Source organism: Paenibacillus sp. FSL H8-0175 (assembly GCF_045040615.1).
GTDB lineage: Bacteria > Bacillota > Bacilli > Paenibacillales > Paenibacillaceae > Paenibacillus_AQ > Paenibacillus_AQ odorifer.
In genome coordinates this window covers 2,768,056-2,825,726 of record NZ_CP150299.1, presented here as the reverse complement: position 1 = coordinate 2,825,726, position 57,671 = coordinate 2,768,056, and the positions used below count along the sequence as shown (strand labels likewise).

The following is a 57,671-nucleotide window of genomic DNA, read 5'->3' as shown; positions in this document are numbered from 1 at the left end:
GGTCTACCGCTAACACATATTGAACCAAATCATTAGTGCCGATACTGAAAAAGTCAACTTCCTCAGCCAGTAAATCAGCAATCATAACCGCCGCCGGAACTTCAATCATAATACCCACAGGAAGATTCCGGTTAAAAGGGATATCTCGTTGCTCCAGCTCAGCTTTCACTTCTTCTAAAACAGCTTTTGCCGCCTGCACTTCCTCTACGGAAGAAATCATTGGAAACATTAACTTTACATTCCCGTATGCACTTGCCCGCAAAATGGCACTTAGCTGGGTTTTGAACATATCTAATCGGTCCAAGCTGATGCGAATCGCCCGATAACCAAGGAAAGGATTCTGCTCTTCAGGCAGCTGGATATAATCCAACTGCTTGTCCCCGCCAATATCCAGCGTACGAATCACTACAGTGTTATTGCCCACCTTCTCGACAACCTGTTTATACACTTCAAATTGTTCATCCTCAGTTGGAAAAGATCTGCGATCCATATAAAGAAACTCCGTGCGGAACAGGCCTACGCCTTCAGCTCCATACTTAAGCGCTATGTTGAGTTCTTTAACTGAACTGATATTGCCGGCAAGTCGCAGGTTCACACCATCCTTGGTAACAGCCTCCACGGTGGCGAGCAGTTCCAGTTGCTCTTTCTTTTTATGCTGTTTATCCCGAATCGCTACGTATTCATTTATCGTAAGTTCATCTGGATGGATTTGTACAGATCCGGTATCACCGTCGATCACAAGCATGTCCCCGGTCTGAATAGGATTAGACAGATTATTCTCCAAGCCTGCTACAAGAGGAATGCCTAGCGCACGAGCCATAATGGAGGAATGTGAGGTTTTACCGCCCATCATAGTGACAATACCTAGAACATAAGTTGGATTCAAGTGAGCTAGCTGGGAAGGAGACAACTCCTTCGCAACAAGAATATATGGCTGTGTATCCGATGGTAACGTAACCTCTGGAGCGCCTAAAAGATGTTTTAAAAGACGGTTTCCGACATCCTTGATATCCACCGCCCGCTCCTTCATGTACTCATCGTCTAGCAGATCAAACATCGCTACAAAATGATCAATCGCTTCTTTCACAGCTACTTCTGCCGCCTTGTACTGGCGCTCAATGATCCCGCGGATTTCACTCATGAACACAGGATCATCTAAGATCGCCAGATGAGCATCAAAAATACTCGATTCCTCCGGACCTACCACTTCTCTGAACTCTTTTTTGATGAATTCAATCTCGTCCTTAGAGGTACGGATACCTTCGTATAAACGCTCAAACTCCTTAGCTAGATCCACTGGGTTCACTTGTGTATCCGGTAAGCTCCATTCCCAGTTCGGCAAGACAAAGGCCTTCCCGATAGCTACACCTGCTGCTGCGCCTATGCCTTGTATCATCCTTCAATCCCTCCAACGTTACTTTCGTGTAAGACTACGGACATTACTGATGATTGCCCCTTTTTAACATTTTTAAATGGAGCATAGCTCCATGATTTGACTCGATCAGGATTCGTGATCACCATCGGTGTAGCCAATGAGGCCGCATGTTCACGCAAATAAGCGAGGTCGAATTTAACAAGCAATTGACCTGGCTCCACGCTGTCGCCTTCTTTTACAACCGCCTCAAAGGGTCCCTTGAGCTGTGAAGTGTCGATCCCTATATGCATGAGTACCTCTAACCCTTCCGGCGTCGAAATACCCACGGCATGCATTGTAGGATAGACGTGCATAACTTTCCCGAATACGGGTGAAGTAAGTTCCCCTTTTTCCGGCAAAAATGCAACACCATCGCCCACTAGCTTAGCCGCAAAAATGTGATCAGGCACTTCCTCAATGGGCATCATTCTACCCTGCATTGGCGAACTGAACAGCACCTGCGGTAAATCACGAAGCATAAGCTTATTAATCTCCTCGCGGATCAGTTCTGAATACGTGCCAAATACTACCTGGACATTTCCGCCGCCTAGCTTGATAATCCCAGCAGAACCTAAACCTTTAAGCGCTCCAGTATCTATATATCGGTCATTATGAACGGTAAGCCGCAGACGGGTGATACAGGACTGCACTTGTACAATATTCTCCTTGCCTCCAAGCGCCTCTAAGATCAGCGGTGCCTGATAAGGGATATTGCCGGCCCAATCCCCAAGCTCTGAACCTTCTTCACGCCCCGGTGTCGGGATTTGAAAACGGCGAATCGCCCAGCGAAATAAATTATAGTATACAATCCCGTAGCCGATACCAATCGGAATCAGCAGCCAAGCCCTCTGTGACAAATGCATGTTCAAGAAGAAATCGATGGCTCCAGCCGAATAGGAGAACCCGTGATGGATTCCCAGCATGTAAGTCAGCACCATAGCGAGACCGGACATTACAGTATGTACCGCGAATAAATACGGAGAAGCAAATAAAAATGCAAATTCGATCTGCTCCGAAACCCCGGTCAGAAAACAAACCAACGCCGCCCGCACAAAAGTCTTTTTAATCTTGGGCTTCAAATCCTCGCGCGCTTCCTGAATAATTGCAAAAGCAATGGCAGGCAGCGCAAACATCATAATCGGAAACAACCCCGCCATAAAAATCCCAGCCGTTGGATCGCCTGCAAAAAAACGCGGCAAATCACCCTGAACCACAGCACTGCCATCAGGAGTCGTAAAATTCCCAAATTGAAACCAAAACACATTATTAAGAATATGATGTAGTCCAAAAGCGGTCAGAACCCTATATAGGACCCCATAGATAAAAACACCAAACCCGCCCGTCTGCAATATTCCCTGAAAAAGATTATCCAGCCCAATCTGCAGCAGCGGAGATATTCCTAACATTACCCACGCGAACCCGGCAGAAAATAAGCCCATGAACAGCAAAACAAAACGCGACCCTCCAAAAAACTGGATCGCCTCTGGAAGCTTAATATTTTTAAACCGGTTTTGCGCGACACCGGCAACGATACCCAGCAAAATTCCGATTAGTGTTGCAGGTTGTACAAGCCCGTCTCCCATTTGGGTGACAATTCGGTCGTAAGTGAACATCCCAGCCAGTGCTGCAAGCCCCGCTGTTCCGGCTTGATTGGATAACCCCCATGCTACACCTACAGCGAACAAATAAGGCATATAATAAAATATTGCCTGCCCCGCGTAAGTAGCCACTTCAGACACCGAAGAAAGTCCCCATGCAGACCAAGGTAAGCTGCCCAAACTCAGCAAAATGGCTGCCGCCGGCAGTACCATGGTAGGAAGCATTATGGCTCTGCCCAATTGCTGCAATGATCCGAGCCAATTCAAGGCTACCCTCTCCTTTCTTTCTATATTGAATGGTAAGCGCTGCGGGGATTTTTGTCAAAAGAAACTCATGAGATCTTCACGTTACATTTTTAAAACAAATATTCTCACATTCCACTAAACATTTATTCATTAGTATCCATATAACGGCTGGTATTTAGGTGAGGCTATCGATACTACAGAGTTAGAATCGAGTTTAAGTGTACTTTGTGCAACTATTCCTATCGACGTTACTCTGAGCACCTTTTTAACTGCACTTCATACAACTATTTTTAGTGATTTTCCACTTCATCTAATCTTTGAGGCGTTTTAAGTGTACAAAGTGCAACTATTTCGCATTTAGATAGCTATTTCGACGATTTAGTTGTATAAAGTGCAATTATTCCCTTGCGCAGCTGTCCTATAGATGTCCCTAGCATACCTGGTCCGATCAGATCAGGTATGATTTGGTATGATTTGGTATGATTTAATCTGATTTGATTTGGTCTGGTCTGATCTCAGAGCATTCGCTTCATAACATCGAACTTTTCTCCCCCACTAACTAGCTCCAACACCCTAAACTCACAGTTAGGAATTCCACCTGAGTTTAAGTGTACTTTGTACAACTATTTATATCGGCGTTACTCTGAGCACCTTTTTAACTGCACTTCATACAACTATTTTTAGTGATTTCCCACTTCATCTAATCTTTGAGGCGTTTTAAGTGTACAAAGTACAACTATTTCGCATTTAGGTAGCTATTTCGGCAATTTAGTTGTATAAAGTGCAATTATTCCCTTGCGCAGCTATCCTATAGATGTCCCTAGCATACCTGGTCTGATCAGATCAGGTATGATTTGGTCTGATTTAATCTGATTTGATTTGATTTGATTTGGTCTGGTCTGGTCTGGTCTGGTCTGAACTGAACTGATCTCAGAGCATTCGCTTCATAACATCGAACTTTTCTCCCACACTAACTAGCTCTAACACCCTAAACTCACAGTTAGGAATTCCACCTGAGTTTAAGTGTACTTTGTACAACTATTTATATCGACGTTACTCTGAGCACCTTTTTAACTGCACTTCATACAACTATTTTTAGTGATTTTCCACTTAACCTAATCTTTGAGGTGTTTTAAGTGTACAAAGTACAACTATTTCCCATTTAGATAGCTATTTCGACGATTTAGTTGTATAAAGTGCAATTATTCCTTTGCGCAGCCTCTAAAGATCCTCTTACCACATTTGATCTGGTCTGAGAACCTTCACCTCATAATACCGAATTCTTTCTCCCTGATTAAACGGCTTTAACAACCCCTTCTCACTTAATGATTGCAGCAATCGACGCGCCGTACGGAAATTAATGCAGAAATGCATGGCCACATCCTTTGGACGTACCGGTCTCCCCAGACGCCAAGCGAAACGCAGAACCTCTTTTTCCTCAGATAAAATAGCTACGCTAGCAGATTTACGCGCCAAGTAAGGCGCCAGCACCAGTTGCAACAGCATCCGGCAGACCTCGGGACGTTGCTGGATATCATCAAAAGAAAAATGAATCATCCTCCAGCCCATCCCAGTCAAAAAAGTGTCCCGATTTACTGAATAGTTGAATTTCTCGCGGTCCATATCTTTCACATGGCTTTGATATCCATCACACTCGATCCCAAAGCTGCTGCCCGTCTGTGGAAGATAAGCAAAGTCCAGAAATTGTGATTTGCGATTCCAGTCATATACTTCGTATTCTGGATGCAAATCGTCTAGGGCCTCAAACATAGGCCACCATACATTCTGCAAAAATAGCTTTTCCGCAAAATTATGTCCTCTAACCAGCCTCCCTCTTCTTTCACCTGTTCTTGATTTCATATGCTGGTCGATAAACAAACCATGCGCTTCTTCAAACTCCATAACCTATAGCCTCCCCTACAAAATAAAAAAACGCCCTTCACCGCAAAAAGCGGTTAAAGGACGTTCTTCGTCTAATCTCATTATAACTAGCTCAACAGGCGATTTGCATTAGAAATCGCACCATGCGTTACACAATACCACTTATTTTGGCTAAACTTAATCATCTAAGTTTGCATTAGCCACAGCATCATAAATTTAAACCTAGTTAGTTTATTTCACCTTTGCTCGTTCTCGCCAGTTAGTTCGTTCTTCGCCAGTTTGCTCATTCTTCAACAGTTAGTTCGTTCATCACCAGCCCGTTCATTCTTCGCCAGCTAGTTCGTTCTTCACCAGTTTGCTCATTCTTCAACAGTTTGTTCGTTCTTCACCAGCTAGTTCGTTTATCACCAGCTAGTTCGTTTATCACCAACTAGTTCGTTTATCACCAGCTAGTTCGTTCTTCACCAGCTAGTTTGTTCTTCGCCAGTTTGTTCGCTCTTCACCAGCTAGTTCGTTTATCACCAGTTAGTTCGTTCTTCACCAGTTTGCTCATTCTTCACCAGCTAGTTCGTTCTTCACCAGTTAGTTCGTTCTTCGCCAGCTAGTTCGTTCTTCGTCATTTCCTTGTTACGTCCGTTGGTCAACGCTAACTATAATCACTACACATTTAACTCGGTGTTTAGTTTAACAGTTATATAACCGAACCTACTGCCGGCTACGACCATGCATTGTGATCGCTTCTTCGACCTTGATGCAGCGGTCCATAATGGCGATCATACCGTGCTCAGCGGCAATTTCAGCGGCTTCCGCGCTAACTATACCCTGCTGGAGCCACAGCACACGTGCGCCAATGTCAGCTGCCTCCTGCGCGACCTTTGCGCAGTGTTCGCTTCGACGGAATACATTGACGATGTCCACTCGATCTGGAATTTCAGCTAAAGTGTGATAACACTTTTCACCCAGGATCTCCCCGTCCACCGTTGGGTTAACGGGGATGATCCGATATCCCCGGCTTTGCATGGCGCCCGCGACCATATAAGAGGTACGATCTGTTTTGTCTGATAAGCCGACAACAGCAATGTTACCTGCGGAAGCAAGAATATCTCCGATCTGCTCCCGACTTGGATTCTCAAAGCTCATAAGTAGTGCCCCTTTCCATAATTACACTTAATGATCCTTGTTTAACTGAAGCTAGATACGCTAGCTCCCTTATTCCTATTGTACCCACTCCACATTCGCACCAAGCGCACGCAAGTGATCAAAATATTGCGGATAAGATTTTGCCACATGATGTGCATCCTTAATCAAAAGAGGTTGACGCGCACGCAAGCCTACTACGGATAGTGCCATAATTACGCGGTGATCATAATGCGCATTAATGGTGACTCCGCCTTCGACACCTTCGGGCATGCCGTGAACAATAATCTCATCGCGGCGTTCTTCTACCTTGGCTCCGGCACGGGTTAACTCTGCCAAGTAATCGGTAATGCGATCACATTCCTTATAGCGCAAATTCTCAACATTGTAGAATCGGGAGGTACCTTCTGCAAATACTGCAGCAGCCACCATGGCCAGTACCGCATCTGTTGCAGCATCTCCATCGAATTCAACAGCTTTTAGGATACCGTTCCCTTGGACATGTACTGTACCCTCTTCATGTGTAAGAGGAACTTCCATCATCCGCAGTACATCAACAATGGCTCTTTCACCTTGTTTACTTTGTTCTGCAAGACGGTGAATTTTCACATCCGACTTTGTAACTGCAGCCGCCGCAAGGATTGCCGCAGAGCCTGGGTAGTCACCTTGAACAGTATATGATTTAGCTGCATAAGCTTGACGACCTGGAACTTTAAAGGACATGTAATCATCCGCGGCGTGCACCACAATACCTGCCTGCTCCAACACTTCCAAGGTCTGGCCCACGACAACCTTCGATTTCAAATCATCGAGGACAATAATTTCACTATCTTCTTCAAGCAATGGTGTCAGAAACAGTAGAGCACTTAAGAACTGGGAGCTTACTGCACCAGAGACAGTAATTCTGCCTCCAACCGGTTTACCCCCACGGATCGTGATCGGCAGTTTCCCTTCATTATGCTCCACCTGAACACCTAGCTGTTCCAACGACACAATCAAGTCGTCATGCGGGCGTTTGCCCAATGAGTCTGGATACGTATTTACAAAAGTAACCTCAGGACTTAACGCGGCCACAGCCATAAGAAAACGCAGTACTGCTCCGGCATTTCCTACATTAAGTTCTTTAACGTCTTTTGGGTGACGTCCGAAGCCTTGAATCACAATCTTTTCCTCATCTTCTGTAAGCACAGCACCCAAATCTGCTATGCAGCGGCGGATCGCGTCGCTATCCTCACTATGTGCAGGATGATAAATCGTACTTACTCCTTCAGACAATGCCGCAACCAGCAGATAACGTGTCGTATAGTTTTTGGAAGAGAGGGCTCCAAATTCTCCTTGTAGAGATGGCGTTGGCCTAACAATAACGTCCATAATATAAACTCTCCTTAGTAGATGTAGTGGGTATGTAATGCTCGTTTGACAGGGTATTCTGTTCTTGTGTTATCATTAAACCATTCTTCTGATGAAAAGAGGTCAAACCCATGCATAATGTACCACAAATCACACCGCAAGAATTACGGCAGTGTATAGAGACAGGCGAAGACCTTGTACTCATCGATGTTCGCGAAGACGAAGAGGTGGCCTTTGGGATGATTCCCGGTGCACAACATATCCCTATGGGAGAAATTCCACACCGTACAGAGGATATTCCAAGCGATGCCAAAGTGATCTTCATTTGCCGTTCCGGTGCACGCAGCCAACGTGTCTGCGAATATCTACAGCAATTTGGTTATAACGCTACGAACCTTAGCGGCGGTATGATTGAATGGAATGAGACACTCTCTTAAAAGCTCAACCGCGGTAATGCATTAAAATATGTTGCGACACTTCTGCCGCAGTCAGTCCCGTTGTATCGACCGTGTAATGCGCGAATAGGTATGCATCCTGGCGATCTTCCATGATTCGTCTGACCCGTTCTTCTGCATTGCCGGCGAGCAGCGGACGATTCTCATCCCCGCTAACACGTGCAATAATCTCTTCCTCAGTTGCCGTTAGCGCAACTACATGCCCTTTACTCAGCATTAAGGCTGTATTTCCCGGCGCCAATACCGCGCCTCCACCAGTGGATATTAATTTATTCTCAGACTCTAGCATTTGCTTTAGAACCGCAGTTTCTACGCTTCGAAAGTATTCCTCACCATCTTCTGCGAAGATTTCTGCAATGCTTCTGCCTTCAGTCTCAATAATGACATGATCCAAATCAACCAGCTCATAGCCCAGCTCCTCGGCCAAAATAGCACCAACAGTTGACTTACCAGTCGCCATCATTCCTACTAAAATAATGTTTTTGTTCTTATCTTCCTGACTCATCGTTTTTAGTTCTTCTGTATCCCCAGCCATGACTATCCTCCAACCGCGATATTTGTCATATCATAACACAGGGTCAAAACATTAGACAATCCGCTTCTTCCAGTAAAAAAAGACCCGAAAGGCTCCCCATTTCTGGTGAAGCCGTCCGGGCCGCTTGTCATACCGTCAATTAGATTATTCCGCTGCCATCCAGTTGTGGTGGAAGACGCCTTCTTTGTCCACACGTTTGAAGGTGTGAGCGCCAAAGTAATCACGTTGAGCCTGAAGCAAGTTAGCAGGCAAACGTTCTGTACGGTAGCTGTCATAGTAAGCCAATGCGCTGGAGAATCCAGGAACTGGAACACCCAAAGTTACCGCAGAAGCAATGACTTTACGCCATGCAGATTGGTAATTGTCCATAACATTCTTGAAGAAAGGATCAAGAAGCAGATTCTTAAGCTCTGCATTGTTCTCATAAGCATCTGTGATATTTTGTAGGAAACGGGAACGGATAATGCAGCCGCCGCGCCAGATTTTAGCCAGCTCGCCATATTTCAGATCCCAACCATATTCGTCGGAAGCTACGCGAAGTTGAGCGAAACCTTGCGCGTAGGATACGATTTTGCTCGCGAACAATGCTTTACGCACGTTCTCGATGAATTCGGCTTTGTCACCTTCAAATGTTGTTGCTTCTGGTCCGTTAAGCACTTTGCTTGCTTCTACGCGCTCATCCTTCATAGCAGACAGGAAGCGGGAGAATACGGATTCGGTAATCATGGACAGAGGTACACCAAGATCTAGTGAGCTTTGGCTTGTCCATTTACCAGTACCCTTTTGGCCAGCGGAATCAAGGATAACGTCAACCATAGGTTTGCCGGTTTCTTCGTCATATTGAGCAAAGATATCAGTAGTGATCTCGATCAGGTAGCTGTCGAGCTCGCCGCTGTTCCACTCTTTGAAAATATTGTGAAGTTCTTTTGCATCCAGACCTAGAACATCTTTCAACAACTGATAAGCTTCGCAGATCAATTGCATATCACCATATTCGATACCGTTGTGCACCATTTTAACATAGTGTCCTGCACCGTCAGGTCCGATATATGTACAGCAAGGCTCTCCGTCAACTTTGGCTGAGATTGCCGTTAGGATAGGCTCTACAAGTTTATACGCACTTTCTTGACCACCTGGCATAATCGAAGGACCTTTAAGAGCACCTTCTTCACCACCGGAAACTCCAGTACCGATAAAACGGAAACCTTTTTCTTCCAGCTCTTTACTACGACGAACTGTATCAGGGAAGTAAGCATTCCCTCCGTCGATAATGATGTCGCCTTGATCAAGATGCGGCAGCAGTTGCTCGATGGTAGCATCAGTAGCTTTACCAGCTTGAACCATGATCAGAATTTTGCGCGGTGTTTCCAGCGAAGCTACAAATTCCTCAACGGAAAATGTGCCTACGAGGTTTTTACCTTCCGCTTCAGCAAGAAGATCATGTGTCTTCTCCGGGGAGCGGTTGAATACGGATACGGAAAAACCTTTGCTTTCGATATTTAGAGCCAAATTCTTGCCCATTACCGCCAAGCCAATAACGCCGATTTGTTGTTTTGCCATCTGGTCCTCCACCCTTTGCACCCTATATTTTTGTGAAATCCATTTCTCGCAGTATAAGAATACCACCCTTTATCAGAGACAGCAAAGCCTGCCCTGCGAATAGAGATCAATTTCATTGACAAATTCAGTCTAAGAAATGATCACAATGACTATTTTAACGTTTTTAACGTCAGAAGTGAACCCCTGTCTGCAAGTTCCAATACAAATATAAGACACCCCGATGAACGGGGTGCCTTGAAAGAACATTTGCGGCACTTGCTTACCATTCTAACATAAACAATTCCTTGGTCAAAAAGGCAAGCTCAGCTCGACATTTGTCCGCGCGAACCGTATCTCCAGCTTTTAGTGCATCATTTAACCGATCCAACTGTTCATCCACTTCAATTCTCCGCTGGCGAACCCGTTCTTCCCCTTCAATAGAATAAAAGAGTCTTGTCAGCTCCTCATCTGTGAGCATAGGTCCCTTCTGATATAACACACGCTGCTGATAACCAGAAATTTCAACTAGGCGAATCACTTCGCCAAACAAAATATTTTCAATAATAATCTGCCGATCCCGGAAACGTTTAACGATTGCATGCCCGCGCATATCCCCAATTAATTTCTCCATCCACTCTGACAAGCGAGCATCACGGATCATATAATCGCCCACAAGCTTATAGCCGTCTTTAATCCTTTGAAACCGCAATTTCACTAACTTACGACCCGTACGGACCGAAATCACAAAGACCTGTTCATTCTCGCTCCAATATAGGGAATAACCTTCTTGAATCAAATCCTTGATCAGGTCCTGGATATGCTGTCTGTCGAACCGCAGTTCCAGGTTACAATACTCCACCTCGTCGTTTTTGTTCACGGCACTCCCCCCTAACAGCTTCACATCTGTAAAGCCAACCTTCATTAGTTCAATTCCAGAGTAATCATGGCTGCCGGACCTCTTCTTGAGTTAACTTCCTTTTTGCGTTCGTCTTAATCTTATTTTATACTTCAGTTTATGTAGCGGTAACTTGGTTTATTGACTATTTTTACCCGCAACAGCCTTTCTCCAAACGCTGATCGAGAATTTTAATGCCTTTTAGTCCTTTTGGAGCATAAACGTTCTAGTCCTTCAGCTGCACAGTGTCATACAGAAGACCTTCGAAACTTACTTCCGTTATATCGTATATCCTTCTAATTTTCTAAAAAGCCGCTGATTTACCGGATCATTCTCCGGTTATCAGCGGCTTTTTTTCCTCAGCTAGTCTTAAATTTCTGTTTCGTTCTATGCACGATAAGCAGATGCAGCCCGAAGAGCATCAGCATTACAATAGCACTTGCCAGGAATGGGACACCATGTCCTACATGATCCCATAATCTACCTGACAATACTGGCCCCGCTACCATTCCTGAGCCTTGGAGTGTCAGGAACAGCCCCCAGACCGTCCCTCGTTCTCCCTTAGGTACTTGCTTAGCCAGAAAGGCATTCCATGCCGGGAGGATAAGCGCGTAGCTTATACCGACCAGTGCCACCGCGATAAAGGCAAGTGGCAGCCAGCGAACCTGAGAGAAAAAGGCCAGCGAAAAGGCAGCTAACAAAAAACCTGTATTCAGAAACACCGTTGTCCCTATACGGTCCACCAGCTTACCTGCGGGAATAAGTGCAAGAACTGTAATCCCTCCCCCTGCAATGAGGAGCAAACTGAATTGATTGGGACTAACATGCAGCTCTGTACGTGCGAACAAGGTAACTACAGGTGTCATCAAGCCAATGGCGAAGGCCTGTAGGAACAACGCCGGGTACAGCCATCTGCTGACTTTCAGCGTAGTTCTCACCTGATGCAGCGTTCTTTTTATACTTTCTAACGGACTAAGCTTTTTACGCTCCATTGCTCCACCAAGTCCATGCATGTCCCTCACGACAGCATGAGACCCGCTAGAAGAGATTCGTTTAGGTAAGAAAAGGGCTACTACAACTACAGCGGCAGCACAACCTAACAAGACTAGAAAAGCTACGTGATAGCTTTGTCCACCCTGATCCATTAAAAAGTTCACAACAATTGGACCGATTCCTGTTCCTGCTAGAGAAGCCATCTCAACAGCGCCCATGGCCGCACCACTGCTGCCGCTTTTGGTTGATCCGGCCAGCTCGGTAATCCCGGTCATCACACATGGCCAAAGCGGTGAGGTCCCGATCCCAAGAATGAGACAGGCGATGGATAACGCAACGGCCGTTTTGGCATAGATGATCAAACCAATGGCTACTAAAATCAGCAGCAATGCACTTGTCATCGTCCAGCGGAACCCTATGCGCTCCATAACCCAGCCTGAAGGGCTGCGGAAGACGTTGTCCCCCAAATACTGTAGGGCAAAAGCGAATCCCACTACTGTCACCGACAGCCCCAGTATGTTCTCCATATACACTGGCAATAAAGCAACAAGCAGCGAACCTTTAACAAATTCAACTAAAAAAATAATTACCCACATCTCAATAATAAATGGTGATGCTAAACTAATATTCATCCGTTGTTCAGCTTTCGTGGACATTCTATCACATCCAAATCCTAGTATTCTGAAGATTGTTTTGTTATACTGATGCTTGCCTTAAAAATTAACTATTCGCGAAAGGTTGTGACAGCATTAAATGAATCAACACCGTACTCCCCTCTTCACAGCTCTAAAAAAGCATGCCGCCGGCAATCCAGTTCAATTTCATATTCCCGGGCATAAGAAGGGGCTAGGAACCGATGCCGAATTCCGTGAGTTTATCGGCGATAACGCTCTATCCATAGATCTAATCAACATCGCACCGCTTGATGATCTACATCAGCCAACTGGCGTAATCCAAGAGGCTCAAAAGCTGGCTGCGAAGGCTTTCGGCGCCGACTATACGTATTTTAGCGTACAGGGCACGAGCAATGCCATCATGACGATGATCCTCTCTGTCTGCTCACCGGGTGAAAAAATAATTGTGCCGCGTAACATTCATAAATCCGTAATGTCGGCCATTATCTTCTCCGGAGCCAAGCCTGTGTTCGTCTCGCCTGTACAGGATGAGAATCTCGGGATAGATCACGGCATAACCACCAGTGCGCTGGAACGAGCGTTAAAGCGTCATCCAGACGCTAAAGGAGTTCTAGTTATCAATCCAACGTACTTCGGCGTATGTGCCGACCTGCGTTCGATTGTCGACCTGGCTCACCGTTACGGGGTACCCGTTCTGGTGGACGAGGCACATGGAGTACTGATTCATTTTCATGAGGATCTGCCGGTATCGGCCATGCAGGCCGGTGCGGACATAGCTGCCACTAGTGTGCATAAGCTTGGTGGTTCCATGACGCAAAGCTCGGTACTGAATCTAAATGCGAAGACTGGGCTGATTAACCCACAACGGGTGCAGACCATTATGAGCATGCTGACTACAACATCAACCTCATATATTTTATTAGCGTCTCTCGATACATCTAGACGCAATCTCGCGCTGAACGGACATGAAATGGCGGAAAGAACCATCCAATTGTCCAACTACGCACGCGAGACCATTAACACTATCGAAGGCTTGTACAGCTTTGGTAAAGAAATACTTGGAACAGAAGCAACTTTCGATCTAGATCCAACCAAACTTAACATTCACGTTCGCCATTTAGGGATCACTGGTTACGAAACCGAAAACTGGCTGCGTGAGAAATACAACATCGAAGTTGAACTGAGTGACATGTATAATATTCTTTGCCTTATTACCCCAGGTGATACTCAAGAATCAGTAGATAAATTATTAGCTGCTTTACGGGTGCTATCCGCTATCCATTATAGCAAGGGTGAAATCTATGAACTGAAGGTTCAGGTTCCAGAAATCCCGCAGCTTGCTTTAATTCCAAGAGATGCTTTTTATGCTGACACTCAGTTAGTTCCGTTCCGCGAATCTGCTGGGTACATCATTGCAGAGTTTATCTATGTATATCCACCGGGAATACCGATTCTCCTCCCTGGCGAAGTCATTACTCAGGATAATATCGACTACATTATCGACCACGTCGAAATCGGCCTGCCGGTTAAAGGGCCTGAGGACCGCAGCATCACTAATGTTAAGGTGATTGTTGAAGCCGATCCTATATCCTAAGATCTATCTTTTTCCTTAAAAACTTAAATCATTTATACAAAAACCCGATACCATAATGAGTATCGGGTTTCTGTATATAAGCATCAACTGTTCCATTCACATAGAACAGCTTAAGTTTAGTCGCTAGAATCTATTCTTGCTGAGCAAGCAGATTGTTGTAAGCTTCTTCAACAGCTTTCCATTCTTCTTCATCTTCGATATTATACAATACCATTTCTTCGTCTTCTTCTTCCATACGCAGAATAATGCCGTCTGCTTCTGGATTCTCGCGCTCTAACAACAGAGCATATAATTTCTCGCCTATGTCGAACGTTTCTACAAGCACCATTTCCACATCTTCGCCCTGCTCGTTCGTCAAGGTCAGCACAAACTCCTCGTGCTCATGGTCGTGATCATGCCCGCAACCGCATGCTTCACCATGCTCATGTTTGTGATCGCTCATTGTAATACCTCACTTTGAATTGTATTATCCTACATCTGGTATCGTACCACGTTAGATTAGTTCAGGTCAATTTAGAACACCTAATTTAACGCTGTTATTACCTTCTCCGACACAAGTACGTAATCGGCATTTTTGGAGGGCTTAATATAGAAGCCTACCCGGTATTTGCCCGCTTCTTTAAAATCATAAGTAAACTCCGAGGTTGGAAACCAGAAATTATCCTTCTGCGAGCCTTCAAGCACCTGTGACTGAATATCCTTAACGTTTCCAGACGGATCTGTCATGGCCACTTTCACAGCTGAAATCTCTTCGGTCAGACTATCTACCTGAGTTAATATCTTTATTTTCAGCTTGCCTACATTGACATTGCCAAAAACCGTATCCCCTTTAAAAAGTACAATATGGACATTAGGTTTAAGGATCGTAACTTTCCCAGAACCGTCCCAAGTAACAACCCCGCCTGTTTCTCTAGCAGGAATGTACGTTTTTCCATCAATTAGATAACCGCCGTCTACAATTTCTTTTCCGTTGCTCCATACTCTAATTTTCTGATTAACGGAATCGGCGAATAATAATGAGCCACCCATTAAGGAAAAAGCAAACACGCACAAAGTGATTTTTTTCCATCTATTCATTTGAGACCCTCCAGATAATTCATGCTGTTAATATATACTTACTTTGTTTCAGCAAGTTGCGCTGATTTCAGGTAAATATTTCATTGATCTTGCGAAAAATGATATTATGGTCTTATTCGAAGTAGGAACATTAGCTATAACCGATTTCAGGAGGGTTCTTTCTTATGAGTCTAAGCCTACAAATGCTAGGAACAGGCAATGCTTTTGCGAAAAAATATTTTAACAACAATGGCTTGCTGCTAGATGAAAATTACACCCTGCTGATTGATTGCGGGATAACAGCCCCGCTTGCCATGCATAGACTTGAAAAATCCTTTAGTGACGTAAATGCTACGCTCATTACACATATTCATGCAGATCATGTTGGAGGGCTGGAAGAGCTTGCGCTAACCTTAAAGCATGTGCACGGTAAAAAAATGACCTTACTTCTTCCGGAGACACTTATAGAGCCCTTGTGGAACAATACGTTAAAGGGAGGTTTATACCAAGAAGATGCTGTATCTTCCTTATCTGATATCTTCGATGTTAAGCCCATGCAGCCTGAAAATACCTACAAGCTCTCTCCTACTCTTTCATTAGAGATCATACAAACACCGCATATTCCCGGGAAAAACAGTTATTCCCTTCTAATAAACAACGAGATTTTTTATAGTGCGGACATGACCTTTCAGCCGGATCTACTGATTAGCCTTGTGCGGGAGCGCGGGATCCGGATCATCCTGCATGACTGCCAACTAGGTGGAACAGGCGTTGTTCACACCACGCTGGAAGAGCTGATGTCTCTGCCTAAAGATGTTCGCGAGCGGATCAAGCTCATGCATTATAGCGATGAACAACCAGATTTCGTCGGACTTACAGGAGAGATGGAATTTTTAGAGCAGCATGTGAACTATAAACTCTGATCTTTACAAAAAAAAGCCGTACATAAACGTCTGTTGACGTATGTACGGCTTTTCGTGTTGAACTATGAAAATGTCGGCAAATTATCCAGATTGTTAGTTGGATCTCCATCCGCATCTCCGCGAATATAAGTTTCTCCATCCTTACCTTTAAAAGCGTTCACTCCGGCAATATTTCCGGCCTGTACTTCTTGCAGGGCTTGGTCATACGCCAGCACTCGTCCTGTAGAGGTCTGGAAGCTTGTTAAATCGCCATCCCCATTTTTTTGAACAGCTACGAAAGATTCACGTTCGTTATTTGGCACTTAAGTTCGCCCCTTGCACTTGGATTTGCCATCATTCGGCACATCCTAGCTTGCGTAGAGCGTCCAAGAATTATGTGCGCCATCTTTAAAGCATTTTTTGCATACGTACATGTAATATACCTGCATCATAAAATGGTTCTGTAGAAATAACTTCATAGCCGAGTTTCTTATAGAAATTCTCTGCCTGACACTGAGCATCTAGAATTGAAGCTTCCAGTCCAAGCTCCCGAGCAAGCTCTTCCATCGCCAGTAACAAGACACGTCCGTATCCTTTGACCCGATAGTCTTTCAATACGGCGATGCGCTGCATTTTAGCCGTACCTGCTTTGTAATAGATCAATCTACCCGTTGCTACAGGTATCCCTTCATCTATAATCAGAATATGGTGCGCATTCGGACTGATGGCATCATATTCGTCAATTTCTTCCTCGGCCGGTACCTTTTGTTCCTCAACAAATACTTTAGTACGGATATCCAGCCCCATCTGAAGCTGTTCCTCTGTAGTTACCCGTAAGATTTCTGCCGCCATGTTAGTTGCAAACTCCTCTCTCTATATAGCCAACGATAGTTGTCTATTATATAAAAAAATGACAAGAAAGAAAAGCCTACACATGGAATCCGTAACCTCTCAGTAGACTAATCCACAGAATATACTTCTTCAGGGATTGAACGGTTATATACGTCTTGCATCACAGGTGACAACGGAGGATACTGACTTTTAGATTTGCCATCCAGATTGGTCATCTCATTAATTTCGATAACTTTTGCGGGTTTCACCGTAGAGCACCCCACTACACCCAGCAGTAACACTAGGCAAACGCCGACTTCCCATTTCAAAATTTTAGACATAAAAAAGCTCCTTTCATCGCAGCTGCAGTTATACTCACTACAGCTTTGACGATTCAGGAGCTTTATAAACAATAGGAGCTGTTCATTCCAGTTGCCCTCTTAGAGATTGACGTTTCCAACCAAATGGACTAGATACATCATCCCCACCAAAAAGCCTGCTAAAACAAAATAAACTGTTCCATATTTCCAGCGTGTACTGGCTGGCACATCGTAATACTTATCATTATCGTGCACGGTACAGCTGATGTCACATTGCATTTTTAAATGAAGACCATTCTCTAACGTTACTTGCTCCAGCTGCGAAATTCTTACCTTTTCAATAATACATTGCTGTGGCAGTGTAGCTTTGCCATAATAATTCAGCTGGTCCCATCTGACCACAACATACTGCTGTCTCTCTAGATCACTGTAGGTAGTAAAAGGTAAATCCCGGCGATGCTCAGCTCCTGGAATCATGTAACCCGCCTCTCGCAAGGGCTCCACGGGAATTAAGAACCCCTTAGTCACAGACTGCGGGCGGTTGTTGTTACGTCTTTTCACATATTTATTATACAGATCGTAAGCAAACATTGCCCAGATGATAAAGAACAAAATCGAACGCAAGTAAACGATTATAGCTAAGCCACCCACCAGACCCACAAGCCACAGCCAGCGCGTAACTGCGGTAGCAATACGTCCACCGTCTAGCGGATGGATTGGCAGCAGGTTAATCAAATTAAGCAATAAGCCTATATAAGCCAGGGAATAAAGAAGTGGACTATCCATATAATATGCCGCTCCAAACACAGCAGTAGCCCCGATAGTACCCAGAATCGGTCCGCCAAAAGCAACATACGCTTCTGTCTTCGCATCCAGCGGATGTTTTTTCATAGTAATTAACGCGCCTAAAAAAGGAATAAATAACGGAGCGCTGACGGGTAGCCCGATCCGCTTAGCGGCTATAACATGTCCCAATTCATGAACAAGCAAAAGCAGGACAATACCTATAGCAAACCCCCACGGATAAATCAAAGCATATGCCCCTATCGAAACCATCATGGAAATTAACGGCCCGGCAATTTTACCTATTTTCAGCAGAGACAAAATCGCCTTTCCTTTTAACAGGAGCATGGCGGCTCCGCCCCCCAACCATTTCAGCGGAGTAGAAGTATTCTTTTTCTGCTCATTTTGCATTTGCGGCAAGATCACAAGCTCCTTTATCTTTCAATTTTAAGAAACTACTGTACAGTTCCATCTATCTTATCATAGAAGCATTAAATATATTTCTACAGTGAGCCCTTCGGAAAGTATACGACGCAACTTTTAGAAACGTTTCAGCGTCAAACCAACTATCATGGATAAATTTTACTGCCAGATAAAGAAAGGGTTGGTTCATATGCTCTCTTTTCACTCCAAAGCTTGGTTATCCGTCTTAATGCTCTCAACATTTTTACTCCCTGCCACCATGTCAGCAAGCTCTTCATTAACTGTATCGGTGTCCTCTGCGCTCACCCAAGCTTCCTCTGCTAATACTTCGCAAGTATACTACCAATTTGGCATTCCTGGTGGAAACATAGGCGGACCTGCGCTGCTCAAAAATGGTGTAATCTACGTAGATGTTCGGGGGATCGCTGAACAAGCTGGCTTAAAAATGGAATGGGATAAATCCGGCAAACGTGCTCTGTTCCAAGGCTGGACTAAAAGTTTTGCTGTTCGAATCGGGAGTCAAACTGGCGTGCTTGACGGGAAAGCGGTAGATCTAGGAGGAATACCTTTTAAATCCAAAGAAGATGGGATATATGTGCCGGCCCGTTTTATCGTTAAGGTTTTCGAAGGCAGCCATCTCCGTCTGGACTCCACAACGAACACACTTTTAGCAGATGATCTGAAGACCTACAATGTTTTCACAGAATCCTTTGGAGGGCGTACCTATACGCTGGTCAAAGCTAATGGTGATTTATATGTCTCACAAGGCAAGGATACGGTGATAAAACTCACTTCACTCCAAACAAACTTTGACTGGGCAGGAATGAAGATTGAGAAAACGGCGGGGGGTCTGCTAGTCATTAAGATTATTGATTCCTATGGAGAGCCTCATATTAATACACGCGAAATCACACTCATATTCAAAAATGGTGCATTACTACGCAAGGCCACATTCGCTTACCAGTTCAGAGGAGATGCGGATTTCAAACCTTATGATGGCAACCTCATCTTGCATGATGGTAATACCTTACGTTTCATCCAAGACGGCACAGGCAATGTAATAGATACTCTTGATCTTGTAAAGCTGGGTGGCGAGGAAGATGCTTACTATGTAGAAAGCATTGATAAAGAAATCATACTGCTTCGTGGAAATCAGAATGGATTGCTAACCTTAATCGACCGCCAAACAGGCGAGCGAACCCTTTTGTATAAGGAGCTACTCACAGCAAAGGATCAGGAATATGCGGAAAATAACGATGTTCCTTTTAAAGGAGATACTTTGAAATTCGTAAAACGGAGCGGTGACAAATTGTATTTTATAAATGACTCCCCGCTTACTGGCAAAAAAGAAGTTATCTACTCCATTGAAGCTCATTCCAATAACTCCAAGAATAATACTGATTAGAAAGTACAGCACAAGCATGTGTATTGATTAAAGAACTAATCGAATCCTCCTCAGTGATTATCCCTGAAAATTAACCTTCCTACATATAGGCAAACGCCGTGAACGTTGTAGGCAAAGGACCATAGACTGTTATCAGGATTGAAACATTCGAGGAGGATATCCATGGAATCAAATACAAATTTTCATCAACAGGTCGCTTGGAATTGCATGAATAAATATGTAGGTATAGTAACGACTGATGGTCAATCCTTTGACGGCTTCATCGCTCACGTGGATCAGAACTATATCACCCTAGCGGTTCCCAGCAATGAAATGGTCGATCGTATGAATGGAATGCCTGCTGAGCAGTCGAACTATAGACAATTCGGGTTCCAGCCCGGCTTTTACCCAAGACGCCGCTTCTATCCACGCCGTATCCCTTTTTTCGGAATAAGCAGTCTATTTCTACTCCCGTTTTTTATCTGACTCGGTGCAGGGGGATGAAGGGTCATCCCCTTTCTAGCTATTTAACTACTTAATCGGAGAAAATTAAGAAGTAAATACAACTCTACATCTATATTGATTATAAAAAAGAATTGCCATCCTACTCTATCGTATGGTATTATAAATTTCGTCGCAGGACGGTAGCTCAGCGGGAGAGCACTATCTTGACAGGGTAGGGGTCATGGGTTCGAACCCCATCCGTCCTATATCGGTTTATAAGACATATCTCACAGAAAGCCCTTATTATATAAGGGTTTTTTGTTTGTTTATTTTCACTTAACAATTTGAGAAATATCGCTCTTTGATAACTGGGGGGCTTAACGGGGGGCACATAATACTGTGCAAAAGTTTTTCCTTAATGCAACATTCAATTAATAAAAAATGAGGGGCATTGTTTCGCCCCCCTATTCTAACCACCTAAGTACCATTTCACAAAAGATCTTTTAGGTATTTTATATAATTTTCCGACTCTTATACTATAAAATTGTTTTGATTCAATTAGATTATATGTAGAATTTTTACTCAGCCCTAAAAATTGTTGGATGTCTATTGGATTTAGCGGTTCTGGTAAATTTCTTAATCGCTTTATTATTTTTTCATCTTTTATTAGTTCGTCCATATCTTCCTCTGCTTTTCATTTACTTTTCTTAAATTACAAGTTCTAGATGCCCCAATATGAGGCTTTTAAAACTATATTGACCAAACACATATCTAATTACTCTAAGCATCATAGCAAGCCCCTGAGAATGTCTAGGAGGGGTTGGGCGCCCTGTGTTTTCATATAAGTTTCTAAAAAAATATTAATTGATTAATTGAATTTATTAATCGCTTCGGATAAAAACTCCTTAATGTGATAATGCCAGTTAACCCTCTTCTTGAAACCCTTAATCTCTATACCAATCTCTTCACAGATACCAATTGGAATACTCGATTTATTTACTTTACTTATATATTTATGTTCTTTGATCTGATTTTGAGCTACATTCTGATAATCGACGAATTCTTGTATCGGGACAAAGAATACTCGATTCTCTGGCTCCCTGAAATTCATGACAAATCCTGAAATTACATCTTCATATGTACTGGCTTCTAATAATTTATCAATTTGATGTTGTTTAATAATACTTTCATCAAAACTAAATCTGTTTTCTTTTGTTGATTTCAATTCGAGTGTGAATAAATAAGATCTTGCAAACATCATGCAATCATAGTCATTTTTAGTTACTTTAACTCGTTGACGTAAATCTGGTGGTATAAAGACATCCTTTATTCTCGTAAAGAATATTTTCTCACCACATTGTTCCACCGACTTTTGTAGGTTATCTTCAAAAACTTTGCCTTCCTTCTTTTTTACAACCATTCTTTCATAGCCTCTAACCGCTCATCTAATGCCTTGGTTTCATTCTCTAATAATTCCTCAAATCTACCCTCAGCAATGAATCCATCTCTATTAAACCCTTCTAATTTTTTAAGCATATGTATTTTCAATTGTTCAACTAACCAAATATTATGTCCTACTAAATTCAACTAATCACTCCTCTTCTAATATTGCTGTTGTTGCATCAACAGCTTTTTTGATACAAGTTCGTTCGTCATGTACACTCATTCCATATATGTCTAAAATCTCACCAGCAGCTACTTCAAATAAATAGATTACTTCGCCACATCCTGAACAAATCGAGTACTCAATCACCTCCTTATCAAGTGAATCAGGAAAGGTGTGTAGATGATAGTCTGAGTTGAATCTATCTGTTTTTAAATTTCTTTGCATATATTTATTCATAACGGTTCGTTTCTAAGAGGTTTAATAAAACTTCACTAACCACTTGTATATATTCATTGTCTGAGAGTTGCCGTTTTACTAGTTTTTCAATTGATGGTTTAGATAGTTTATCAAAATTAGTTTGCATTCTTAGTCTCCTTCTGAATGTATTTTGTATATCCTGTAATCCATATTTCCATTTCGTCTGTATCAATGTATCCACCATTTCCATCTGGAACTTGTTTGATTTTTTTCTTATGCTCTGTTATTTCGATTAAATCTCCTCTGTTAATTTTTAATGTCTTATCTTTAACATTGAAAGTCTTCCTATCCATCTTGAACATTTTACTTTCACCTTTTTTCACACTATATAAATATAATTTAGGTGAATATTTTGTATTAATATCTGTAACTACGCACCACGAAGAATTAATTTTGGGATATCTTACATCTGCATATCCCATATGCTCTAATTGTGTCATAACAACATCGTTAGGAAGAAGCTCAGGGACACCTTTGCTTCTAAATTCATTCTCAAGGTCAATCAGTTTTGCAATTCTTATTGCTAGTGTTTTTTCAACATAGCTTGTTTTATATCTAAATTCACCATTCAGAAATTCATCGTATAATTTAAGCAGAAGACCACTATGTCCAAACATATCAAAATAGTTTAGTTTAATCAGTATTTTAATTTGTCTTGAATCTACTGAAGTATCTTTAGTAAGGTAAATTAGAAGTTCAATAAAACTATCATATGTATTTTCACTAGCCTTATATAGTTCTTCTGCAACTCTTGTGCTCATAAATTTGATGCCTGATAAATCAGCATAAATTGTATTTTTTTGTTCATCGGCTACAAAAAATAATTCTCCAATATGCATTTTCATTCCCCTTATACATTAAAATATTTGTTTCATCACAATATTTCACCACTTTATCATATCCTCTAAATCAACACCCAATTCGCTCAAAACTATGTTTAATAAGTATGCTGCATCTTCCATTCCTCCACAAAAGTCCGGCGAGATAGCAATCGTAATCAAATTCCAAGGATACAGCTCTTTTAAACCTTTAATATACTGTCTAATAATTGGCTCGGGAACTAAATCGGATTCACCTATATAGTCTGTGTTATTAAATGCATCGATATCAAGGTCTAAAATGGCGCTTCTATTTCCAAGATAATCTGTAAAACTTTCGCTATCGTATTTTCTTAAGAAGTCTTGAGTATTCACAAAGAGTTGCGTCCTATGGTTGCAGTTCGCTGGAAGCTTATCAATATAAAAATGACGTAGACCCACAACTTGATTTAATTCTTGGTTGTCCCTTGATACAAAAATAATCTCTTCTACTGTTTCTCTTCCTATTGAAGCCCATATAAAATTATCTATGTGCATCAAATTAGATTCAGGAGTTTGGCCCAGTGATCTGTCATAACTTCTACTTACATTAATAATATCCTCTATAGTTTCCGCTTCAAACAAGCCATTGACTAGTAATCCATCAGGAACATCATCGAAATGAGAATCTACATGAACAACAAGTGAGTTTTTCTTAATCCTATTTTCTAATTTAGAGATTTCCCATGCTGCAAAAGCCCAATTGTGATCTCGCATAATATAAATACGTTTGTCATTAGTCTGAAGCTTCCAGTCGATGTCTTTTCTCCAAGGAAAGTTCATTGGTTGTCCTCCTGTTGTCTTTTCTTATGAAATGCCACTTTTATTAAATCTACTTTAATCTATTGTATACACTCATTTTAATCTCATCTTCTCTTTTTGTTAGTTTAAATAATTGATTATATATTTCATCTCTCTTGTCCATATCTTTTTCTGTTCTAAGTAGTTTATGTAGTGGTTTGCGTTGATTGCCACAGTAACTTATTTCTTCCATTTCGCTTTCGTAAAACAGTTCTTTTTTTATATAGGTTCCAACATCAGCCTGAACCTCTTTAATTCCAAATTCATTACTAGCGACCGCTCTGTGATTTCCACCATTTGCAACTGCATATACACCACTTGGCATAAGTATAAGATTAAAATCTTTTGGGCTTCTATCAATCCAACCATTTTCTCTGATCTTATCCCTTATATTTTCTAAACGTACTGGATCGAGTTCTCTTGATAATGCGACTATCAATGAAGGATTTACTGTTTGAACACCAATTTTTACATAAATATAATTTTCATCCAAACTTAAAGCTTCTATTTCTTCGTCGAGGTCAATCCATTCTTTTGTCAACTTATAATTCTCCTTTTTTATGTAAAAGTCATATTTCATTTAAAACTCTAATTGAAGCAACGCTTGAGCCTTTAATTAAGACTTCGCAACTATCATCTACCGTTTTAGAATGTAATTATTTTTATTAGTGATTGTTATTAATTCCCCAGTAACCTCATTTCCAGTAAGAAGCTCAATTGTAACCGTGTACTGCTGGTCCATGAATTTTCTTAATATAGCATCAGACAAATTTTTAGTTGCCATAAAAAACAGAGTACTCAATAAAAAGGATAAAAGCTCCGAGCATGATTAGAGCAATAATATCACCTTCATCGAGGTTTTCCGCAACCCATTTTAATAAGAGATAACTAAAATCGATTCCAAGTGATATCCCCATAAACAAGTAGCAGGCTTGTTTATGTATTTCGTTTGTTGTTACATTCATTATTTTGATACTAATGAGTGACACAAGCATTGGTATCAGAATCATAATTGGATAAATATGATTAAAATACTCAAAAACAATAAAATTGTAGGCAACAATAAATGATAATGATACTAGTAAAAAGAGATTGCGCCCCAAGTATCTTCCCATTCTATATCTATTATGTATCTTTTCAATAGTGCTGATATTTTGCTCGGTTATTGAGAGTAATACCTTGAGCACAGAACTAAGTACGTTTTTTTGCAAATCGATTCCCCCAATAGATCATAATCATAATCAAATTCACATTTCATCCGACTAAAACTATCCATTCTTCTGTAGAAGCTCTAAACACTTTATGAATAAGGTTCCTACCATTTAATTCCTTATAAATAGAATTCAGCAATTCTTCTTTATAAACTCTTGTTGTACCTTGATCGATTATCTGCTCAATACCCTTCTTCCAAGTCATCTTGCCCATCAATTTCACCGTCTAGTTTTTGATAAAAGATTCGTTTCATTTGGTCTTCAATTATCTCGATGTAAGCCGCAACATTAGTATCCGTCTGTTATCCCCAGTTTCACAACTTCTTCTTGGCTCTTTGGTTAATCCATTCTAACGTTGTCGTTAAGTGGCTCTTGCCATATATCTTTAAATCTCGTAACTCAAGATTCTGTAGCCTCTCCAAACGTATTTCTCGACTCCCCCAAAAGGTAGCTATATTTAAAGAATAATCAACAGGAAACCTATATATCAATTGATCTTCATACATCATATTTATAATATTATCTTCTGAATAATTATCTTCGTGACCGCGGCAAACGAATATTCTTGTAGTATCTAAAGCTCTAAAACAATCTATTGGTAATAGTCCACTTTCTACACCTGATAAAAGCTGATTTAATGGTACTTGTTTACTTCAATGTTCCATTATTCGTCCTCTTATATTGCGAGCAATTCCAATATAGATTTGACAGTAATCATCCAAAATCATGATAAAATATCCTGAAACGCCATTTACAGAGTTAAGGTTTGTAATTTCAGTGAAGTTATCTGCTTCTACTAACTTATTAAGTTCCTCGTTAAATTTGTCCCAAGACAATGATTCGAAATATTTCATATTATGGTCAAATTTAGCCAGAACCTTCCCCACCTTATTCTCCAATTCTTCATAAGAAGGGCTATTAATATCCTTAACACTTACACTAATATAGTTATTTATGGATAGTTTAAAGCCACCTTCTTTATTGTATGGTTTCACCCAAAATGAGTGGTCATTTATATTCTGACCTCCACTCTTAATGATCTATCTCCTCATGAAAGGCTAATTTTATCAAAACCAATTAATTACTTCATGATTGATTTCTATCTTAATGATTGAGTTATCATTCTTGTATTCTTTCATTCTTCTCTTTGACATACTCCATGAAAGTCCCGAAGAACCACTCTTTTGTGAACTAAAGACTCTTTCAGCTTTAACGATATAAATTATCATTTTTTGTATATTAGTTTCATCGATGTAATCCATAACAAAGGAATAATATGGATTACACCCAAAAATTTTTGATGCATATTCTATATTTTTCTTTTCCTTTTCTAAATCTTTTGAAATCAAGAAACTAGGCTGCTTGCCACTTCTTGTTTTTACTGAAATTACAATAAGTTCATTGGTATCATTGTTTCTGCCTACAATATCAAGTCCGATCTGGTCTACATGGGCAACTGAAAACCCCATTCTTGATAAGTAATAAAGCACAATATATTCTCCAAAATCACCAGTAACTTTTGAATGTTTCAGGCTTTTTTAATCAGCATAATCGTTCATTTGCTCGTCTCCCTATGAAAGACTCATTTGATAATGATTTCTTCGACTTCAAATCCCTCATTGGATGATCGTATTGTGTATAATTTATCAAATCCTTCACTAAACGAGGGCACCTGTAACTTCTTAAACGTACTTTTGATTCCTACTTCGGCAATCTTTTCTTTTCCTTGCCTCTCTTCATTGCGCATATACGATAAATCATAATTTGGTTCAAAGTAATAACCCACTACCAAATATTTGTGTTTTTTAGCCAATTCAATATACTTTTTTCGTTCCTCAATTGTTGGATTAGTATTATCCACAACGAATGGTAAGTTAGTTCCAAGTGATGCTTCAACAAAAACATTCTCTCGGTATCTACTCTTTAACATGTCGAGATTAATTCTCATATGGGTTTTAAAAAACTTTTCTTTATAAAAAGTGGATTTCCCAGTAGCTTGAATACCAATGAAAATTACACACTCCATATTACTCATCCTTTGATAAATATACGTATTGATTTATATACTCTCTGTTCTGACTAAATATTGGTGTATCGAAATCCACGTCCCATTTACTTCGAGTGGCTTCACCTTTTTTATAATATTGTTTTGTAATGCACGCTCCGCGTTTCTGCCACACAGGGATATCATTCCAATTAATTTCCTTTTCAACAAATAGCTTATCTTGAAGTTGTTTTCCGCTTAATCCTTGTAGTTCACTATGTGGAAAGTTTGCCTGAGCAACCATAGAAATACTATTCTTGGTTGCGTCCTGCTGCCTCCAAAGAAAATAATTTATTACCTCATCATGAGGTAATACCCATGCTCTGCTATCAAATGTGGCTAGAGGCATGTCTGGAAAGTTTTTTTGTATAACCTCATTGAACTTTGCAGTTGCCATTGAAGCAGAAACTGAAACGATTTTTTGTAGATTATTTTCAAACCAAGACTGTGTTGTTAACTTATCATAATTAGTAAGCAGAATAGATATCTCATCACTCTGATGGTAGATCAGTTTACAGCCCATTATATTTTGCGCTAAGTATTTACACGTATCTCCAAAAGCCTCGATTAATTCCTCATCAAACGCTTATTCATCCCACGTGTAAAGGTATGAAAATGTGAACCATCAATACGAATAATTAGTGGTAGCCTTTGGGGAATTGTTTTATTAAGCCTTGTTTATTAAAGCTAGTTCGCATTCAAGATCCTGAATCTGCTTAATAAGTCCTTGACGTATCATTTTATATTCATAAGATTTTTCGTCAAACTTGGTGTTTAATTTGGATAAATTCAACCTGCTATTTTCAAGTTTTCTTTTAATCAATGTAATTCTTTGATTGTTATACTTTTCAGTATCTTTAATACCCCACTTACTATTAATGAACTCTTGAATTTGTTTCATTGCACCTGGATCATTTTTGATATTATCCAGTATGTATCCTTTCATATTGATCATCATAACTTGATTTTTGTCTTCTTCGTTAATTTTATGATTCCCCATGATTCCACTCCCAACTATATGAATTCCCTTGTGAAAGTATTATTTTCTCAAAACTCTTTCTTTGGTTCTAAAATTAGTTTTCTTTGTTCAAGTTGAAATGTGTTACGCATACCCCATGGTGAGAAATTGGACTGAACAACTTTACCATCCTTAAACTCCATTTCGCCTTGCCACGTACCAAATAAATGCCTCAGAGCATTCACATTGACTAGAGCCTCTACTCCCTGATCTTTGGTATCAATCTCTTTAATATGAATCGTTGAACCATTAAATTCAGTCTTTACAAATTCATGATATTTCAAGATTTCAACGATCTGTTCATACTTGCTTCCCGTAAAAATATATTTTTTACCAGTATTTAATACAGCTTTACCCTCGTGTTGAATTATGAAATTAATTACTTCGATATTAAAAAACTCATTTTCATGCTCCATTTTAACTTCAATAAACTTAGTTATTCATAATCTCTCCCTATAAAATGTCAGTTTTCGAAAAAATTGTTGTTTCATATCATTCCACATCTTATATGTATTTACCTGCTTTAGTATTTTCTATAAATTTATTTTAATATATTTATTAATAAAAAGCAATAAACATTTCTAATTTTACCAATTATCGTTGGATATTCTTTTGGCTATTATAATAGTCATTTTCCATCCCCAAAACATCCTTATATCGCCTTTACCAGCTCATTTTGGAGTTATGATATGAACTACAGAATGCTTCCCCTAAGGAGAGAAATTATTATTATTTCACTGCAACTTGCCGACTTCATCATAATACAATCTCATTTTAACTTTATAAACACTTTTTATTTTTATTGATAAAATTATTTTTAATAATGCTGAACCTATTTTTAAAGCTCGGCAAGGCAATTAAATTCTACAGGTGTAAGAGAAAATTCATATGTCGGATGATTGCTTGCTATGTATTAGAAAGATTTGCTCCGGATCATTTGTAGTTAATAAACTTAATTTTACATCATTTAATGGTTCTTAAAAAAGTTTCTCTAACGTTTTCTTATCATTATTATAGTCCAAAATAAAATCGGTTACTTTTTTGTAGCTAAATCTATGTATATTTTCCTTTCTTAATTAGTGAAAATATTATTTATATATAAGCTGATAGAGATTAAAAAGAATCCTATTAACTTAAATAAAAAAAGTATTTTTTTACTAGAATTGTATCATCTATATTGTGAGGAGCATAAATAATAACCAAATGTAAACTTTATTTATAAAAACTAAATACTCTGCTATTAATCCTTCAATTAATATTAAAACTGTTACGAGTGCAACTGAAGCAAAAACACATAGCCCCGATGATTTAATATGATATTCACCAATAATCAATAAAGCAAAACTGATTGCTACAAGAAAAATTCCATAAAATATTTCTATTGATATTGCTAAACCAACTGAAACAATAAGGAGAATAGTTAGAAAATTGTTATAGAAATTTTATAGAATTCTTCATTACATCTTCTCATGCATGTTCTCATACAGAGACAGTTTATTGCTTGCTATATTACTTATGTGTTCAATCAAATCTACCAGCAACCTCTCCTTTATTCCTATAAACAACAGGCAAATAAAGATTACTAACAGAAGAGATATTCCCATGAACATATTGTTTATATCGAAGATAAAGTCTGTAACTACAACACTAAAACTAAAAAACATTATTATTGATAAATTTTGTAAGATAATTTAACCCTCATCAATGGAGGAAATAGTGCAAAAGTAAAACCAAGTCCTTTATTTTGTAAGAAGCGCCCTATAATGATGAGCAGAATTGAATTTAGAAATTGAAATAAATAGCGCAGAAGATCATTGTTGTTTATATTATCGAAAGTAAGATCTGTAATTAGTGCCGGAATATAAATTAATAGTCCTTGAATTTTCAAACAAAAAATGAAACCGTATATTGTTTACAAATATAGAATGCAAAATCGACACTTTAAAGATAAATACTAAAAAAATAATAGTAACAACATATAAGTAATGCTGAAAAAAACCTTTAAATGCTCTTTTTTTTGATATCAAAAATAAATTTAGTGTTAAGTATAAGATTGAAAAGCATTCTATTACTGAAAACAATATGTATAACAATCCACCCATAATTCATCATCTTTTTATCAATAAACATATTCATCTTATATTTTATGTTATCGTGTTTTTCCGTAAAGTCAACCAATAAAATAAAAAAAGAACAAGTTTTTTCAACTTGTTCCTGTACCGTATATTTTTTTAATTGTTTTAACATTCAAGAAATCATTTTTTTGTCTAGAAATGTTGTAATAACCTAAACTATTCATCTTAATATCAAATCTTTCACAGATAATATCATATTCTTCTTTCTCTAACTTTCCTCTGTCCTTGTATAGCTTATAAGTATAATATAGCATTCCACTGTTTCTAATGTTGGTAGCTGTTAAATGCGGCTGTCCCATCCAATCAGCAACTAATCTAAGCTTTCTTAGTACTAAATGTGAGTCTGCTTTACCTAAATATTTTACTCCCAATGCTGCCGCTCGAAAAATATAGTCGTTTTCAACTAAGTTAATTATATCTGATTTGTTATTAGGAGATGGGTTTCCATTGTTTTTATAGTATATTTTTTTCTCAAAAGTTTGAATCAATAATTTAATCAGTGTAGAGTCGCCATCTAACATCAAAACTCGCTTTTTTTTATATCCTTCATCAATATCATTGGTTAAGATGAGTCTATTTTCATTTTCGTTTATGTCATGGATTGTTAGATTTAATAATTCTGAATATTTTTTTCCCATTAATCCTTCAAATAGACATTGTATAACAGCAGCATCTATTCTATTTGTTAATCTGCACGTGATATCATCTATATCATCTTTCGAAAATATTAGCTCGTTTGATTTATCAATAAATTTTTCTAAATACTCTCTGTCTATAAGTGTACTCAGAGGGTTAAAGTTATCTGTTCTAAGTCCCTGCTCAATTGCCCAGTCAATGTACACTGTGATAGGTGATGTTGCTGATTGAACAGAACTCAGAGTTGTAGGAGCTAGATAATTGATCAATAGCTCTATCTCAGAAATGTTGAAATTATATAAGTCTTTACCAAACTCTTCTTCAAGAGAAGATGCCCTCTTTAAGACACGTGAATATGCCTCTCTTGTATTAAAAGTTCTATCCTTTAAAAATCTTTCTTTTTGCTCTTTATTGTACAAATAATCATTATACGTCTGATTAGACATTGGTTTCACCTCTAGACTCAAAATATTCAATTATGGCATTTCTAGTCTTCTTACTATTTAATCCTCGTCTGTTTTCTAATAATCCGGCTAAAATACTGTCATTAAAGTCAATTCGATTAACATATTCTTTTATATCTTTCAAATCTCTATTTTCATCTTTGAACATTTTTGCAATTTGGACATATCCTATAAACATCAACGGGTGATTAATTTTAGTGTTTCTGTACTCATTTGGATTTAATTTGAATTCATCCAGGTAATAACTCACTAAATATGCAAAGAAATCAATTAAATAATCCGAAACTTCTCTTTCTTCAATAGATGTTCTGGGATTAAAGATTCTATCTATTGCATCACTCAAGATATCAAACGTAGTCAATTGTCCTGCTATTTCTGATATTGCTGAAGCTGAAGCAATTCTTCCAGTCAATTCTGACTTTCGCTGAAGATTTTTGACTATTTGATCAGAATATTTTTCTGATTTTAATTCTTTCAATCTCTCAGGCTTAACAATATTCACTGTATTTATTTGCCCAAAGAATCTTTTAGCAGTATCTTTGTCATAGCAGCGTATAGACAAAAACATTTGTTGAGTTAGATCTGGATTTAGTGAATGTGCTTTAATCGCACCTTGCAATCGGTGGAAACCATCCAAAATAGATATTGGAGCTTCTTCATTTATTGTCAATGTTTGTGTTTTGGAATTATAACTAATCTCCTCAATTTGTTCAGAATAAATATTAATTGTTATCGTATCTGGTAAATATGTACCGTTAAGCATATGCTTAGAAATATCTGTAACACTATCTTTATTTATCTCTGGTACTTCAATAAAACTATCCCCTCTTCTTTTAAACTTAGGAGATCTTTGAGTTTCATAATCATAGAAAATCAATTGTGAATGAAACATTTTAACAAGTAGTTTCACTTCAACTCTTGTTACATATTCTTCGTCACTCATTTTAATAACATCTGGCAACGAAATGGGCAATTCCATATTTTCAGAAGAAGTAGTCTTCTCAATATATCCCTTTGCTCCAGCTATTTCTTTGTCAGTGAAATAAATTGATGGAATCAACTCATCATCGTTAGTTACCTCAGACAAAGATAGGGTGAGTACATATAGTCTTGCCACATCTAAATTGTAGATATTTTTAGACCTAACTAGAGATTGAAATGTACCTGCTGGTAACTTATATTCTCGAAAGATCTCACTAATTTTCTCAGTAATTTTTCGATTGTGTTTTACATTATTAATAGCAGTCTTTAGTTTCTCTTCTAGTTCGATTCTATCCTTTTTCAATCGAAATTCACCTCTTTTAATATATATTTCAAGTATAACATAATTATTAATAAAAATATTTTCAATTAAAGAACCTTCAAAGCATCAATGACTATTTTCTGCGCTGTAGATGAGTAAATAAGTTTCTTAGTAACATCTCTTAGTTCTTCCACATTCAACTTTTCAACTTCCCTTACTAACTTTGCTCTTAAGTCTTTAAAACAATTGGTACAATATATCTCTTCTTTATTAGATGGGGTGAATTGTTTATAGCAATCAGCATTAGCACATACTCGATCCTTTGTTTTTACAGGCTTACCATAAGTTCTATATCCAGCCTTTGACATAGCGTCTGACCACTGTATCTCCTGAGAAGCAAAAGACTTTCTTGAAGGTTTAATAAGTAGCTTTTCATATTCGTTTAAAGTAGGGATATAACCGAGTTTTTTAACATTGTTTTTTAATTCCAGAATCATTTCATCAATTGAGGTGTATTGATTGTTTGCTAATTTCACATTTGCTTCTTCTGCTATCTTTGACCAACCATATTTTTTACTTATGTAATCAGATGATGGTTCAAGTTTTAGCTCATCATATAGCGCAGTTGATACAAATCCATGTTCCAAATTGATTATTTTAAAATTACTTATTGCTTTAATCCTGTTCTTAATATAATTGTATTCATCTTTACTCATTACCTTAGTAATTTTTAATAATTCTACAAACTCAATATTACTCAGTTTTTTCTTAAGTGTATCCCAAGATGGTAAACTCCCCCTATTTTTATCATAAAGTTCAACAGTTAAATAACCACCAGCAGTTCTAGAAACACTTTGAATCTGTTTAATGAATTCGCTATCCAACTTCATTTCATAGTATCTCCTATTACCATTTTTTACTCATACATTCTTATTCTTCATGATATAAGCTTTTCCTTTATTTGTGTCAACTTAACTATCACTACTCAAAAAAACTATTTTTTTACACTTACTGCAATTCCATTTGATTCTTTTTTTTAGTGATTCTGTAGTGCAAACTGTACCACATTTATCAATCTTAATTATTATAGTCTTATTTTCATAAGCCTCTTTTAAAAACTCTACTTCTATCTTTTGTATACTTGAAATATCTTTTCTGTGTTCTGATAGTTTATTATGTACTTTACAACTAATTCTGGATTTAATCCAAAACTGTAGATGTAATAAATACAGTCTTCTCTTTAAAGTTCTTTATCCATTGATTAATTTGAAAAACAGATAATGGGACAGTCTTTTTATCCCACCATTTAAAGTATAAGTCATTACATAAAGAATATCTTTATCATCCGACCAATAAAAATCACCTCTACAATTCAATTTACTACATGATGTCAAAAAATCAAGAAGTATTCGTAACACGAAAAAACAAAAAAAGACTCTCACATAGAAGGGTATAAAGAAGAGGATGATTTTATCGGTTTAAGATTGACCAATGAAATAAAAGTGATATCTGGAGGAGACACTTGGGAAGAGCCAAAACAGCATCAATTATTTGCTTGCTCCAAGTGTGGAACTGTTAAGATACAGGTTTGGAGTAGTTAAGTTGGTAAAAGGATTCTTTTACAAGGAGTTAATTCTATGAGTGAAGTAGAAGCGATTATGAGAAGAAAAGCTAAGAGGATAAAAAGAGCAAGTGAAATGATTAAATGACTTTGTTATGATATTGAACATATAGGAGTAAGAGAAGTTGAAAAGCAAGGATTATTAAACACAATTGTATAATGATTATTGCGAAGAAATTGTTGCAGTCAAGAATGAAATTAAGTTGCGTATAATTAAGTGAAATAAGTCTTTTACTAAGAAATGGAGGGGTCACATATCATTCTATCGTGAAAATCTTGATAGAATGATATTTTATTCTCTTTTTATTCTAATTCACAATTTCTTTCACAAGATAAAATCAGAATTTCATAAAGAATACCGTTTATATTGAGATTGGTCACTACTACATTAGGTTTCTTCAATAGTATTCTTTATTGAGAAATTTCAAAAGTTTTCTTTTTGATTCATCAAGTCTCTGTTTTAAATATAGCAACCTTGTAGCTTGTGAAGGATTCAACAAAAGATTCTCATTCAATAATCTAAACATTTTATTGATTATTGCTATACGCGACTCTATTAATCTACTATCGTTCAAACCATACCTTTGACCTTTAGTTATGTACTCTCTAACACTGCTTTCGATAGTTGTAACAATCACTGAAGCTTCTTGTAACTCATTTTCGGCATCACTAAATATCTTTTGATCTAACTGCTTACGAGATATTTTAAGACCTTTCAAACCAACTTCATAAGATTCAGCTATGGAAAGCCTCTCAATTGAAGCAATTTTCACTCCCATTTGTCTCTCTAATTCCAATATTTCAGGATCTTTATTAGCTCTTTCTATTCTCTCTATTTCTTTTTGTGTAAGGTTCTCAGTAATAGTTCTTGCAGCTTCTCCACTAATCGTGTGAACAAACGTTTCGAGAAATCCCATCAGTGTTCCTCCTGGTATTTCATATTAAATTATAAATTCTCAGTTGTCCTATAGGTGCTTACGTTATGTATCTGTCTAATTGAGCCAGTTTTTTCACCTATTAAGTTCATTAATATTTGTTACACCCACAAGCTCCACAAGAACACTTTAACCATCCACAACCATAGCACTTTAAATGTGTCTTTGATGTAAGATACGCACGACATTTCCAGCAGTTTGCTTCTCGTACATACGGTTTTCTATTTAACAAAACATCTCGTTCTCGTTCTTTTCTTAATTTTTCTGACTCGATTCTCATCTTTTTTAAATCAGCGATATAATTGTCTAACAATGGTGAGAGTTGTCTATTCTGGTTGACAATTTTCAGAATTTTATTTTCTCTTATGCTTCTCTTTGCTTGAATTTCTTTATCAATTAAACTATCTAATAAATTATATATCTTTTGTTGTTTTGAAGTGTCGCTAAATGTATTTAGAATACTTGAAATAATACCATTATAATTATTCATGTTAGGCTCGTACAGCCTTGCTAATGTTTTAAAAGCTCCAGTAGAAATAACATACTCAATATCCTTAGCTTGATTAATTATCTCGTCCTGTTCTATTCTTTCTTTTCTCTTCTGCTCACTTAATTCTGTAAAGCGCCGTATATGCTTTTCAATTTCTATATTCGCTTTTTCTACAGCAGCATCTACGATCTTATCTATTCTGAACCGATTTAGATCTTCATCAGTCATACACTCTAGCTCAAAATTTAACGTCACAGCCATAACTTTGATTTTTTTCACCATTGCCATATTGTAATTGTTAATTATATCAATGGAGTACCTCTTTGGGATTATACACAAGTACTTATCTTTCCAAAAAACCTTTACTGAATCGTGCTCAACTTTCAAATCAACCATATCTTCTATCTTAATACTATCTCTAAGTATAAATAAAGAGGGCTGCCCTCTCCTGTCATCCAAACCTTTAATCATCATTCTTGCACCTCTACGTATGTAATTTACGTAGTAAATTATAGCAGATTTTTCCTGAGTGTAAGAGCGATTTTTAATTAACAAACCTAATAAAGAGTTAGATTTCTATTCATTCAATAAATCATTCTTTCATGCGTTTTTTTGCTTTCATCATTTGTGTCAACTCATCTTTATTATTAAAACACAAAATGCTAAGTGAACTTCTCACTTAGCACTCGTTCTAATTAAAATTAATCAGTTCGTATTTTCCATTATCAAGTTTTCTAAAATCGTTATAAACAGTTGCATGATGTCGTTTTCCATTGATGCAACATCTAGATCTGATATGACTGCCTATTGTACTTTCATTGTATACAGTGTTATTTTCTTTCATAAATTCAACCATTTCTTTAATTGTAAGTTCATTGATTCCCTTGGACTTAACAATCATTCTTGCACTTATCAGTATTTCACCCCTACACGTTTTATAAGCCACTTTAACGCCTCCTTTAGCTCTTTCTGCAATAGTAGCACATTGTCAGAAATCGCGTAAGTGAGGCCTGTTGTGACTGTGTGTTGTGATTATAGGTGATGAAAGACGGGTTTTATCTTCATTATTTCTGAACAATTACAGTGTTCTACACTATTATAATAATCTTGAATAGTTATCTATGAAGGGGGGAATTGTAACAGAAAATATTTGGACGGAGGATTTTAAATATGTATGATTACCAAAAGCCATTTATTGGCGTTTATGAGTACTTTGAGAAAAACAGGTCATCAGATTTTTTAACTGCAATTCCCATAATAGAAGATCCTATAGAGGGTATTAAAACAAGAGTTTTAAAAATCAAAACTGATGGTGCCGAATTAATTACCCACGATGGTTTAAATACTGACATCTCGCTACCTCAAGCAGCATTTCGAAATGTAATAGATATTTTTAGTCAAAGCAATATGCAAGGATATGGAGCTATACCAATTTTCGCTCTCGATCCTTCCATGTATAATCAATACATCCAATTTAAATGTACAGTTCAGATGCTTCAGGCTGAAGATTTAGTTGGGAACGTAAATAGTCCCGACATAGAAAATCCTCTTTCATGGCATAGAGCTGTAGATGTATATGCACGGGAAAAAGGATTTGTTGGTGAAATACCAGTTCTAATTAATGAAGGAAAAATTAGCGTATATTTATTTTCATCAGATCAAGCTGAACCGGATATTTTCAACAACTACGAAATTAATCATTATACGAATATAACCTATAATGTAACAGATGATCAAAAGAACCGATTAATTCAGGCACACGAACTTATATTGTCAAAAAGTAGTACCTGTAATTCACTCCCAGAAATCCTACTTGCAGTTAAGGGTGTATATGGTCAAACTCAATTCAACTATCATGATATAAATGATAATTGTCCGTGTGGGACAGAGAATGTTTTAGGCTGTGCTCTAATCGGAGGTCATGATATCTGGATAAATTTTCAGGATAACATTTCAGTTGAAATGTTGGCCGAGACAGTAATTCATGAACAGATGCACATCTATGGCTACGATCATTCTGCACAGCCTCCTACAGAAGAAGATCTCAGTGATCCCTATTATTCTAGTATTCCAGCGTTAGCTGAAATATGTATTAGGGGAGAGAGTGGTTTGGGTACTTATATTCGTTAATGAGCAATGTCTTATTCAGGGAATCAAATAAGCATTTTATCGACTTACTTTTTACCGCTCCAATGTAATCAATTCTTTGTAAGACAAAAGCCCAACTGACCTCCTATTGGAAATGAGTGGGCTATAACAATCGTGATTTATTCGTTAGTAATTTGTATCGTTTCATTGGCGATTGTTTTCCCATCGCTCCCTAATGCTTGAATAGCAATTCGATGATGCAATGATATCCCAGATATATTCCAAGTTAGATTCCAACCATTTTCTCCATTTATATCATAACCGATAAGCTCTCTCTCCCCCCAAGCATCTGTACCCGTTGGGACTACCCAAAAAAGGACCGTTTCAACGTTTGTGGCTTCTAAAGAAACATCCAGTTCAGTACTATTCTTAGGGACTACGTACCAACCATCTTTTTTGGGAAAGTTAGTTTTAACATTCGATATTACGGGTACTGTATCACCAACTTGAGAAGAGACATTATCTTGATTTTTAGTAAAAGGATCAGAAGAACACGCTGCAAGAAAAATAAAAAACACCAGAAATTGGTAGGTCAATTTATTTTTCATAACCTTTACCTCCTTCTATAAATGTAAAATATTATTCATTACTACTATAAGAGTAAATACTAAGAAACGTCAAACACAATTCGTTTGACGTTTCTTAGTATTATTTCAATTAATAGTTTCCAGTTTTTATTAATCCACTGCTCTTATCCGAATAACTGTAGTAGTAGCTTAAAATCGTATAGTAGGTATACTCTGGGTAATTTGTTGCAATATATTGTGTTCCCCATTGGCTAAGAACACCGCCCCACGCCGTACCAATGTCACCTTGAGTACCTGCTCTATATTGAGTATCAAAAACATTCCCAGCAGAATTAACCATGAAAATTCCTGACACTGCACTTACCGCTGCATTTGTTGCAGTTTGACCTTGTCCAGAATTTTGCACATAATGCTGGTAATTTTCCCATTTGTCTGTTAAATGAGCGCCATAATTTGTTGCAGGAAGTCTAGGATAAGTTGCATTGTACCATGCATAAGACTTAATTGCTACTGCACCAGCTTTTAATGCTTCTGATTTCCATGATCCATACCACTCATTAGGTAAGACATCTTTAGCATAAGCATCAAATCCGATATTGATTAAGGTTCCTGTACCAGTGAGATACAACTTAAAGGTCGAAGGGGTGCTTGTAGCGCTTAGAGGCTGAATATTGCTCGATTTGTTCTGACCAATATTTGCCCTTTCCAAGTCTATTCTTTCTTGCGGGTTCTTAATATTAATGGATTGAGAAAGATCCCGATCTAAATCCAAACTTTTTTCCTCAATCACTTCGTTATCTTCTGATTTTGTTAGATCTTCTTCTGTGTTTTGTAGGATCGTTTTATTTTCAAAGTTAACAATACTTCCTTTTTCACGTTTTTTAATAATGTTGTTTGCTTGGTGTTCCGCCTCTGAATTAAATGAATAACCTATAGAAGAAAGTTCGTCAAAGTTGTATACATTTTCTTGCCCAACGATGTATTCCTGTCCATTAAGTTTTCCCGTTGCGATATACTGATATTTAACTCCATTATAAAATAAATCGCTTTCATTATTGACCTCATAATCAAAGCCTACATAGTAGTATTCGACATCCGTATAGTCTGAGCTAATGTCGGCAAAATACGGTTCTACTTTTAGTATATTATTTAAAGGAAGTCTTTTAGCCTCAAATACACTAATAGAATCTACCGATAGAATTCCTGTTTTGTTTTTGCTTTGTTCTTTACTAGGAAACTCTTTGTAATATTGTTGAATGTCGGGTGAAAAAGTATGAACGAATGAATCCCAATCTTTATTATTAATAGATTCTGTGTAATTAGATATTACCTCTGGTAGTTGATTACTAGCTAAATTAGTTGAACTGGATGTTTCTGCTGCAAGTGCATTACCTGATAGTGAGATAGTTAGTAGCGAAACCATGCTACACGAAACTAAAATAGATTTAAACTTTTTTAGCATGAAATCTATTCCTCCTATTAATTGGACTAGTAATGTATTAGTTCAAGCAAAAAATGTAGTCGCCCCTCCTTTATATATTCCTGTAACTTTAGCTTACAAAACTCGATACTTTAGTTAGTATAAATATCGAATAAGCATAAATTAACTAGAATAGTTTTTTTATTAATTAATGTTAATCATGTAACAATTACTATATTAAACCAGTTGAATTCATAAAGTCAACCTTTTTTGTAATATATTGCTATAAATAGTCGCAAGTTGGAGTATATTAATCTTTTATCCCTTCACTTTGATTTCATAATCTATTTATCATATTCATATATTCTCAATTTGTCGTTTCTTTCTATGATCCAGTGAAAAAGGAGAATTAGATTCACTTGAAATTTTTGATATGCTACTTTAGTTAATAAACTTAATCAAACGAATATTTTCCCATACTTCATTATTGAAATCTTCAGTTGTCCATGATACTACTATCTCATCGCCTACTATTAACTTGTCTGGAGCTGTTGGTAGATATTCATTAAGGTATAATTTATTAGCATATTTCGCGATAATAAAAAGCGCATAGTGATTTATCCACTAAGCGCTAGGAATTATAAAAATTTATCTAGGTAAGATCTATAATAAATTCAGATGTAATTTTATCCACGGTTTCATCTAAATCAGCAATTCTATAATTCAATTCTTTTTGTGCTTTTACAATGGATTCGGGGGTTCCATCGAAAAATTCTTTAACTATTCTACCAAAAAGTTCTCCTGGCAATCCTTTTACAATATTTCTCGTATGAAAATAACCAATAACCATATTTTTTCCATCATACTTCATAATCCCCAATATTTGGTCCTCGCTGTCAAAACTATAAACTGATAAAATTTTATTGGAAGATAGTCCTCCAAAAATTAATTTGTAGTTATGTTCTTGCTGAATAACATCGGTGGAATTTTGAAACCAATTTTCAACATTGCCATGAATGAAATAGCCATGAGAATTAATGACGTTTTTTTCAAATTTTGATTCTTCAACAAATTTCCGAGCAGAATCACCATTACCAGATATTGCGGAAAAAACAAACTCCGAATGTGCAGTAATTTTTTTAGCAACGACTTCCTCTATATAAGCAACTCTCCCATCTGATGGATAAATTGCTGTGGATCTGCTATCAGCAACAACTGATAAAGCATTATAAGCCAAAACTACAGAAATCTATGTCATTAGATTGTCCTCGCTTCTTTAACTTTATGTTCTTACTTTCCACTATAAAAAAGTTTCAATCAAATATGCAATTAAAAGACAGCAAATTAATCCGCTCCCTTTTAAAAATTATAACTTGGTTAAATAATCAATCAGTTCATTAAATGAATGTTCTATTGAATTTAGAGAACCGAGAATATTAGCATTAAACTGTTGCTGGTTATCTTTTGTTTTGCCAGCGTTGTAATCTTTTATATATTTGATTAATGAAGCTTTTTGATCAGCTATGTACTTTAATCCTTGATTTGTTTCTTTTTTACGCACATTTATTTCCTTAGTTAATTTAGATTTTGCTGCTGCTAATGACTTTTTGTCCTTATCTCGTTGTGCTTTGGCTTGTTCAATTACAGTCTTACTTGCTTTGCTTTTTACGGTGCTATTATATTTTGCCGTTGATTGTTTTACTTTCTCAGTTAATTCTCGTACTTCTTTACCTAAGATATTGTTAAGATTATTTTGGGCTTCTTTCACTTCTTTTACCTGAGTTTTATAGTTCTCAAAATAAAGTCTTTCGATCTCACTTGTTGTCATTGTTCCAGATGCTAACGCTTGTGATGGAATCAAAACGACAAACATCATCAACAGTAAAAGAACTTTCTTCATATATATTCCCCTTTATTCTAGTAGTACAGATATCTTAATCCAAATAAAGGTAATAGGCAATAAGCTTAACATGATGATAAAACAAGAATTTTATTTAAATATCCAACTTCATACCAAAAGCGAAGTTGTAATCTTGCTGGGTCTTTTGAAATTCCTCTTCAGCAATTAAAACTCTCTTTCCTTCACTGTTTTCTTTCTTTGGCTTCCCTTTAAGAGTTCTATAAAACTTCTCACCATTCCAAGTAAAATGGGTCATTTGGTCTTCACGCAGATTGTGGTAAATAACCTGTGTATCATATATATACGACAATTTGATTCACTCCTTATAAATTCACTCCTTATAAATTCACTCCTTATAAATTCACTCATTTATCAGCTTTTTATCCTTGTTCTGGTTCAACTAACTTGCTGTAACAATAGGTAATCACGCAGGTAGACTCTTCATCGTCTCCTTGACAAACATACTCTTTGCCGAATTTATAATAGGATTCTTTCTTAGTATCGATTTTCTTTTCGCAAACTTTACACTTTGCCATTCTATTTCACTCCTTATAAAATGAGTATTTGACTTAAAATCTGTATCCATTTCTGCGATACTGATAGAACCTTTCTTTATAAAGGAATCTGTCAAAGCAAATTTACCGTTAATATCAAAGAACATATTTATTCCATCATTCGAAGATACGAAAGTTACAGCTTTCGTTACATTTCCGTAGTTGATGCTGTACGCTTCTCCTCTTTCAAATTTCATTTTTGCTTGCCTCCTATGTATTACTTTATAAATACATTATATCACAATCATATTTGTTTGTATATGTTTATTAATATAATTATAAAAGCTAAGATTAATTCACTCCTTTGAATATTCTCGTAAAAAAATACCACATCAATAAACGCGATGCCGAATAAATATTCAAACTTGTTATGATCAAATTCGATTTTTATGAGGTTAATTATTCTGCCTTCATTTCAAGTTCAATTTATTTGATAAATCGTTCCATCCTTCTACAATGCCCTCTTTAAAATTCACCATTGAAGATCCATAAAACCAAGTGTCTCCACTATTTATAATACTGCTTGGTGTACCCATTGACTTCTTTACAGTCTCTTTTGTATCCCCTAGACCAAATTTCAATACATTTGCATCGTCATTAGAAAAATTTATATTTAATTCTGTTCTGTCAGCGTCAAACACTGATGTTCCGTCTTCATATGTAGGATTTATCGTTTTAGTTGTGTTTGTATTTAATATTTCATCCTTAGCTTTCTCTAGTTCTACTGAAACACTATTTAATACACTATCTACAATAGAATCATTTTGTTTCTGCATAGCGTCAATTACTTGTTGCTTATATTCAGAAAACAAATCTAAAGCATAGTCGTAGTCATTTGCATCTTGCCAACCGTTTAGAGTAAGAATTTTAGTATCTCCAGTAATTCGATTTATTTTAACAGGTAAACTTTGATCTAATTTATCATACTTGTATAGACCCGGATAGATAGCGAGACCAAAAACAATAATGCTAATCGGAACGCAAGAATACCTTATGATATATTTGATCAACTCTTTTTTCATATTGCTAACACTCCATATTAACCACATCGGCTGTGGGATTTGCTGTAATTATTTAATAGCTGGTGTCTTCAGTATGATAATATATTTAGATTCTGTAAAGTGTAATTACCACATTGAAGGAAATATGGTTTTTATCAAATCACAAGAGAGAAAAGTATATAGAACATTTATATACTTTCTCATGTAATCTTAAAAATGACTAACATTTCCGAGCCGCCATGAATGGAACAGTTCGATGTCTAAAGTGTCGCCGATGGATTTTTAGTACACTACAAAGAAAAATTGTATTTTGAGATGTTAATTTAAATCGTTGCTCTCTCAGCAACGTTCTCTGTTCATAACTTGATTAAACAAATCAAATGTCTTCTGTGCAAATATTGGACTTATCATTTTATCATTCGAATCAACTATGCTCCCACTATTTAATCCAACAACTATATTCTTAAGCCCGTCTCGTTCAGTTGAAAAGTTAGCTATCCATGCTCCACCACTTGACCCGCCATTTTTATAAGGATTCCCTATCATTACAGCAGTGTTACCTTCAACTGTACCTTTTGTTCCATCAACAGCATACAATTTCTCACCCGCTCCATAATTTAGAGGATAACCAATGGCTCGAAAACTGTTATGTGGATTGTTCGCCTGAATACCTATCCAATCGTTAAATGCTCTGTCGGTAAAAGCGAAGGCATAATCAAAGGATCTTCTGGTTTGTCCGGTACTACCCACATAATCGTCGAGAGTTGCCACTCTCGTTATCCCGAAATCATCTCCATTTCCATTTTCATAACCACGACTAAAAAGAAAATTACTGTAATATTGTCCATTAACAGAATTTCTCACACAATGTGCAGCTGTTAAAATAATACTACAATGCCCAACAAATTGAGCTGAACCAACACTATCTTGAAAGGTTCCGTTTTCTAAAGTTATTGTTAAAAAGAACCTTCCTGCAACATGATATGGGAACTGAGTTTCATCGGCTGGGAAAGGTGTACCAATTGCATTTAATGGTGGAATCATGTTAGAGGTGTTGCTTTGAATAATAAATTGATCATTGTCGTCTATGTTTGTTTTCTTATTTCCCTCATCTTCTAGTTGGTACTTAGGAAGAGTTATGGGTATGGCATTTTGTTTTCTTTCTGGAGTCCAGTATTCCAAAGTTTTTTGAATCTCTTCTTCTGAGAAATTATACATCTGATCACACCCTATTTGATTTAATTATTTTGGGATAGTGTGTGCAGAAAACAAATAATTAATCCCCCTTCATATATACCCTTATGAAATTATCATTTGATCAATTACATACTAACTTGAATCTCCACTGTATTTCCTTGCGAAGTAAAGAAAATCATGCTTGCAAAGCAAGTACAAAGTTCTAACACCTTTAGATTATCGCCAGTAGTTTTTAAGATTACTTCTCCGTTACGTTTAATTAGTTTAATTATTTCATATGTATTCATCTCCCTTTCTATTTAAATTACTTCTATATATTGATTTGAATTAAATTTATGAAAGTGTGTTCCTCTTGCTTCTTCTGGTGTGAGGAGTGTTGCCTCTTTTAAATCTTCAACCCACTTTCCAAACCCCTTGGAGTATTGATAGAATTGACCATATTGATTCTTGAGATACATTTTTCACAACACCTTTCGTTTACGTTTTTTTGAATTATTCATAATCCTGAATTAACTTTCTAGCAATCCAACGGTCTGACATTTCAGACACATGCATTTCTGAGTTGCCATCTTCAAATTCCCCATTTCCTTTATATGCTTCCCACGCTCCATCTTCAACGAGTTCTAAGAATATTCTACGGAGCTCTAAACCTGTATTCTCCTTACATCTGATATCTCCACCAGTCGCAAGAGATACGGCTATGGAAGCTCTTTTAATCAACGTTTCAATTGGAGTTAATTTTTCACGCGTTACTTGAGTTGTCTTCATTATCTTACCTTCTTTTATATTTTGTTATATTTATGTTTATTAATAAAGTGTTTGTTATTTAAGTAACAAAGCTCCAAATACTAATCTATCTTTTAATGCTTGTTTGAGATCCCATTTACTTTTCATTACTGCTAGAAGAGGCTATTAAAGATAAGAATATTATTTCGATGTTTGATTCTGTTTTAACAAGAACTTTAAATGTTAAATAAAATACTCTAACAAAAGATATTATCGTTGTTCAGACATACTTCTTTGATATATTAAAAGATCTAATACATAATGGTTTTATGTTCGAAAATGAAAAATACATATGTTTTACTACAAGGGCTGGACAGATCCGTACTAAAATGACCGTGAGAAATAGTTAGAATTTGATATTGACAGATCAATAGTAATAGATGTTATGGAAACACCTATTCATTCACTTGTAGACTTCATAGATGATAAGACTTATGAAATCGAAACTAGAGAGATGGAAATTCCAATCGATCATACCTATGGATATGGAATGATTCTTCCTCGGGTAATCAAGCCGAGTATTGGCCAAGCATTACCTTATCAGAAGAAGAAGTTATAACATTCTCTTTAACAGGTACCTGAAATGCTAAATCCAATTTCGAAGAGAGATGCAGGCATGTATTTAAAAGCATGTTCTATAGATATAAATACATTTTTTTGCATTATATTGGTATCGCGAATGTTTTTGGTTCAACCCGAATTTACCAAACGGAGAGCGGGAATGGACTATTCCCTTCTACCCTAATGGGGATTATTACATCTTTTTTCCTAAGGATTTATGATGGTGTTATTTCTCTCATCCATGGGAGAACTCCGTCACTCTAATAAATAAGTATTCGATACAGGCATTTGCAAATAACAAACCTGCTATCTTTGGTAATGTAATCAGAAGAGGTTAAATTAAAGGGAAACGTTAGTTCAATAAACCATCTATAGTCTAGTACTTTATTTTAGACAGCTGTTAGTTTTTATATTGGAACCCTCAAAACGAGCTCTTTTGGAATTCGCTAGTGAGCAGTATGTGTCAACTACGTCCTATCTGTTACTCCTACTCCTTGAATGATCTGTATCTTCGTACTGTGACATAAAAAAACTCTTACGTTATAATAGTGTTGAATTAAATATTGAAGGGACTGAACTATGCGCAGATATCGATATCTTAACCCCAAAATAAATAGATAATGGAGGTAATATATTGATTACAGAAATACAAACCGAAAGACTAATATTAAAAAAAATGAAATTATCTGACTCTGCTAGTTTGTTTAACATTTGGTCTGATCCAGAGGTTACAAAGTTTATGAATATCAATAGTTTCACTGAGGAAAGCCAAGCAGTAGAAATGATTAAAATTCTTAATAACCTGTCTTTGGAAAGCAAAGCTATTCGTTATTCCATAATTGAGTTAGAATCAAATCGCATAATTGGTTCCTGCGGTTATAATTCTATAGATTCTTCAAACGCTAAAGCAGAGATCGGATACGATATTAGTAAAGATTATTGGGGCAAGGGATATGCTCCTGAGGCCATACAATCTCTGATGGATTATGCGTTCAACACTTTAAATTTCAACAGGATAGAAGCAAAAGTCGAACCCGAAAACAATAATTCCATCAGAGTTTTGCAAAAGTTAAATTATACATTCGAAGGAACAATGAGAAAGTGCGAAAAGTCCAAAGGAAAGTTTATTGATTTAAGCATTTTCTCAAAATTAGTAACAGAGTAACTTTTAATGGTGGGCCTACATTTTTATGGTGTAGGCTTTTTATTTACTTCACGTTGCTCAACTAAATGAATAGTTTGCGTCTACTTCGTCATAGCTTTTGGGAGAGTAGGGATACTCCTACTCGTTTAATCATCTGTATCTTCGTACTGTGTATTAAGTAGAGCAACTGTTGTCACATCCTCCAAACGTAGAAGGCTAGACAGACTCTCCTAGCCTCAGCCGATTCCGGATCGAGTTTAGCCGCCTTCTGCCAGCAGCTCCGGGCTTCTGCATACAGATATTTAAATTAGATATTTATTGATAATATTTATTCCTTAAGGAGGTGGACGCACTGTTAATGATCTTTGATAAGTTATTTAATATTTCCAAGGTTGCGGCATATGCAACAATTGCGATGTACACATTCTTCCAGTTTATACTCACAAAACATAATACGGTAAATGATTTAATCAATAGCAACCTTTTAGTTTATGTCGTAGCTGCTGCTATTCTTGAGGCATTACATAATCTATATGACTTTTTATGTGGCCATCTAGAGCGGTAATCTACTACTACCAAAGCTTTCCCAGGCACACATCATGGCGCAATAATGGATAGATTTACTCTATTGGTCCCTATTAATCATCTATTTTTTATATGGAGCACTTAATTGACCATCTATTGATTACATTGTATAATACAGGTATATTATGTAAAATAAAGGCAGGTGAGGCCGTTGGATGGAAATATCGATTTAGATTTAGATATAAATCTTCTAGATCTTGATCCAGCCGTAAAAGTTCTTAAAATGATATATTCTTTTGAAAGCTGGCCCAATCTTCTAAAACTAGCAGATACCTTTTTCAACCGAATAACTCAAATTTATAATAATTACACACACAATAATGAACTGGAACTAAAACACCAACGACCTTTAATTTATTATTATGGATACAGCTTGCTTATGTTGGGACTAGCCCACAAAGAAATCGAAAATTATGATAAAGCTCGAACTTACATTAAAGCTTACAGTGATTTGAGTTGGTTCAAGGGATTAGATGCTGAAGGATTAAATGAGGTAGCCTATTATAAGTACATATCAGAGCCAAATCTCTTAGAAGTAGAAGTGCTTTCCGGAAATATTCAATTCATAGATCGTTATGTTTCTTTCCTTTTATCCAACACTAAAGAAGTTCTACCGGGACTGATAACTTTGTTAAAAACAGCTACTAATTTCAATTTAAACATTGAATCTCATTTAGAACTTTTCTCTAATAGTATTTCAAAATTTGAGGATACCGCTGCTGATGAAATTATAATAAATTCCTACCAAGAAACTTTTTTTATTAATATGATCAGATATAAAACAAAAATTCAAGATTATAATACAGCTATCAAATATAGCATGAAATTATTAGATTCTGCAGAGGTCACAAACTCTGATAAAATCTTTAAACAAGCAGTAGTATACTTCGAATCATTACGTTCATGTGCTGATGCTACTCAGATTAAAGATTTTGAAGAGAAAATAATAAATTTCAAAGAAAGGGTTGAGTCTCTGTGAAAAAATTTGCCGTCTCTTTATTGTTGGTCCTCACTATCGTCAGCATTGCGCCAGCACTGCCAAGTACCTCACCAGTTGTCTTATTCCACGGAGCAGAACATTAACATCAGAAGTACAGCGCGGGTTAGGAGATTGCTCCTAACCTGTTTTTTATGAAGTGAATTATGTAGTTATTGCAATAACATCCTCCATCTTGAACCAATCCCACTCCTCCTCCGACCAGCGGAGTTTAATTCCCTGTTGTTTATCCAGTTTCATCACGATACCTCGTTCTAATATATTCTCCATGGGATCAAACAGAGTGAGTGTAATCGGGCTGTGCTCTTCCATAGAACGATATAACAATATTTCAAAGCGCTCTATCTCCTGTAGATCTAGAGTGGGTTTTTCACGACGTTCCTGTTCATTATTGTCATCTATAATCCTGCTTTTATGTTCAGGCAATATCATTCTGCTACACTCCCATACGTTCTCTAATTTTTTCATCATGAAGCTGCCCTCCTAATAATCCGTCCAGTAATTCGTTTTACTACCATCTGTCCCCCACTGGAGCTCTTGTGGCTCTGACTTTCTCTTTTTAAACCTAGGGTCAATCCTTTCCCAGCCTTCAATAATTCGGGCGCTCTCGGGTGGAGTGTGTGGGGTCCATTCTATATATTTTTCGTTAACTAATTCCCTAAGCCCACTAATGATCTTATCTGGTGTCCGTCCACTCTTGATCTCTAACTCCTGTAAAGTTGGCATATGAGCATGATGCACGGCAGAGTGGCGCATGATCATTAGTAGCTTTCGGGCGGTGTCACTAAGCATAGCGCTTCTTTTGCACAGGCTGCCAAGCAAGAATATTAGCCTCCAGAAATACGCGCGGTGCTCCGGTTGATAAGCAAGTTGCGCGAATATATCCCCCACGAATCCCTTTCACATCAATTTTCCGTTGAGATATCTTACCTGATTTATCTTGATACACTATTTCAATGGTTTGACCGATGCTTATTTGCATAATTACTCACCTTCCAAGGATAAGAACATTTGTTTGTATTATAACCAAACGTACGTGCGTTAATCAATGTAAAAATATCCCGTCAGGCATGAATTATTACATACAAAGTCATCGCTCAGGTTTATAATTTGTTCTATAAGCATTTATTGCATTTCCGCAAACAAACTAAGGAGTATGAGTGTTTTTTATATGTTATAGGGGGAAACGAATATTAGGACCGATGACTGAGGCTGAAGCTATGCGTGAATGGTTTACTCTCTCCGGTACAGTGAAGGAGATTTATATTATTGAGGTAGATGAGAACGATAAGGTAAGACGTCAGATCGGACCCACTAAGAAAAAAAAGAAATAAATATAAAGGGAAAAAACGTAAAAACACCCCGCCGACCCATTAAGGTTGACGAGGCTGTTTTTAATTTTTAAAAAGGAAACTGAGTAAGCGAGACTATTAACAATACAATCCCAACAATCGAGGATAGCACAGCCATTTTATCTTTCGTTTTCAAATACAATGCCGCTCCATTAAATATTAAAGCTCCGCACATCCCCAGCATAGTCCAAGACACTATCACTTGATCCTGGCCGCGGAAAAATGTGATTCCCAGAATGATTGTTGCTGCACTGAATAAAATACCGCACACTCTTAGTACTTTCAGCAAAATGCTCACCTCCGACAAATAAAACACGCTAATCTAATATATTGGTTCCGCCATAAATTATAATTCATAGATTACTATTCCTATATCTGGTAGAATTAATTAGCAATTATTAGCAGATTTAGGGGGATATAAAATTGAACAAAAAAGCTTTTTTATGTATCGTGGCAACTATTGTAATCCTTTCAGGATGTGGTAGTTCCACAACAAATTCAGAGAAAAAAAATACAACGTCTACAGGAGTTATACCGTCCGAAGCAACAGCCAGCCCTTCAGAGCCCACTCCTGAGCCAAAAAAGAAACTTACAGCTTCCGAGAAACTGGCTCTCAACTATGTAGAGATTTTCCTCAATGGTTCAGATATCGAAGCGAAAAAGAAATTCGTATCCGAAAATATACTTCCAGATGTACAACCCATTTTCCAAATGGCTGAATCTACTGAGACACCCGAGAATAATAAACTTAAGAATCCTACAGTAATTGAAACAGCTGATTATACGGACAAAGATGGCGGAAAAGATAAACTCGTGCTTATCCAAGGTGAGAAGTCTTCCTCCAATAGCGAACTTATCATTTTTATTAAAAATGACAAAGTTGGTTGGGGGTATTCGTCTAATGACAAAGATAAGGATGCATTTAACGAAGTGAGGAAACTCTTCAAGGAACCTGTAATTAATACTTCAGATTCAGGTAATGCAGGTACAACTGAACAGTTTCCTGAAGCGATGCTTAAAGAAATCAGTAATTTTGTCGTTTCAGATATTTGGAATGATGGATTTGTTGATATCAGCTGGTATGCAGGTTCAGGAACTGGCTCTACGGGTGAAACAATAGATATAGATTTTACAATCGAGCAATTAGGAAAAGCTATGATTCAAAAAATGGAATACGATAGTTATATCAGCAACCTTGATGCAAAATATGATTCAATTAAAAGCATCTGGGCTAAGCTCACGGGTGAGATGGATCGTATGTACAAACAAATCCAAGATACGCCTCCTATTGCAAATGATGCAACCACCAAAATAGATACAGGATTATTCACCCAGTACTTGGAAGCCTTTACTGACGAGGTTAACAAATTACCTAATACTTAGATTAAAAAATAACGTCCCTGCCGGCCGCCACGGTTAGCAGGGATTTTGTTCGGCTTTAATGGCTTGCGACTCAAAATAGTAATCCACCAGAGCATAGATGAAACCAGCAATACCGAAAAAAATAATAGCTGTACTACTATTCAAATGGTATTCCCGTATAAAGCGTTCATCGTACACCTCGTAAAAGAAACCATATCCCGCAATACCACTCAATAAGAATATCATTATGCGGTTTACTAAAGGATTAACTATCTTTCGAATAACCCATGATAAAGGAAGCAGTATAACCGGGTAAAGAAGAACTGAAAAGAGGAACACCAGAAAAATAAAAGCAAACCCAATGTTTTGAAAACCGTAATATTCTGTTGTACTTATTTTAGTTCCTTCCCAAAGCTCCAATCCAAAGGCTGCCAGGGTGAATAAAATCGTCGAAATAAACCATAACATTATAGGCTTAACTGCACGCAAAACAATCCCACCATCTTTATGCTTTTTATACTTACAGCCGATTTTTCAAATCATCATTTCGCACTTGGTTTAAATGGATTACCTTTTTACCTTGCTGAATAATTCTTGCATGTAATCTTCCGTCATGTATTCTCTAAACTCTTTATCTAATAAGTATATTTCATCTTGATTTATCCATTGGTAGTTAAAAATAGTCCCACAGTCTTCACCTTCACCTTCTCCTTCTCCAGTGAAGCTCCACTTTTCAGGTAATCTCGTTTCTGGAATTAGAAGGTAGTCATGTCTTTCGACATTCGCATCTATAAAATCCTTATAATAATATTGTGTGCCTATTTTCTTTACTAATTTAAATTGTTTAAGTCCACTTTCTTCTTGAATTTCCCTGAATAACGCTTCTTCTTCTGTTTCCCCGGCATCGACATTTCCACCTACTAATCTAAAGGGTACTTCTGGTTCATTAAGATAGACTAATAAAGTCTTTTCTCCAACTTCATTGTCTTGCAAAATAAATCCGTATACCTTCTTTCTAATCGGTTTTCCTATCTTCATCGTGACACCTCATATCTTCAACATCTCTTCTGGGACTAAGTGGCTCTTCTAATATTGTTTTTCGATCTCCACACTATTTTTTTGTGCCCATTTATTTAATAGTGTAAAAATATCTTTTGCTTCATCCTTATTTACCTGTATCGTAATTATTTTTTTCTTTTTTCGAGCCGGAATTATATGAAAAAATATTGAAATAGGATTATGAATCACAATTTTTTTCAAGGAACCACACGTAATATTTGTTTCACCAATTACTACATTATCATCTAGTACTTCAAGTTTATGCTTTTCCTTTTGACTTTTTAACGAAATAAATAGAAAAGGAAAAACTGGCAGGACAAAAAATAAATAATAATAAACACTAAGATCAAAAAACACATTCAAACCTACGTATAAAGCATTGGCTAATAAACAATATGAAGTTAAATAAGGATATTTTTTACTATGAGGAAAAGTTACCAGCATTCTATTGCTATTATTTGTGTCCAACATACTTACACCTCTATTCATCACCTTAATTATTTCACTTTGGATAATTATATCATTAATTCCCATATATTATAGTTATGATTTCCCTTTGGAAGGGTTAATTGTCTTTGTAATATGGGTAATCCATTTTCTCTTAGTCTGAATCCATGTTATAAAATTAGTATCGAATCTAAGTTGTCGAGTCGATAACCCTCCAGGGATAAATATCAAATCATAGGCTGACAGATCAGGGGAAACCTGGTTTATTTTCAACGTCAATCCTCGATCATCCGTGACTTCTTCCTTGTTGGAACAAAAATCCCACGATACATTTTCTATCGCCTTTAGAACTCCCATCCGGGTAACCGCATCATAAAAACCAACAAAATCTAACGTGGTCATCCCATCAAATAGAATATAAGCCATCCTCATCATTTTCATTCTACACACTCCTTCGATGCTTTTCGGCGAAATTCATTGGGGGTGATCCCGTATTCATTTTTAAAAACACGATAGAAAGAACGCAAACTGTTGAATCCGGAATCAAACGCGATATCCGTGACCGGATGGGTAGTGGATAACAGCAGCATATGAGCAAAGGCTACCCGTTGGCCATTGATGTAATCACGAAATGAAATGTGAAACTGCTCAGAAAAGATTCGGGAAATGATAAATTTACTAATGCCAAGCTCTCTTGAAAGCGTATTCAGATTTATGTGATCTAAAAAATGCATGTCGATGTAAGCTAGGATTTTGGGGACGAGATCCATTTCTTTTTTATAGTCTACTTTTTTCATTAGCAGTAACGGCAGCGCGTGCCCTAATACTACAGAGGTATAAGCCTTGAGCAGACGAACATCACATTGTTCTTTATATAGTTTATACAAGGTTGCCAACAGATCTTGAAGCACCTTTTGTTTCGTAACTATAGGGTTATCCGGAACATGATTAAGCAAATCCCCTGCAAAATCCCCCGGAAAAGTGGCGTCAAAAAAGAACAGCAGGATCTGGCTTTTCTCTAGAGTTTTGTAGCTGTGAGGTTGATTGGAAAAAATAATCGCTATGTCTCCTTCAGACAAATCATACTCTTTTCCATTGATGTTGATATTGATTTTGCCGGACAAAACCATTGTTATCTCTACATTTTTGTGTAGATGAAGAGGATAAGTGTTATTGGTAGAAATAAAGGAGTGAAACGCCTGGTCACGATGCTGATATTTAATATTCATGTTTTTCTCCCTGTCGTCATGGAATGCCAAGCACTATAGCTGCTGTAATACTAAGAACATAATATGAATTTGTTCGTTTACGCAAGAACCAAAGAGCAATAGTTGGCACAAAAAAAGATTTTTTTGGCAGGTAAATACGCCCTAAAAGTTTTAAAGTATTACCAGTAAGCTGCTTGTCGCAGACCAGTATCATTTCACTGAGAGGAGGAAGTATAACAGGAACAGCATTCAGCGATAAGACTGTATCCATGTTATACGTCAAAAAGATGAAATGGAAGAGTAAAAAATCAGGTAAGGTTATAGGTGTCTTATTGAGTTTTTCGGTAGCGTTTTCATTTTTAGGAGGTCACACACTTGCAGCTTCAGGGCAGGCAGACGGAGACAAAAGTTTTGCGGGTGCCTCTATTCTTGCTTTTCCTGGCGCGGAAGGTGGCGGCGCCTATACAAGCGGTGGTCGAGGGGGCGATGTATACATCGTAACTACCCTTGAAGATTACGCTGTAAAAGACAAACCGATTGCAGGGTCCCTTCGCTACGGGATTTTATCTACGCCTAAAGAGGGTCGTACCATTGTTTTTCATGTTTCCGGAACGATTGAACTGAAGAGCACGTTAAGTCTCAATAATATTAAAAACCTGACCATCGCTGGGCAAACCGCTCCAGGCAACGGAATTACCATTGCAGGTTGGGATACCAATATCAGCAATTCAGAGAATATCATTATTCGGTACACCGCTTTCCGTCCGGGTGCCACTAATGTGTATAATGGCAGTGATTCAATGGATGCGCTTTGGGGGAGAGACAACAACTACTTCCTCATTGACCATTGTTCCTTCAGTTGGAACACAGATGAAACTCTATCTTTATATAGAGGCGAAAATGGCACGATCCAGTGGTCCATTATTTCCGAAAGTCTGACTCTATCCGGGCATTCCAAAGGAAGACATGGCTACGGCGGTATTTCAGGCGGAGACAAAACAACATTCCATCACAATCTGTATGCGAACCATACCTCGCGAAACCCAAGACTAGGCGGCGGTTACGCAGGTGCTGCAGATGCTGATCATGTGGCGGTTGTTCAGTTCTCGAACAATGTAATTTACAATTGGGGCTTTAACGGCACTTATGGCGGAGGTTTTACTTTTACTAACTTTATGAACAATATCGAGATTGCCGGCCCAGGTACAAGAGATAATGTAACTAACCGAGTGATTGATGCCGGTGAAGCTACCAAACTGGGCGGTTTCTATATCGCTGGAAACAGAATTAACGGCAAGCTCACAGGCTTACTGAATGATTCTTCAGATTATGTGAAATTTTCTGGCGTGCAGAGTGGTGAACAAAAGACGACCCTTGCAGCCACACCATATCTTTCCGCGGACAGTACTGGAGTTAACCATGGTATTACCAATAAAGCATTTGATAATTATGTTAAGTCCGGCGTAAAGCAAGCGAATGAATCACTATTAAAAAGCATTCTGCAACAAGCGGGCGCTACCTATCCACGTCGCGATGCTATCGATGCAAGAATTGTGGCAGAAGTCGAGCAGAACTCGGGAAGATATATCAACACTGAACATGAAGTCGGGGGTTACATTTCAGACTTTGGCGTCATTGAGGCACAATATGATAAGCAATTTGACACTAATAAAAATGGAATAGACGACAAGTGGGAAAAGAAAAATAAAATCTGGGGCAGCAAGGATGCATACAAAACGGTTACTAAAAATGGTTACACCTGGCTTGAGCTTTATATTAACGGCCTAGTTGATATGAAACACGTCGCCGAAAACCCTGATGCTAAGCTTTTAGCGCCAGAAAACAATGCACAATTTGTTACCGGGAAAGAGGTCGTAGTTAAAATCAATGCTTCCCCTAGATCCGGAAACAAAATAAAAAAAGTTGCTGTATATAATGGTTCTAAATATCTTGGGGAAGCAGTCAAAAAAGGCAACACATACACATACACCCTCAAGAATTTAACGGATGCTTCCTACTATATTTCTGCAAGAGTGACCGATACCCAAGGAAATGAGACCCAGACCACAGCCACTAATATCCATATCAATGCTGCTACCTCTTCCCTGACTGGAAAGGGTTGGACTACAGCAGATATCGGTGATCCGAACATTAAGGGTTCCGGAAGTATTACAAATGATGTGCTTACCGTTAAAGGCAACGGAAAGCTTGGAAAAAGTGAAGGTGGCACAGAAGGATCCGAAGCAAACAATGCAACCAAAGATGACTTCCACTTCGTGTATAAAGAAATGAACGGAGATATGGAATTTACCGCGAAGCTCGAAGAAATCGGGGCCGTTGACAACCATGCCTTCACCGGGCTAATGATCCGCGATGACTTGAATAAAGACAGTGCCGCGGCGGCCCTTGGTATCTCCTATGTGAAGTTGTCCAAAGAAACCAGCTGGTCATCTTATCTGACGGGCAGAAATATTAAGGGCGGAGGATTTGATGAATTAACTGAAACTTTAGACAGCGTATCTGCTGCTGAAAAAGCTAGCATTCAACTTGTTTCAGATATTCCATTTAAAATTAATGGTGTGGAGCAAGGGTATTGGCTCAAGCTTGGCCGTAAGGGAGATGTTTTCTATGCTTACGGATCAACGGACGGAAAAGACTGGAAGCTAATTGGCGAGCGAACTATTGTTATGGAGGGTTCGGTATATGTCGGATTCGCCGTTGACAGCAATGATGTCGCCAATAAGATTGAGCAACTGAACTATGCTAAGTTCTCTAACCTTACTGTGGAGAATACATTCACTCCAATAGGTGACTCAGCGATAAATAAATAGCGTCTGTTCATCTCCACAGTTCCAAAAAGACGGAAGCCAGTAAAGCGGCTTCCGTCCTTTTATTGCTATCCAATTGGACCAGCACAATAAATTGCCTGATTCACTGTTCAATATGGCTTTAAAGTTTTTTCTTTAACATTACTTCATCATCCTTAACATACCCGCTCAATTCATACGCTTTAATGGCTACACGATTATCTTCTCCTGTTAAAATCTTAACTGTTTTGACTCCACGAGAATAAAGCTGACTTTCCAGAAAAGAAATTAGTGCAGTAGCGACACCATTTCTACGAGCTGACTCTTTTACATACATTTCAGTAATTTCACCATATGCTTCATTATAACAAAATGATTTCAGACTTTGAGCACAGCCAAAACCAACTACTTCATCCCTTAAAGTAGCCACGGCCACCACTTCATTATTGCTGTTCAAACACTTGATGATCTCCGGCACAGGACGTTTTACTCCACCATTGAACTCAAGATTTAACCTAGACAAAGCATCCGCGTCACATATCGTTGCTAGCCTAACATTTGGAAGCATTCTCTTCCCCCTCTACAACGTTTCCTTTTCAAGGACATACTCTTCATTGGAATTTTTTAAAACGATATCAAATTTATGATGATAAGAATGCATAAACAACTCATATTGCATCCTGCGCTGTTCATGGGATTTTCTTAAATAATTAATATCTGTTCCTCTTTCAGAAACATCACGTATACTCCTTCTCATCAACTCGGTTTCTCCATCCGTGTATAAGTAGATTTTCAGATCATACAAATTCGGATCAGTAAAGGCAACGCTCATGCCTTCTACAATATTTACCTTGTTTTGTGAAGATATGAACATACTTTTTG

The 57,671-nt window shown here is 37.5% G+C and carries 68 protein-coding genes, 1 tRNA gene and 1 pseudogene (2 of these 70 only partly in view); 12 read left to right on the top strand and 58 right to left on the bottom strand.

Annotated features, from left to right (window positions below; genetic code table 11):
* The 5 genes from ptsP to aroA all read right to left on the bottom strand — a co-directional run.
* On the bottom strand, window positions 1-1,396 hold the 5' portion of the coding sequence (gene ptsP / locus MHH46_RS12265; protein ID WP_036686134.1) for a phosphoenolpyruvate--protein phosphotransferase. Its footprint begins 374 nt before the window's first position; the window shows 1,396 of its 1,770 coding nt (coding positions 1-1,396); the start codon lies at window positions 1,394-1,396; its stop codon lies off the left edge, out of view.
* Window positions 1,393-3,279, bottom strand: coding sequence for a glucose PTS transporter subunit IIA (locus tag MHH46_RS12260; protein ID WP_036686132.1), 1,887 nt, complete (start codon window positions 3,277-3,279; stop codon window positions 1,393-1,395). The genes ptsP and MHH46_RS12260 overlap by 4 nt, the downstream gene beginning before the upstream one ends.
* A gap of 1,212 nt (window positions 3,280-4,491) precedes the next feature.
* Entirely contained in the window at window positions 4,492-5,160 is a 669-nt protein-coding gene (locus MHH46_RS12255) for a hypothetical protein (RefSeq protein ID WP_076129120.1), read from the bottom strand.
* A gap of 684 nt (window positions 5,161-5,844) precedes the next feature.
* Window positions 5,845-6,279: a CoA-binding protein gene (locus tag MHH46_RS12250; protein WP_076129119.1), complete on the bottom strand. Its 435-nt coding sequence runs from the start codon at window positions 6,277-6,279 to the stop codon at window positions 5,845-5,847.
* 75 nt (window positions 6,280-6,354) lie between these two features.
* Window positions 6,355-7,647, bottom strand: coding sequence for a 3-phosphoshikimate 1-carboxyvinyltransferase (gene aroA, locus MHH46_RS12245; RefSeq protein WP_076129118.1), 1,293 nt, complete (start codon window positions 7,645-7,647; stop codon window positions 6,355-6,357).
* A 110-nt stretch (window positions 7,648-7,757) separates the two neighbouring features.
* Between aroA and MHH46_RS12240 the strand changes: the two genes are divergently transcribed.
* Window positions 7,758-8,063: a rhodanese-like domain-containing protein gene (locus MHH46_RS12240; RefSeq protein ID WP_076129117.1), complete on the top strand. Its 306-nt coding sequence runs from the start codon at window positions 7,758-7,760 to the stop codon at window positions 8,061-8,063.
* 4 nt (window positions 8,064-8,067) lie between these two features.
* Here the strand turns inward: MHH46_RS12240 and MHH46_RS12235 are convergent, their stop codons facing one another.
* The 4 genes from MHH46_RS12235 to MHH46_RS12220 all read right to left on the bottom strand — a co-directional run bounded on the left by MHH46_RS12235 (window position 8,068) and on the right by MHH46_RS12220 (window position 12,699).
* Entirely contained in the window at window positions 8,068-8,616 is a 549-nt protein-coding gene (locus MHH46_RS12235; RefSeq protein WP_235219530.1) for a shikimate kinase, read from the bottom strand.
* A 144-nt stretch (window positions 8,617-8,760) separates the two neighbouring features.
* A complete protein-coding gene (gene gndA / locus MHH46_RS12230) occupies window positions 8,761-10,176 on the bottom strand; it encodes an NADP-dependent phosphogluconate dehydrogenase (protein WP_038570246.1) in 1,416 nt (471 codons plus the stop codon).
* 259 nt (window positions 10,177-10,435) lie between these two features.
* Window positions 10,436-11,032 carry a hypothetical protein gene (locus MHH46_RS12225; protein WP_036686566.1) on the bottom strand — a complete coding sequence of 199 codons (597 nt, stop codon included), beginning with the start codon at window positions 11,030-11,032 and terminating at the stop codon, window positions 10,436-10,438.
* 377 nt (window positions 11,033-11,409) lie between these two features.
* Complete coding sequence (locus tag MHH46_RS12220; protein ID WP_076189859.1) at window positions 11,410-12,699, bottom strand: MFS transporter; 1,290 nt, start codon at window positions 12,697-12,699, stop codon at window positions 11,410-11,412.
* A 97-nt stretch (window positions 12,700-12,796) separates the two neighbouring features.
* Here MHH46_RS12220 and MHH46_RS12215 point away from each other — a divergent pair, with 97 nt between their 5' ends.
* Window positions 12,797-14,272 carry an aminotransferase class I/II-fold pyridoxal phosphate-dependent enzyme gene (locus MHH46_RS12215; protein WP_036686120.1) on the top strand — a complete coding sequence of 492 codons (1,476 nt, stop codon included), beginning with the start codon at window positions 12,797-12,799 and terminating at the stop codon, window positions 14,270-14,272.
* A 130-nt stretch (window positions 14,273-14,402) separates the two neighbouring features.
* On the opposite strand, the gene MHH46_RS12210 is transcribed toward MHH46_RS12215, so the two are convergent.
* Together MHH46_RS12210 and MHH46_RS12205 are read right to left on the bottom strand one after the other, a co-directional pair.
* On the bottom strand, window positions 14,403-14,714 hold the full coding sequence (locus MHH46_RS12210; protein ID WP_036686118.1) for a DUF1292 domain-containing protein: 312 nt from the start codon (window positions 14,712-14,714) through the stop codon (window positions 14,403-14,405).
* 80 nt (window positions 14,715-14,794) lie between these two features.
* Complete coding sequence (locus tag MHH46_RS12205) at window positions 14,795-15,349, bottom strand: copper amine oxidase (RefSeq protein ID WP_036686116.1); 555 nt, start codon at window positions 15,347-15,349, stop codon at window positions 14,795-14,797.
* Window positions 15,350-15,513: 164 nt separating this feature from the next.
* On the opposite strand from MHH46_RS12205, the gene MHH46_RS12200 reads away from it, so the two are divergent.
* Window positions 15,514-16,251, top strand: coding sequence for an MBL fold metallo-hydrolase (locus tag MHH46_RS12200; RefSeq protein WP_076129115.1), 738 nt, complete (start codon window positions 15,514-15,516; stop codon window positions 16,249-16,251).
* 62 nt (window positions 16,252-16,313) lie between these two features.
* On the opposite strand, the gene MHH46_RS12195 is transcribed toward MHH46_RS12200, so the two are convergent.
* From MHH46_RS12195 to MHH46_RS12180, 4 genes are all read right to left on the bottom strand, one after another.
* A complete protein-coding gene (locus tag MHH46_RS12195) occupies window positions 16,314-16,553 on the bottom strand; it encodes a DUF3892 domain-containing protein (protein ID WP_036686113.1) in 240 nt (79 codons plus the stop codon).
* Window positions 16,554-16,638: 85 nt separating this feature from the next.
* The gene (locus tag MHH46_RS12190; RefSeq protein ID WP_076136093.1) at window positions 16,639-17,082 is read right to left on the bottom strand and encodes a GNAT family N-acetyltransferase; all 444 of its coding nucleotides are present in this window, start codon (window positions 17,080-17,082) and stop codon (window positions 16,639-16,641) included.
* Between the two features lie 107 nt (window positions 17,083-17,189).
* On the bottom strand, window positions 17,190-17,402 hold the full coding sequence (locus tag MHH46_RS12185) for a hypothetical protein (protein ID WP_076189858.1): 213 nt from the start codon (window positions 17,400-17,402) through the stop codon (window positions 17,190-17,192).
* Window positions 17,403-17,501: 99 nt separating this feature from the next.
* Entirely contained in the window at window positions 17,502-18,575 is a 1,074-nt protein-coding gene (locus MHH46_RS12180) for a site-2 protease family protein (protein ID WP_076190150.1), read from the bottom strand.
* A 271-nt stretch (window positions 18,576-18,846) separates the two neighbouring features.
* Between MHH46_RS12180 and MHH46_RS12175 the strand changes: the two genes are divergently transcribed.
* The 3 genes from MHH46_RS12175 (at window position 18,847) to MHH46_RS12165 (ending at window position 20,681) form a co-directional block, all read left to right on the top strand.
* Entirely contained in the window at window positions 18,847-19,992 is a 1,146-nt protein-coding gene (locus MHH46_RS12175) for a copper amine oxidase N-terminal domain-containing protein (protein ID WP_405132608.1), read from the top strand.
* Window positions 19,993-20,154: 162 nt separating this feature from the next.
* A complete protein-coding gene (locus MHH46_RS12170) occupies window positions 20,155-20,457 on the top strand; it encodes a hypothetical protein (protein WP_036686108.1) in 303 nt (100 codons plus the stop codon).
* A gap of 152 nt (window positions 20,458-20,609) precedes the next feature.
* Window positions 20,610-20,681, top strand: a tRNA-Val gene (locus MHH46_RS12165).
* A 203-nt stretch (window positions 20,682-20,884) separates the two neighbouring features.
* Here the strand turns inward: MHH46_RS12165 and MHH46_RS12160 are convergent.
* From MHH46_RS12160 to MHH46_RS12060, 21 genes and pseudogenes are all read right to left on the bottom strand, one after another.
* Window positions 20,885-21,094: a helix-turn-helix domain-containing protein gene (locus MHH46_RS12160; protein ID WP_076189857.1), complete on the bottom strand. Its 210-nt coding sequence runs from the start codon at window positions 21,092-21,094 to the stop codon at window positions 20,885-20,887.
* Between the two features lie 189 nt (window positions 21,095-21,283).
* Window positions 21,284-21,835 carry a Holliday junction resolvase RecU gene (locus tag MHH46_RS12155; protein WP_076189856.1) on the bottom strand — a complete coding sequence of 184 codons (552 nt, stop codon included), beginning with the start codon at window positions 21,833-21,835 and terminating at the stop codon, window positions 21,284-21,286.
* Window positions 21,826-22,002, bottom strand: a complete 177-nt coding sequence (locus MHH46_RS12150; protein WP_179086236.1) for a hypothetical protein — start codon at window positions 22,000-22,002, stop codon at window positions 21,826-21,828. Before MHH46_RS12150 ends, MHH46_RS12155 begins: the two co-directional genes overlap by 10 nt.
* 4 nt (window positions 22,003-22,006) lie before the next feature.
* Window positions 22,007-22,258, bottom strand: a complete 252-nt coding sequence (locus MHH46_RS12145; RefSeq protein ID WP_076189855.1) for a hypothetical protein — start codon at window positions 22,256-22,258, stop codon at window positions 22,007-22,009.
* 116 nt (window positions 22,259-22,374) lie between these two features.
* Entirely contained in the window at window positions 22,375-23,118 is a 744-nt protein-coding gene (locus MHH46_RS12140) for a hypothetical protein (RefSeq protein WP_076189854.1), read from the bottom strand.
* Between the two features lie 45 nt (window positions 23,119-23,163).
* On the bottom strand, window positions 23,164-23,919 hold the full coding sequence (locus MHH46_RS12135) for a UPF0489 family protein (RefSeq protein WP_256717151.1): 756 nt from the start codon (window positions 23,917-23,919) through the stop codon (window positions 23,164-23,166).
* 49 nt (window positions 23,920-23,968) lie between these two features.
* Window positions 23,969-24,478, bottom strand: coding sequence for a hypothetical protein (locus tag MHH46_RS12130; protein ID WP_076189853.1), 510 nt, complete (start codon window positions 24,476-24,478; stop codon window positions 23,969-23,971).
* Window positions 24,479-24,710: 232 nt separating this feature from the next.
* Window positions 24,711-25,148, bottom strand: a complete 438-nt coding sequence (locus MHH46_RS12125) for a hypothetical protein (protein WP_076189852.1) — start codon at window positions 25,146-25,148, stop codon at window positions 24,711-24,713.
* A 43-nt stretch (window positions 25,149-25,191) separates the two neighbouring features.
* Entirely contained in the window at window positions 25,192-25,362 is a 171-nt protein-coding gene (locus MHH46_RS12120; RefSeq protein WP_179086235.1) for a hypothetical protein, read from the bottom strand.
* 439 nt (window positions 25,363-25,801) lie between these two features.
* The gene (locus tag MHH46_RS12115) at window positions 25,802-26,143 is read right to left on the bottom strand and encodes a hypothetical protein (protein ID WP_076189850.1); all 342 of its coding nucleotides are present in this window, start codon (window positions 26,141-26,143) and stop codon (window positions 25,802-25,804) included.
* Between the two features lie 72 nt (window positions 26,144-26,215).
* Window positions 26,216-26,638 (bottom strand): hypothetical protein, encoded by a 423-nt coding sequence (locus tag MHH46_RS12110; RefSeq protein WP_076189849.1) that lies wholly within the window; start codon window positions 26,636-26,638, stop codon window positions 26,216-26,218.
* Window positions 26,639-26,730: 92 nt separating this feature from the next.
* Window positions 26,731-27,174: an AAA family ATPase gene (locus MHH46_RS12105; RefSeq protein ID WP_076189848.1), complete on the bottom strand. Its 444-nt coding sequence runs from the start codon at window positions 27,172-27,174 to the stop codon at window positions 26,731-26,733.
* Window position 27,175: 1 nt separating this feature from the next.
* Window positions 27,176-27,852 (bottom strand): annotated as a pseudogene (locus tag MHH46_RS12100) (tRNA(His) guanylyltransferase Thg1 family protein).
* 7 nt (window positions 27,853-27,859) lie between these two features.
* Complete coding sequence (locus MHH46_RS12095; protein WP_076189847.1) at window positions 27,860-28,192, bottom strand: hypothetical protein; 333 nt, start codon at window positions 28,190-28,192, stop codon at window positions 27,860-27,862.
* 47 nt (window positions 28,193-28,239) lie between these two features.
* Window positions 28,240-28,626 (bottom strand): hypothetical protein, encoded by a 387-nt coding sequence (locus tag MHH46_RS12090; protein WP_076189846.1) that lies wholly within the window; start codon window positions 28,624-28,626, stop codon window positions 28,240-28,242.
* A 1,787-nt stretch (window positions 28,627-30,413) separates the two neighbouring features.
* On the bottom strand, window positions 30,414-31,427 hold the full coding sequence (locus tag MHH46_RS12085) for a hypothetical protein (protein ID WP_076189843.1): 1,014 nt from the start codon (window positions 31,425-31,427) through the stop codon (window positions 30,414-30,416).
* A complete protein-coding gene (locus MHH46_RS12080) occupies window positions 31,420-32,730 on the bottom strand; it encodes a DNA sulfur modification protein DndB (RefSeq protein WP_076189842.1) in 1,311 nt (436 codons plus the stop codon). The genes MHH46_RS12085 and MHH46_RS12080 overlap by 8 nt, the downstream gene beginning before the upstream one ends.
* A 65-nt stretch (window positions 32,731-32,795) precedes the next feature.
* On the bottom strand, window positions 32,796-33,578 hold the full coding sequence (locus MHH46_RS12075) for a hypothetical protein (RefSeq protein WP_076189841.1): 783 nt from the start codon (window positions 33,576-33,578) through the stop codon (window positions 32,796-32,798).
* A 1,129-nt stretch (window positions 33,579-34,707) separates the two neighbouring features.
* A complete protein-coding gene (locus MHH46_RS12070; RefSeq protein ID WP_076189840.1) occupies window positions 34,708-35,226 on the bottom strand; it encodes a hypothetical protein in 519 nt (172 codons plus the stop codon).
* Between the two features lie 109 nt (window positions 35,227-35,335).
* Window positions 35,336-36,208, bottom strand: coding sequence for a hypothetical protein (locus MHH46_RS12065; protein WP_076189839.1), 873 nt, complete (start codon window positions 36,206-36,208; stop codon window positions 35,336-35,338).
* 217 nt (window positions 36,209-36,425) lie between these two features.
* Window positions 36,426-36,680, bottom strand: a complete 255-nt coding sequence (locus MHH46_RS12060; protein WP_076189838.1) for a hypothetical protein — start codon at window positions 36,678-36,680, stop codon at window positions 36,426-36,428.
* A 224-nt stretch (window positions 36,681-36,904) separates the two neighbouring features.
* Here MHH46_RS12060 and MHH46_RS12055 point away from each other — a divergent pair, with 224 nt between their 5' ends.
* Window positions 36,905-37,864, top strand: coding sequence for a hypothetical protein (locus MHH46_RS12055; protein ID WP_076189837.1), 960 nt, complete (start codon window positions 36,905-36,907; stop codon window positions 37,862-37,864).
* A 137-nt stretch (window positions 37,865-38,001) separates the two neighbouring features.
* Here the strand turns inward: MHH46_RS12055 and MHH46_RS12050 are convergent, their stop codons facing one another.
* The 10 genes from MHH46_RS12050 to MHH46_RS12005 all read right to left on the bottom strand — a co-directional run bounded on the left by MHH46_RS12050 (window position 38,002) and on the right by MHH46_RS12005 (window position 45,249).
* Window positions 38,002-38,430, bottom strand: a complete 429-nt coding sequence (locus MHH46_RS12050; RefSeq protein ID WP_076189836.1) for a hypothetical protein — start codon at window positions 38,428-38,430, stop codon at window positions 38,002-38,004.
* A gap of 109 nt (window positions 38,431-38,539) precedes the next feature.
* Window positions 38,540-39,871 carry a SpoIID/LytB domain-containing protein gene (locus tag MHH46_RS12045; protein ID WP_076189835.1) on the bottom strand — a complete coding sequence of 444 codons (1,332 nt, stop codon included), beginning with the start codon at window positions 39,869-39,871 and terminating at the stop codon, window positions 38,540-38,542.
* 610 nt (window positions 39,872-40,481) lie between these two features.
* Window positions 40,482-41,066, bottom strand: a complete 585-nt coding sequence (locus MHH46_RS12040; protein ID WP_076189834.1) for a hypothetical protein — start codon at window positions 41,064-41,066, stop codon at window positions 40,482-40,484.
* A 129-nt stretch (window positions 41,067-41,195) separates the two neighbouring features.
* Complete coding sequence (locus MHH46_RS12035; RefSeq protein ID WP_076189833.1) at window positions 41,196-41,729, bottom strand: hypothetical protein; 534 nt, start codon at window positions 41,727-41,729, stop codon at window positions 41,196-41,198.
* 94 nt (window positions 41,730-41,823) lie between these two features.
* Window positions 41,824-42,039, bottom strand: coding sequence for a hypothetical protein (locus MHH46_RS12030; RefSeq protein ID WP_076189832.1), 216 nt, complete (start codon window positions 42,037-42,039; stop codon window positions 41,824-41,826).
* A gap of 114 nt (window positions 42,040-42,153) precedes the next feature.
* Entirely contained in the window at window positions 42,154-42,480 is a 327-nt protein-coding gene (locus tag MHH46_RS12025; protein WP_076189831.1) for a hypothetical protein, read from the bottom strand.
* Between the two features lie 213 nt (window positions 42,481-42,693).
* Window positions 42,694-43,305, bottom strand: coding sequence for a hypothetical protein (locus MHH46_RS12020; protein ID WP_076189830.1), 612 nt, complete (start codon window positions 43,303-43,305; stop codon window positions 42,694-42,696).
* A 318-nt stretch (window positions 43,306-43,623) separates the two neighbouring features.
* The gene (locus tag MHH46_RS12015) at window positions 43,624-44,502 is read right to left on the bottom strand and encodes a serine protease (protein WP_076189829.1); all 879 of its coding nucleotides are present in this window, start codon (window positions 44,500-44,502) and stop codon (window positions 43,624-43,626) included.
* Between the two features lie 278 nt (window positions 44,503-44,780).
* Complete coding sequence (locus tag MHH46_RS12010) at window positions 44,781-44,939, bottom strand: hypothetical protein (RefSeq protein ID WP_179086234.1); 159 nt, start codon at window positions 44,937-44,939, stop codon at window positions 44,781-44,783.
* 34 nt (window positions 44,940-44,973) lie between these two features.
* On the bottom strand, window positions 44,974-45,249 hold the full coding sequence (locus MHH46_RS12005; protein ID WP_076189828.1) for a hypothetical protein: 276 nt from the start codon (window positions 45,247-45,249) through the stop codon (window positions 44,974-44,976).
* Between the two features lie 665 nt (window positions 45,250-45,914).
* Here MHH46_RS12005 and MHH46_RS12000 point away from each other — a divergent pair.
* The 3 genes from MHH46_RS12000 to MHH46_RS11990 all read left to right on the top strand — a co-directional run bounded on the left by MHH46_RS12000 (window position 45,915) and on the right by MHH46_RS11990 (window position 48,536).
* On the top strand, window positions 45,915-46,049 hold the full coding sequence (locus MHH46_RS12000; protein WP_081387737.1) for a DUF2716 domain-containing protein: 135 nt from the start codon (window positions 45,915-45,917) through the stop codon (window positions 46,047-46,049).
* Window positions 46,050-46,462: 413 nt separating this feature from the next.
* Window positions 46,463-46,993 carry a GNAT family N-acetyltransferase gene (locus MHH46_RS11995; protein ID WP_076130553.1) on the top strand — a complete coding sequence of 177 codons (531 nt, stop codon included), beginning with the start codon at window positions 46,463-46,465 and terminating at the stop codon, window positions 46,991-46,993.
* Window positions 46,994-47,708: 715 nt separating this feature from the next.
* A complete protein-coding gene (locus MHH46_RS11990; RefSeq protein WP_076189826.1) occupies window positions 47,709-48,536 on the top strand; it encodes a hypothetical protein in 828 nt (275 codons plus the stop codon).
* Window positions 48,537-48,698: 162 nt separating this feature from the next.
* Here MHH46_RS11990 and MHH46_RS11985 read toward each other — a convergent pair whose 3' ends face one another.
* The 4 genes from MHH46_RS11985 to MHH46_RS11970 form a co-directional block, all read right to left on the bottom strand.
* Window positions 48,699-49,025, bottom strand: a complete 327-nt coding sequence (locus MHH46_RS11985) for a YolD-like family protein (protein ID WP_076189825.1) — start codon at window positions 49,023-49,025, stop codon at window positions 48,699-48,701.
* Window positions 49,026-49,037: 12 nt separating this feature from the next.
* Window positions 49,038-49,376, bottom strand: coding sequence for a hypothetical protein (locus tag MHH46_RS11980; RefSeq protein ID WP_143762699.1), 339 nt, complete (start codon window positions 49,374-49,376; stop codon window positions 49,038-49,040).
* A complete protein-coding gene (locus tag MHH46_RS11975; protein ID WP_282579736.1) occupies window positions 49,339-49,536 on the bottom strand; it encodes a hypothetical protein in 198 nt (65 codons plus the stop codon). The genes MHH46_RS11980 and MHH46_RS11975 overlap by 38 nt, the downstream gene beginning before the upstream one ends.
* Before the next feature lie 419 nt (window positions 49,537-49,955).
* Window positions 49,956-50,195, bottom strand: a complete 240-nt coding sequence (locus MHH46_RS11970; protein ID WP_076189823.1) for a hypothetical protein — start codon at window positions 50,193-50,195, stop codon at window positions 49,956-49,958.
* A gap of 134 nt (window positions 50,196-50,329) precedes the next feature.
* Here MHH46_RS11970 and MHH46_RS11965 point away from each other — a divergent pair, with 134 nt between their 5' ends.
* On the top strand, window positions 50,330-51,289 hold the full coding sequence (locus MHH46_RS11965) for a hypothetical protein (RefSeq protein ID WP_081387711.1): 960 nt from the start codon (window positions 50,330-50,332) through the stop codon (window positions 51,287-51,289).
* 33 nt (window positions 51,290-51,322) lie between these two features.
* On the opposite strand, the gene MHH46_RS11960 is transcribed toward MHH46_RS11965, so the two are convergent.
* The 6 genes from MHH46_RS11960 to MHH46_RS11935 form a co-directional block, all read right to left on the bottom strand.
* On the bottom strand, window positions 51,323-51,757 hold the full coding sequence (locus MHH46_RS11960; RefSeq protein ID WP_081386269.1) for a hypothetical protein: 435 nt from the start codon (window positions 51,755-51,757) through the stop codon (window positions 51,323-51,325).
* 78 nt (window positions 51,758-51,835) lie between these two features.
* On the bottom strand, window positions 51,836-52,306 hold the full coding sequence (locus MHH46_RS11955; RefSeq protein WP_076189822.1) for an NUDIX domain-containing protein: 471 nt from the start codon (window positions 52,304-52,306) through the stop codon (window positions 51,836-51,838).
* 48 nt (window positions 52,307-52,354) lie between these two features.
* Entirely contained in the window at window positions 52,355-52,816 is a 462-nt protein-coding gene (locus MHH46_RS11950; RefSeq protein ID WP_405132607.1) for a hypothetical protein, read from the bottom strand.
* A gap of 54 nt (window positions 52,817-52,870) precedes the next feature.
* Complete coding sequence (locus MHH46_RS11945) at window positions 52,871-53,215, bottom strand: DJ-1/PfpI family protein (protein WP_256717150.1); 345 nt, start codon at window positions 53,213-53,215, stop codon at window positions 52,871-52,873.
* A complete protein-coding gene (locus MHH46_RS11940; RefSeq protein ID WP_076189820.1) occupies window positions 53,212-54,003 on the bottom strand; it encodes an AraC family transcriptional regulator in 792 nt (263 codons plus the stop codon). The genes MHH46_RS11945 and MHH46_RS11940 overlap by 4 nt, the downstream gene beginning before the upstream one ends.
* Before the next feature lie 16 nt (window positions 54,004-54,019).
* Window positions 54,020-54,253: a hypothetical protein gene (locus tag MHH46_RS11935; protein ID WP_147614430.1), complete on the bottom strand. Its 234-nt coding sequence runs from the start codon at window positions 54,251-54,253 to the stop codon at window positions 54,020-54,022.
* Between the two features lie 16 nt (window positions 54,254-54,269).
* Between MHH46_RS11935 and MHH46_RS11930 the strand changes: the two genes are divergently transcribed.
* Window positions 54,270-56,813 carry an Ig-like domain-containing protein gene (locus tag MHH46_RS11930; protein WP_076190147.1) on the top strand — a complete coding sequence of 848 codons (2,544 nt, stop codon included), beginning with the start codon at window positions 54,270-54,272 and terminating at the stop codon, window positions 56,811-56,813.
* Between the two features lie 118 nt (window positions 56,814-56,931).
* On the opposite strand, the gene MHH46_RS11925 is transcribed toward MHH46_RS11930, so the two are convergent.
* Together MHH46_RS11925 and MHH46_RS11920 are read right to left on the bottom strand one after the other, a co-directional pair.
* Window positions 56,932-57,357, bottom strand: a complete 426-nt coding sequence (locus MHH46_RS11925; RefSeq protein ID WP_076189819.1) for a GNAT family N-acetyltransferase — start codon at window positions 57,355-57,357, stop codon at window positions 56,932-56,934.
* A 12-nt stretch (window positions 57,358-57,369) separates the two neighbouring features.
* Window positions 57,370-57,671: the 3' portion of a uridine kinase gene (locus MHH46_RS11920; protein ID WP_076189818.1), read on the bottom strand. 340 nt of this gene lie beyond the right edge of the window; 302 of the gene's 642 nt are visible here — the last part of the coding sequence; the start codon falls outside the window, past its right edge; its stop codon occupies window positions 57,370-57,372.

Excerpts from the sequence above, each read along its gene's own strand:
- MHH46_RS12010 (WP_179086234.1), bottom strand. The coding sequence starts at position 44,939 with ATGTATCTCAAGAATCAATATGGTCAATTCTATCAATACTCCAAGGGG.
- MHH46_RS12140 (WP_076189854.1), bottom strand. The coding sequence starts at position 23,118 with ATGCATATTGGAGAATTATTTTTTGTAGCCGATGAACAAAAAAATACA.
- MHH46_RS12045 (WP_076189835.1), bottom strand. The coding sequence starts at position 39,871 with ATGCTAAAAAAGTTTAAATCTATTTTAGTTTCGTGTAGCATGGTTTCG.
- MHH46_RS12085 (WP_076189843.1), bottom strand. The coding sequence starts at position 31,427 with ATGTCTAATCAGACGTATAATGATTATTTGTACAATAAAGAGCAAAAA.
- MHH46_RS12200 (WP_076129115.1), top strand. The coding sequence starts at position 15,514 with ATGAGTCTAAGCCTACAAATGCTAGGAACAGGCAATGCTTTTGCGAAA.
- MHH46_RS12095 (WP_076189847.1), bottom strand. The coding sequence starts at position 28,192 with ATGGGGAATCATAAAATTAACGAAGAAGACAAAAATCAAGTTATGATG.
- MHH46_RS11975 (WP_282579736.1), bottom strand. The coding sequence starts at position 49,536 with ATGCAAATAAGCATCGGTCAAACCATTGAAATAGTGTATCAAGATAAA.
- MHH46_RS11930 (WP_076190147.1), top strand. The coding sequence starts at position 54,270 with ATGAAATGGAAGAGTAAAAAATCAGGTAAGGTTATAGGTGTCTTATTG.
- MHH46_RS12240 (WP_076129117.1), top strand. The coding sequence starts at position 7,758 with ATGCATAATGTACCACAAATCACACCGCAAGAATTACGGCAGTGTATA.
- MHH46_RS12185 (WP_076189858.1), bottom strand. The coding sequence starts at position 17,402 with ATGTCTAAAATTTTGAAATGGGAAGTCGGCGTTTGCCTAGTGTTACTG.
- MHH46_RS12170 (WP_036686108.1), top strand. The coding sequence starts at position 20,155 with ATGGAATCAAATACAAATTTTCATCAACAGGTCGCTTGGAATTGCATG.
- MHH46_RS12250 (WP_076129119.1), bottom strand. The coding sequence starts at position 6,279 with ATGAGCTTTGAGAATCCAAGTCGGGAGCAGATCGGAGATATTCTTGCT.
- MHH46_RS12190 (WP_076136093.1), bottom strand. The coding sequence starts at position 17,082 with ATGGCGGCAGAAATCTTACGGGTAACTACAGAGGAACAGCTTCAGATG.
- MHH46_RS12120 (WP_179086235.1), bottom strand. The coding sequence starts at position 25,362 with ATGGGCAAGATGACTTGGAAGAAGGGTATTGAGCAGATAATCGATCAA.
- MHH46_RS12035 (WP_076189833.1), bottom strand. The coding sequence starts at position 41,729 with ATGAAGAAAGTTCTTTTACTGTTGATGATGTTTGTCGTTTTGATTCCA.
- MHH46_RS12215 (WP_036686120.1), top strand. The coding sequence starts at position 12,797 with ATGAATCAACACCGTACTCCCCTCTTCACAGCTCTAAAAAAGCATGCC.
- MHH46_RS12070 (WP_076189840.1), bottom strand. The coding sequence starts at position 35,226 with ATGGGATTTCTCGAAACGTTTGTTCACACGATTAGTGGAGAAGCTGCA.
- MHH46_RS12005 (WP_076189828.1), bottom strand. The coding sequence starts at position 45,249 with ATGAAGACAACTCAAGTAACGCGTGAAAAATTAACTCCAATTGAAACG.
- gndA (WP_038570246.1), bottom strand. The coding sequence starts at position 10,176 with ATGGCAAAACAACAAATCGGCGTTATTGGCTTGGCGGTAATGGGCAAG.
- MHH46_RS12145 (WP_076189855.1), bottom strand. The coding sequence starts at position 22,258 with ATGAATAAATATATGCAAAGAAATTTAAAAACAGATAGATTCAACTCA.
- MHH46_RS12015 (WP_076189829.1), bottom strand. The coding sequence starts at position 44,502 with ATGTATAATTTCTCAGAAGAAGAGATTCAAAAAACTTTGGAATACTGG.
- MHH46_RS11955 (WP_076189822.1), bottom strand. The coding sequence starts at position 52,306 with ATGAAGATAGGAAAACCGATTAGAAAGAAGGTATACGGATTTATTTTG.
- MHH46_RS12090 (WP_076189846.1), bottom strand. The coding sequence starts at position 28,626 with ATGGAGCATGAAAATGAGTTTTTTAATATCGAAGTAATTAATTTCATA.
- MHH46_RS12155 (WP_076189856.1), bottom strand. The coding sequence starts at position 21,835 with ATGGTTGTAAAAAAGAAGGAAGGCAAAGTTTTTGAAGATAACCTACAA.
- MHH46_RS11925 (WP_076189819.1), bottom strand. The coding sequence starts at position 57,357 with ATGCTTCCAAATGTTAGGCTAGCAACGATATGTGACGCGGATGCTTTG.
- MHH46_RS12020 (WP_076189830.1), bottom strand. The coding sequence starts at position 43,305 with ATGAAAAAAGAGTTGATCAAATATATCATAAGGTATTCTTGCGTTCCG.
- MHH46_RS12025 (WP_076189831.1), bottom strand. The coding sequence starts at position 42,480 with ATGAAATTTGAAAGAGGAGAAGCGTACAGCATCAACTACGGAAATGTA.
- MHH46_RS11985 (WP_076189825.1), bottom strand. The coding sequence starts at position 49,025 with ATGATGAAAAAATTAGAGAACGTATGGGAGTGTAGCAGAATGATATTG.
- MHH46_RS12235 (WP_235219530.1), bottom strand. The coding sequence starts at position 8,616 with ATGGCTGGGGATACAGAAGAACTAAAAACGATGAGTCAGGAAGATAAG.
- MHH46_RS12220 (WP_076189859.1), bottom strand. The coding sequence starts at position 12,699 with ATGTCCACGAAAGCTGAACAACGGATGAATATTAGTTTAGCATCACCA.
- MHH46_RS11945 (WP_256717150.1), bottom strand. The coding sequence starts at position 53,215 with ATGAAAATGATGAGGATGGCTTATATTCTATTTGATGGGATGACCACG.
- MHH46_RS12255 (WP_076129120.1), bottom strand. The coding sequence starts at position 5,160 with ATGGAGTTTGAAGAAGCGCATGGTTTGTTTATCGACCAGCATATGAAA.
- aroA (WP_076129118.1), bottom strand. The coding sequence starts at position 7,647 with ATGGACGTTATTGTTAGGCCAACGCCATCTCTACAAGGAGAATTTGGA.
- MHH46_RS12175 (WP_405132608.1), top strand. The coding sequence starts at position 18,847 with ATGTCAGCAAGCTCTTCATTAACTGTATCGGTGTCCTCTGCGCTCACC.
- MHH46_RS12075 (WP_076189841.1), bottom strand. The coding sequence starts at position 33,578 with ATGAAGTTGGATAGCGAATTCATTAAACAGATTCAAAGTGTTTCTAGA.
- MHH46_RS12050 (WP_076189836.1), bottom strand. The coding sequence starts at position 38,430 with ATGAAAAATAAATTGACCTACCAATTTCTGGTGTTTTTTATTTTTCTT.
- MHH46_RS12065 (WP_076189839.1), bottom strand. The coding sequence starts at position 36,208 with ATGATGATTAAAGGTTTGGATGACAGGAGAGGGCAGCCCTCTTTATTT.
- MHH46_RS12105 (WP_076189848.1), bottom strand. The coding sequence starts at position 27,174 with ATGGAGTGTGTAATTTTCATTGGTATTCAAGCTACTGGGAAATCCACT.
- MHH46_RS11940 (WP_076189820.1), bottom strand. The coding sequence starts at position 54,003 with ATGAATATTAAATATCAGCATCGTGACCAGGCGTTTCACTCCTTTATT.
- MHH46_RS12180 (WP_076190150.1), bottom strand. The coding sequence starts at position 18,575 with ATGCAAAATGAGCAGAAAAAGAATACTTCTACTCCGCTGAAATGGTTG.
- MHH46_RS12210 (WP_036686118.1), bottom strand. The coding sequence starts at position 14,714 with ATGAGCGATCACAAACATGAGCATGGTGAAGCATGCGGTTGCGGGCAT.
- MHH46_RS11935 (WP_147614430.1), bottom strand. The coding sequence starts at position 54,253 with ATGGATACAGTCTTATCGCTGAATGCTGTTCCTGTTATACTTCCTCCT.
- MHH46_RS12055 (WP_076189837.1), top strand. The coding sequence starts at position 36,905 with ATGTATGATTACCAAAAGCCATTTATTGGCGTTTATGAGTACTTTGAG.
- MHH46_RS12205 (WP_036686116.1), bottom strand. The coding sequence starts at position 15,349 with ATGAATAGATGGAAAAAAATCACTTTGTGCGTGTTTGCTTTTTCCTTA.
- MHH46_RS12135 (WP_256717151.1), bottom strand. The coding sequence starts at position 23,919 with ATGAACTTTCCTTGGAGAAAAGACATCGACTGGAAGCTTCAGACTAAT.
- MHH46_RS11950 (WP_405132607.1), bottom strand. The coding sequence starts at position 52,816 with ATGAATAGAGGTGTAAGTATGTTGGACACAAATAATAGCAATAGAATG.
- MHH46_RS12160 (WP_076189857.1), bottom strand. The coding sequence starts at position 21,094 with ATGGACGAACTAATAAAAGATGAAAAAATAATAAAGCGATTAAGAAAT.